We start from the raw sequence: 47,227 nt of genomic DNA on the forward strand, positions 1-47,227 counted from the left end.
ACCGCTGTTGCGCCTGGCCTGTGCACTGCACGGGCAGATGGCGACCTTCGCCGAAGCGGCCGTGGCGGACCGTCCCGCATGACGTTGCACCTGGATGTGCTGCGCCACGGTGAAACCGAATTGGGCGGCGGCCTGCGCGGTAGCCTGGATGACGCCCTGACGGCCAAAGGCTGGGAACAGATGCGCGCCGCAGTCGCAGGGCGGGGGCCGTGGGACCGGCTGATCAGTTCGCCGTTGCAACGCTGCGCGCGCTTTGCCCAGGAGCTGGGCGAGCGTCTCAACCTTCCGGTCAGCCTGGAAAAAGACCTGCAGGAGCTGCACTTCGGCGCCTGGGAAGGGCAGAGCGCGGCGGCGTTGATGGAAACCGATGCCGAGGGCCTGGGCTTGTTCTGGGCGGACCCCTACAGTTTTACGCCGCCGCAAGGTGAGCCGGTGGGCGCGTTTTCCGAGCGGGTGCTTGGTGCTGTCTCACGTCTGCGCCAGGCCCATGCCGGTGAGCGCGTGCTGTTGATCAGCCACGGTGGCGTGATGCGGCTGCTGTTGGCGCGCGCGCGGGGTTTGCCTCGAGAACAATTGCTGAATGTCGAAGTCGGCCATGGCGGGCTGTTCAACTTGCAAGTCGCGACCGATGGCACGTTGAAGGAAGGAGGCTGACCATGCTGCCATTCTGGATCGCCTTGCAGTTCCTAAGCAGCCTGCCGATTCGCCTGCCGGGCATGCCGCAACCTCAGGAACTGGGGCGTTCGTTGCTGTTTTATCCGCTGGTGGGCGTGCTGTTCGGCGTGCTGCTGTGGGGCCTGAACACGTTGTTGACGGGCACGCCACTGTTGCTGCACGCCGCGCTGCTGTTGAGCGCCTGGGTGCTGCTCAGCGGCGGCCTGCACCTGGACGGCCTGGCCGACAGCGCCGACGCTTGGCTGGGTGGTTTTGGTGACCGTGAACGCACCCTCACTATCATGAAGGACCCACGCAGCGGGCCCATTGCCGTGGTCACCCTGGGCCTGGTGGTGCTGCTCAAGTTCACCGCGCTGGTGACGCTGATCGAGCAGCACAATGGTGCTGCGCTGATTCTCGCGCCGCTGATCGGCCGGGCGTCGATGCTGGCGCTGTTTCTCACTACGCGTTATGTGCGCGCGGGTGGATTGGGTCAGGCGCTGTCGGATCATTTACCCAGGGTTGTCGGCCAGCAGGTGCTGATCCTCAGTGGACTGGCCTGCATCCTGATCGGCGGGTTCAACGGGGGGCTGGCGGTATTGCTCGCCGCAGTGTGTTTTATCGGGTTGCGCCAGGTGATGGTCAAGCGCCTCGGTGGTACCACCGGCGATACTGCCGGCGCACTGCTGGAACTGCTGGAAACGGCGGTGCTGATTGGACTGGCGTTGTAACACTTTCTTGCATTTGCACAACTCCGGGTATATACACGCTCCATGCTTGCCTCCCAATGTTTATGCACCAACCTGCGACGCGCCGCCCGTGGCGTCAGCAGGCATTACGACGGCGCCCTCGACGGCTTCGGGATCAACGTTGCGCAGTATTCCTTGCTGTGCAACCTGCAACGTCTCGATCAGCCGAGCATTTCCAGCCTGGCCGAAGCGATGGGCCTGGACCGCAGCACCCTGGGGCGCAATCTGCGCGTCCTCGAAGGTGACGGCCTGGTGCGGTTGGTCGAGGGTGATGACCTGCGCAATCGCCTGGTGGTATTGACCGAGGCGGGCCAGCAGCGTTTGGCGGCGGCTCTGCCGGCATGGGAAGCGGCGCAACAGAAATTGATCGATCAGCTTGGCGCGCAAAAGCGCGAAACCCTGTTGGCCTTGCTGGATGAACTTGCCTGAACGGCGGTTTGTTCGGCTACAAGCGGGTATATACCCGCGACGGAGAATAAGAAATGACCTCGATGTGGCGCACCAGTGGCTGGGTTCTTTTGGGGAGTGCGCTGATCCTGGCGTTGTCGTTGGGCGTGCGGCATGGCTTTGGGCTATTCCTGGCGCCGATGAGCAGCGAATTCGGCTGGGGGCGTGAGACGTTCGCTTTTGCCATTGCCTTGCAGAACCTGATCTGGGGCCTGGCACAGCCGTTCACCGGGGCCTTGGCCGACCGCTTCGGCGCGACCAGGGCGGTGTTCGTCGGCGGTGTGTTGTACGCCGTGGGACTGGTGCTGATGGGCATGTCGGATTCGGCGTGGTCATTGTCCCTGAGTGCCGGGTTGCTGATTGGCATCGGCCTGTCCGGCACGTCGTTTTCAGTGATTCTCGGCGTGGTCGGCCGTGCCGTCGCACCGGAGAAACGCAGCATGGCCATGGGCATCGCCAGCGCCGCCGGCTCCTTTGGCCAGTTCGCCATGGTGCCTGGCACCCTCGGCTTGATTGGTTGGCTGGGCTGGTCGGCGGCGCTGCTGGCACTGGGCTTGATGGTGGCGTTGATCCTGCCGCTGGTGGCCATGCTCAAGGACAAACCGCTGCCGGTGACGCTCGGTCAACAAACCCTGCGCGAAGCGTTGAAGGAGGCGTGCTCCCACTCCGGGTTCTGGCTGCTGGCCTTCGGCTTTTTCGTCTGCGGATTCCAGGTGGTGTTTATCGGTGTGCATCTGCCGGCGTACCTGGTGGACCAGCATCTGCCGGCCACGGTGGGCACCACGGTGCTGGCCTTGATCGGCCTGTTCAATGTGTTCGGCACCTACACCGCCGGCTGGCTGGGTGGGCGCATGTCCAAGCCGCGTTTGCTCACCGGCCTTTACCTGCTGCGTGCGGTGGTGATCGGGCTGTTCCTGTGGGCGCCGGTCACCGAGGTCACGGCTTACCTGTTTGGCATGGCCATGGGCTTCCTCTGGTTGTCCACCGTACCGCTGACCAACGGCACGGTTGCCACCTTGTTTGGCGTGCGAAACCTTTCGATGCTGGGTGGGATTGTGTTCCTGTTCCATCAACTCGGCTCGTTTCTCGGTGGCTGGTTGGGCGGGGTGGTCTATGATCGAACCGGTAGCTATGACTTGATCTGGCAGGTGGCAATTTTGCTCAGCCTGCTCGCGGCGGCCCTGAACTGGCCGGTGCGTGAGCGGCCGGTGGCGCGCATTCAGGCGCAAATGGAGGCGGCATGAGTGCAGCACTGCGGTGCGTGATCCTGGCGGTGGCGCTGGTGGTGTTGCTGTTGGCCTGGTGGGGCTGGCAGCAAGGCGGCCTGGCGTTGATGCAGTTGGGCATGGCGATCTGTTAAGTTCTGTGTCTGAACCGAATCAAGGACCTTTGATATGTTGATGCGCTGGCTCGCTGTACCCGTCCTGATGGCTGCTGGCAGTGTGGCCCTGGCCGCCGGATGCCCGCCGTTGCTGGAGGGCCAATTGCCCAAGCTGCGGGCCAAGGAATCCATTGACCTGTGCCAGCGTTTTGCAGGCAAGCCTTTGGTGATCGTCAATACGGCGAGCTTCTGCGGCTTCGCTCCCCAATTCAAAGGCCTCGAAGCCTTGTATCAGCGCTATAAGGGCGAAGGGCTGGAGGTGATTGGCGTGCCTTCCGACGACTTTAAGCAGGAGGCCAAGACCGGTGAGGAAACCGCCAAGGTCTGCTACGTCAATTACGGCGTGACCTTCACCATGACCGAGCCGCAGAAGGTCAAGGGGCCGGACGCGGTGCACCTGTTCAAGAGCCTGGCGCAGCAGACCGACACGCCGCCGAAGTGGAATTTCTACAAGTACGTGGTGGATCGCCAAGGCAAGGTGATTGCCAATTTTTCCAGCCTGACCAAGCCTGACAGTCCCGAGCTGATCAAGGCAGTGGAGCAGGCGATCGCTTCCAAGCCCTGATAGCAAGTCATGATCGTTCCCACGCGGAGCGTGGGAATGCCGCCCGGGACGCTCCGCGTCCTGCTTTCAGGACAAGATCCGGCACTTGCGCAACGGTGACGCGGAGCGTCACAGGATGCATTCCCACGCGGAGCGTGGGAACGATCAATCACATACAGGATCGTCCATTAAAAAGCCCCGCCTCCTTTGCAGGAGGCGGGGCTTTTTTATACCGCGATGAATCAGAAGCGGTAGGTCATGCCCAGGCCGAAACCGTTGGCACTGTTCTCATACTTGGCGTTGTAGCTGGCCAGTTGGTTGGCGCGTGCAACCTTGACGTCCTCTTCCTTCAGGTAGGAGTAAGCCACGTCGATGGTCATGTTCGGCATGACCTCGTAGCCCAGGCCCAGACTGAAGATGGTGCGGTCGCCGGTAGGAATGCGCGGCGAGCGATCCGTGTTGTTGGTCGGCGACTGGTCGAACGTCAGGCCGGTACGCAGTACCACCTGTTTGGTCAGCTGGTACGAAGTACCCACGGCGTACGCCCAGGTGTCATGCCAGTTCTGGTCTTCCTTGATGGTGCTGACCAGGCCGGGGGCCAGCGCGCCACCCGCTCCGGCAGTCACGCCTTCGTTCTTGACGGTGATGTCTTTCAGGCGGCTCCAGCGAGTCCAGGTTGCACCGGCGTAGAGCTTCCACGCATCGGTCAGGTCCTGGGTCACCGACAGGTCGTAGGACTCAGGCGTGTCGATCTTCAGCGAGGCGTCGTAGCGATTGCTGCGCAGGAACGGCGAAGTCGCGGTCGGTGCGGTGACTTCGGTGTGGCCGTCCAGCTTGTAGCTGACCTTGGAGTGGTAGGTCAGGCCGACGCGGGTGGTATCGGTGGCTTGTACCAGTACGCCGATGTTGAAGCCCAGCGCGGTGTCGTCACCCTTGATCTTGATATTGGTGTCGGGCGCGCGAGGGTTCAGCGTCAGGTCCGATTCCAGGGTACCGGCAATGCGGTTGATGGTCGGGCCAAAACCCACGGAAACGCGATCGTTGAAGGCGTAGCTGACAGTCGGTTGCAAAGTGATGACTTTCACTTCGCTCTTGCTGCCGAAGCCACGGCCCTGGAAGCCGCTTTCGTAGTCAGTCACCAGGCCGAACGGCGCATAGACGCCGAAACCCACAGCCCACTGATCGTTGAGTTTATTGGTGTAGAAACCGAAAGGGACGGCGGTGAACGGCACCATATCGCCCTTGTTGCTGCCACTGGAGCGACCGCTGGTATTGCTCAGGTCAGTGGACGCATCGATGGCCGCGACACCGCCGGTCACCTGCTGGCCGCTCAGGCGAGCCATACCGGCAGGGTTGCCATACACAGTGCTTGCATCATCGGCAGAAGAAGAGCGACCCGCGAAACCAGTACCCATTCCGCTGACGCTCTGTTCGTTCAGGGCGAAGCCGCTGGCGAACAGTTGGGAGGAGGCCATGGCAACGGCGAGGCTAAGTGTGGTCTTGAGCATTACTTTTTTCATTATTAGAACTCCGTGTGATCACCGCTGCGGAAAGTATCAATAAATTTCACATCGCGCTATAGGCTGTAATGCAGGAGATAGAGCGGTTTTGTAGGACAATCCGACCAGATTTGCGGTTTTTTGGCGAATCTTGCAAATTGCCCGGTCAGCAGGTCGTGTGTTTCATGGGTCAGACACAGGTTTGCCGGGCCTGGGAGAAATCTCACAAACGTTCTTGAGGGTGAAATATTTTTAATAATGACGGGCCCGAGAAGGCGGGCTTGGCAGCGGTGAATCGGATCTCAGGCCCGTCGCAAGCGGATCATGCCGCTTGAGTTGAAGTGTAGTGTCATATTCAACCTGTAAAGGACTGTTTTTAAAACATCTTTGTTATTCGGTTATAACGTTTATATCTATTTGTGATTAGTAAGAATTTTTTGGGTGAATTCCAGGCAATAAAAAACCCTGTTTTTCAGACAGGGTTTTGTGTTTCAGCGACTCGGGTCGATCAGGCAATCAATGCCTGACGGGTACGCTCGATCACGGCCTGCAGCGGTTCAGCGCTGGAGTATTGATCGGGGTACAGGCGTTCGCTGTGACGCGCGATGCCGTGTTCGTTGACCAGGGTGAAGCTGAAGCAGCCTTTGCGAGCGGCCATGATCAGGCAGTTCATTGGGGCAAAAGCATTGGTGAGGGTGCGAATGGCATCCTGAGTATGGATTTGAGCGTTCATATTATGGGTGTTCCTACAAATGACACAGATAAGAACCGTGCCGTATTAAAACGTTCCAGTGACGTTGATCACCATTGATCAAACGAAGAACCCGACTGGAACAAAGCAGCCAGTTTGAAGCGCTATTGAATGAGGCGCGCTTGGGCTGGCAGGTAGGTACTTAGGAGGGCAGGCAACACAACAGGGGCAAAGGTTCTGGGCCCCGGGTGAAGATCCTGATCAATTTGCAGGTTGGTTCGGTCAGAGTATGGAGACTTCGCGACACCCTTTGCTTGTTCAAAGGCCGTGTCGTCGCAAGTGATACCTGGAAACCATCGAGGTGGTCGATCCCATGTGATTCAGGGATATGTTCGACCAGAATTGACTTTCAGCTTGGTACTAACGCCGCGGATAGTAACGGATCGAAACAGGGAAGGGAAGTGGTCCCGTAAAAAAAATCCCGATCAGCCCCCCAGCAGCCCGCGATAGACCAGCACGGTGATCGACGCGGCCAACGTACAACCGAGTGCGTAGGCGGCGAGGGTCAGCCTCAAGGACTTGCCGGTCTCGATGACCCGAATGACATCACGCATGTCGCCGATCCCGCCTTCTCCCAGTTCGATGCACAGACTTGATGCGGTCAGAGCGGCGGATACCAGGATAGCGATGGCAAACAGCGCGCCGTCCGGGGACGGTAACAGCGCATTGATGGCCAGGGATGTCGCACAAATGGCCAGCAGCAACGTGGCGAATAACAGAATTCCTTTCATCGGCCCTGCACGGTTGCGTTGTCGGTGGAGAAGTGTGGCGAGCGGCGACCGCTTTGAAAAGTCCCCAGGCCTGCAGGCAGTAACATTTTCCCGGCCTGTCGGAGCAAAAAGACCCGCGATATAACCATTGACTGGGTAGTTGTGCACATTTGTCGCAGCTTGTGTAACTTCAGGGGCAGCGGCCCTGGAGCCCGCTCATTTGCCTGCAATCAAAATTTAAGTCAATGAAAAATCTGGCTTTTTTTTATTGGTGAAAAAATCGTCAGTTTGACTGCGGCCCCCGTTCCATGGGGCTTTGCGCGAGTTAAAGCGGGGTTGTCCACTGAGTTATCCACAGCTTCTGTGGATTGTCCCAAGCGCTTGCTCTAGAACGGGCGTGCAGCGTTTTTTCAGCTTTACCTGTACGAAAAAAAGAGTAGAGTGGCGCGCCTTCCGGTCTGCCCCACAGTGCTTTATGAAGTTTCGCTCAGTATCACCTTCTGTTACCGACACTCCCCAAACTGTTACCGCGCCCAAGCGCTTCTCGTTGAAAGTCGCCTTGTGGCTGCTCGACAGCCCGCGCCTGGGGCAGAGTACCAACATCAAGCACTTGGCCGGCCGTCTGCTCAAGCAGCCTGCCCGTGAAGGCGTGGTGGCCGCGCAGAGCCGCCTGGGCCAACTGATGTGCCGTGAATGCGGAAATGCCCGCGACCGGCGTATCGGCCAGGACCTGCTGCGTTCGGCGGCCCGTGCCGGTGATCGCCGCGCCCAGCGCGAATTGGGCCAGGTCGAAGACTGAGCTGTCCTCCCGTGCCTTGCTTGGTTAACCTTGCTGTTTTTGGGTGAAGGCAGAAATGACTATGGTGTTCGACTGGACCAGTGTCGCCCTCGGCCTTGCGGGCGCAGCCCTGCCGTTACTGGCGTGGTGCTGGCAGCTTCAACGGCGGCTGACCGCGCGCACCACCGGCTGGGAGTTGCTGGAAGAGCGCCTGGCCACCGCGCAACTGGCCCAGGAAGGGCTTGCCGCGCAGTTGGATGCCAGCCGCGACGAGATCAGCGATCTGAGCCAGGCCAATGCCGCCAAGCAGGCCGACCTGGCTGCGGTACGCCGCGAAGTCGAGCTGTTGCAGATCGACCGCGATAACGCCCGCGACGCCGCCCACGCCTGGAATATCGACCGCAGCGCCAAGGAAACCGAACTGCGCCGCCTTGACGCCCTGGCCGCGGCCCTGCGCGCCGAGCTGCGGGAACAGCAGGACAGCCATCAACAACGTCTCGCCGACCTGCAAGGTTCCCGCGATGAGCTGCGCGCGCAGTTCGCCGAACTCGCCGGGAAGATTTTCGACGAGCGCGAACAACGCTTTGCCGAAACCAGCCAGGAGCGTCTCGGGCAGTTACTCGACCCGCTCAAGGAACGCATCCAGTCCTTCGAGAAGCGCGTTGAAGAAAGCTACCAGAACGAAGCCCGCGAACGCTTTTCCCTGGCCAAGGAGCTTGAACGCCTGCAGCAATTGAACCTGCGCCTGTCGGACGAAGCCACCAACCTGACCCGCGCCCTTAAAGGCCAGAAAACCCAGGGTAACTGGGGCGAACTGATCCTCGAGCGGGTGCTGGAACATGCGGGGCTGGAAAAAGGTCGCGAGTATCAGACCCAGGTCAGCCTCAAGGGCCCGGATGGCGAACGCTTCCAGCCGGACGTGCTGATCATGTTGCCGGGCGACAAGCAGGTGGTGGTGGACTCCAAGGTCAGCCTGACCGCCTACCAGCAGTACGTCGCAGCGGATGACGAGGTGATTGGCCAGGCGGCGTTGAAACAGCATGTGCTGTCCTTGCGCAATCACGTCAAAGGCTTGGCCGGCAAGGATTACAAACGCCTGGAAGGCTTGCACAGCCTGGATTTCGTGCTGTTGTTCGTGCCGATCGAAGCGGCGTTTTCCGCAGCGCTGCAAGCCGAGCCGAACCTGTTCCAGGAAGCCTTTGATCGCCATATCGTCATTGTCAGCCCGACCACCTTGCTGGCCACCCTGCGGGTGATCGACAGCCTGTGGAAGCAGGAGCGTCAGAGCCAGAACGCGCGGGAAATCGCCGAGCGCGCCGGTTGGTTGTATGACAAGTTCGTGCTGTTTATCCAGGATCTGGACGAAGTGGGTAATCGCCTGCAACAGTTGGATAAGGCTTACAGCGCAGCGCGCAACAAACTGACGGACGGACGCGGGAATCTGGTCAGTCGCACCGAGCAGTTGAGACTGCTCGGTGCCCGAGCGAGCAAGAGTTTGCCGGCGGATTTGCTTGAAAGGGCAATGACCGATTCTGACGGCGTGGCGCATCTACCCGAATGAAAACGCAGATCAAAATGTGGGAGGGGGCTTGCCCCCGATGGCCATAGATATCTACACAACTCAGCAGCGCCCAACCGTAACCACGATGCGAAGCGAGTCGCCCTTGATCTTGACCTGCTTTTGATCTTGATCTCAGGCGCCCCGTTAAACCACGCTGGCCGAACGCAGGCTTGAATCCGTGGGTAACCCGGCAGGACGCCGGGTTAGCCGCCCCGCGCCATGGATGGCGCGTGGCGGCGGCCCACGGATTCAAGCCGGAGTGAGGGCACACCGAGCATTAGCGAGGTGCCGAGTGGTGGGGCAAGAGCGTTTTGCTTACTTTTGCGCTTTTCAAAAGTGAGCCGCCGTAAGGGCGGAACCCTAAGTGGCCGTTACCTAAATAATGGATATGTACTCGATCTGATCCAACATCCTAGTCGGCCCAGAGGCCCCCATCGGGGGCAAGCCCCCTCCCACATTTGACTCAGTACAACCCTGTTAGAGGGGCAAATGCCGACTCAACAGCGCCCGCAACGCCGCCGGTTTCACCGGCTTGGCCAGGTAATCCAGCCCCGCCGCATGCACCTTGGCCACCATCTCCGCACGCCCATCGGCACTGATGACCACGCCGGGAATCGGCTCGGCCAATTGCGCGCGCAGCCAACCCATCAATTCAGTACCGGTCTCGCCGTGGTCCAGGTGGTAATCCACCAACGCGAGTTGCGGGCGCATGCCTTCAGCCAACAGGGCCGCGCATTGCGCCTGGTCAGTGGCGGTCCACACCTCGCAACCCCAGCGTGTCAGCAAGCTGCGCATGCCGATCAGGATGCTTTCTTCGTTATCCACGCACAGTATGTGCGCGCCGCTGAGTGGCAGGCCATTTTCCTGCGCGGCCTTGACCGGTGCCGCAGTCTGGTTACGCGCCAACGGCACACGCACGCTGAACACGCTGCCCTTGCCCGGCCACGAGCGTACGCTCAGGCGATGGCCCAGCACGCGGCACAGGCCGTCGGCAATCGCCAGGCCCAGGCCCAGGCCCTTTTCGGCGCGGGTTTGGTGACTGTCCAGGCGCTTGAATTCTTCGAAAATCACTTTCTGTTTATCCAGCGGGATGCCGGGGCCGCGGTCCCAGACTTCCAGGCACAACTGGCCCTGGCGGCGACGTACGCCCAGCAGTACCGGCCCGTCGGCATAACGAAAGGCGTTGGTCAGGAAATTCTGCAGGATCCGTCGCAGCAACTTGATGTCGCTGTCCACCCGCAGGCGACTGCCGCGCAAACGAAAGCGCAAGCCTTGCTCCTGGGCCAATGCCTTGAATTCGGCGCCCAGGGTGTCGAATAACTCGTTGAGGACGAACGGCTGGCGTTGTGGATTGATCTTGCCGTTTTCCAGGCGCGAGATATCCAGCAAGTCGCTGATCAGATCCTCGGCCGAGCGCAACGAACTGTCCAAGTGCTGCACCAGCTGCCGGGCTTCGCTGGAAAGGCCTTCATGCTGATGGGACAGGGCGGCGGAGAACAGGCGTGCGGCGTTCAGCGGTTGCATCAAGTCGTGGCTGACGGCGGCCAGAAAGCGGGTCTTCGACTGGCTGGCGGATTCGGCCACGCCCTTGGCCTCTGTCAACGCGACGTTGAGCTGCGACAGTTCATGGGTGCGCTCGGTCACCCGTTGCTCCAGGCCTTCGTTGGCCTCGGTCAGCGCCTGTTCGGCTTCGCGGAACGCGGTAATGTCGGTGAAACTCATGACAAACCCGCCGCCTGGCATCGGGTTGCCGATCAATTCGATTACCCGTCCGTTGGGAAACAGCCGCTCTGACGTGTGCGCACGGCCCTGGCGCATCCAGTGCAGGCGTCGCGCCACATGCACTTGTGCCTCACCGGGGCCGCACAGGCCGCGCTCGGCGTTGTAGCGGATGATGTCGGCAATCGGCCGACCGACACTGATCAGGCCGTCGGGGTAGTTGAACAGTTCCAGGTAGCGCCGGTTCCAGGCCACCAGCTTGAGCGACTGATCCACCACGCTGATGCCCTGGGTGATGTTTTCGATCGCACCCTGCAGCAGGGCGCGGTTGAATTGCAGCACCTCGGACGCTTCGTCGGCGATGCGTACCACGTCCTCCAGCTGCATGTCCCGCCCTTCAATGGCGGCTTTGACCACGGCGCGCGTGGACGACGCGCCGAGTACGCCGGCCAGCAAACGCTCGGTATGAGCGATCCAGTCGTTGTCGGCATTCTGGTTGGGGTTGAAGCCTTTGCCCTGGCGATAGGCAAACCGGATAAAGCTCTGCTGGGCCCGTTCTTCACCGACAAAGCGCGCCGACAGGCTGAGCAGGTCGCTGATCTGTACCGACAACATGGAACGGGCGCTGGCGCGCTGGCTGATTTCCTGACCGATAAAGCGGCCGGCCTGCCAATGCTCGGAGACCCGCGTGCGCGACAGCATCGACACCCATACAAACAACGTGAAATTACCCGCCAGGGAGAACACGGTGCCCAAGGTCAGCGAGGTCACGGAAAAGCCGAAGGGATGCGAGTGCATCCAGGTGAGGCCGGGGAAAAGGCTCAGCGACCAGCCCAGGCTTTTCGCGGTAACCGGTAGGACCAGGGTGTAGAACCACAGGAACGTACCCGCCGCCAACCCTGCAAATACCCCACGCCGGTTGGCCTGTTTCCAGTACAGCGCACCGAGCATTGCCGGTGCCAGCTGGGTCACGGCGGCAAACGCGATCTGGCCGATGGTCGCCAGGCTCGCGGTGGAACCCAGCAGTCGGTAACTCACATAGGCCAGCAGCAGGATGATCACAATGCTGACCCGGCGCACCGACAGCATCCAGTGGCGGAACACTTCGAAGGGCCGTTCGGCGCTGGAGCGGCGCAACAGCCAGGGCAGCAGCATGTCGTTGGAAACCATGGTCGACAAGGCAATGCTGGCCACGATCACCATGCCGGTGGCCGCCGAGGCGCCGCCGATAAAGGCCAGTACGGCGAGGGCCGGGTGGGCTTCGGCCATCGGCAGGCTGATCACGTAGGAATCGGGCAGCACCGAGCCTGGCAACAGCATCTTGCCACCGAGGGCAATGGGGATCACGAACAGCGCGGCAAGGATCAAATAAGCCGGGAACACCCACTTGGCCAGGCGCAAGTCCTGCGGGTCGATATTCTCCACCACCGTCACATGAAATTGCCGAGGCAGGCAGATGATCGCCATCATCGCGACGCCGGTCTGCACCACCATCGACGGCCAGTTGATGGTCTCCTTCCAGTATTCCTCCAGGCGTGGTGCGAGCATCGCCTGGCTGAACAGATCGCCGAAACCGTCGTACAGCCCGTAGGTTACAAACGCGCCGACCGCCAGAAACGCGAACAGCTTGACCAGCGATTCAAAGGCAATCGCCAGGACCATGCCCCGGTGGTGTTCGGTGGCGTCGAGGTTGCGGGTACCGAATACGATGGTGAACAGCGCCAGCACCAGCGACACCACCAAGGCGGTGTCCTGGGCCCGCGTGCCCGTGGTGTCGGGCCCGGAGCCAATCAACAGGTTCACGCCGAGCACGATGCCTTTGAGCTGCAGGGCGATATAAGGCAATACGCCGACCAGGCAGATCAACGCGACCACCACCGCCAGGGACTGGGATTTGCCGTAGCGTGCGGCGATAAAGTCGGCGATGGAGGTGATGTTTTCCTGCTTGCTGATCAGAATCATCTTCTGCAGCACCCAGGGCGCGAGCACCAGCAACAGCACCGGGCCCAGGTAGATCGGCAAGAATGCCCACAGCTGTTCGGCCGCCTGGCCCACCGCGCCGAAGAACGTCCAACTGGTGCAATACACCGCCAGCGACAAGCTATACACCCACGCACGCACACGCGGCGGCAGCGGCGCATGGCGGCGGTCACCGTAAAAGGCGATGGCAAACATAATGGCCATATAGGCCAGGGCAACGGCGGCGATCAGCCCGCTGGACAGCGTCATGGTAACTCCGAGCATAGGGACACCCGGGCGGTGCGGGCCCGGTCGGACAGTCTCGCATGATGCTTGGGGTTAGTCAGTGTCGACCAAGGTCTGAGCGCGACGTGATGTCGCGGCTCAGCGAGGGGGCAGGGTTTTCTGGCGCAGGATATAAATTGTCACCAGCACCGCGCTGGTCAGCATGAACCCGCGTGCCCACGGCAACGGCACCAGGTAGCAGGACACGGTGATGCTCAGCCACATCAAGCCGATGGCGTAGACCTTGCCTTTGAGCGGGATGCCATTGCCGTCCAGGTAATCACGGATCCAGGGGCCCAGGCGCGGGTGTTCCACCAGCCAGTGGTAGAAGCGCGGGGAGCTTCGAGCGAAGCAGGCGGCAGCCAGCAGGAGAAAGGGGGTCGTCGGCAATACCGGTAGGAAAATGCCGATCACCCCGAGCGCTACGCTCAGCCAGCCGATAGCCAGCAGCGCGTAACGCAGGAGCGGCGAGCGCTTGCCCATGGGGTCCACGGGCTAGCGACTCAGTGGTGACGTGGTTTGAGGATCGCCGGTTTTTCGTCAGGCGCGTTGCACAGCAGGTACAGCGCGGTGAGGGCTTCCGGGATCTGCACGATCATGTCGTCCATCAGGTTGGCGTCGGCGGCGATATCGGAAAATTCGGCTTCTTCTTCAAAAAGCCCCGAACCGACCATGATCGGCAGGAGCATTTCGCTGACTTCTTCCTCGGCGGTTTCGAACCAGGCGGCTTCGCGCAGGAACACGCCTTCCATGAAGCCGATGCACCAGCCGCGCAGGTCGGAGTCGTCCGGATCGTCGCCCAGGTCCAGTTCGCACGGCAGCTCGAACTCTTCATCGGAAGCCAGCTGGCGACTGATGTGGGCCTTGAGCGCCAGCAGGGTGGCTTCGATTTCTTCGCGCTGGGCGTCGTCGGCGTAATGGGGTTCTTCGGCGAACAGCGCGTCGATCCACTCACGGTCGGGGACGACTTCGGAGCAGATCGACAGCGCGGTCAGGTAGCCGTGGGCGGCCACATAGTCCAGCGCCTCGTCATGCAGCTCATCGGCGTCGAGGAAGGCTTGCAGGCGGGTTAGTTGCTCAGCGAAGGACATTGAAGAGTTACCTTGGGAATAAACGATGCTGAATTCTAGGCGTTCTTGAGCGCCCAGGCCAGCCGCACGGCATATTTGCCTGGTTTTAAACAGCGGTGGTCTATTCGTCAGTCACGCCCTTTGCCGACGAACGCTCGGGTATACTGCCGCGTTTTGTGATGCCCCTGCAGGCCATGCGGCAATCCGGGAAAACTTCGCTTACGGATTATTTTCCATGAAAGCGGATTTTTTCGGCCAGCCTGTACAGAGGGATTTGCGCACCATTTTGGAGTTTTACATGCTCGAGCAGGCTCAACGCGTCCTCAAGGACATCTTCGGCTACGACAGTTTTCGTGGCCGCCAGGGTGCGATCATTGAGCGCGTGGCCAGTGGCGGCGATGCCCTGGTCCTGATGCCTACCGGCGGCGGCAAGTCGTTGTGCTTCCAGGTGCCGGCGCTGTTGCGCAATGGTCTGGCCGTGGTGGTGTCGCCGCTGATCGCATTGATGGATGATCAGGTCGCCACCCTGGAAGAACTGGGTGTCGCCGCCGCTGCCTTGAACTCCACCCTCAGCGCCGAGCAGCAGCGCGACCTGGCCGCGCGAATCAAGCGCGGCGAAGTGAAGATGCTCTACCTGGCGCCGGAGCGGCTGGTGCAGCCGCGCATGCTGGCGTTCCTGCAGAGCCTGGAAATCGCCCTGTTCGCCATCGACGAAGCCCACTGTGTGTCGCAATGGGGCCACGATTTCCGCCGCGAATACCTGCAGCTCGGCCAACTGGCGGAGCTGTTCCCCGATGTGCCGCGTATTGCCCTGACCGCCACCGCCGACAAGCGTACCCGCGAAGAAATCGTCGAGCGCCTGCATTTGCAGGACGCCGAGCGCTTCCTGTCGAGCTTTGACCGCCCGAATATTTTCTACCGCATCGTGCCCAAGGAGCAGCCGCGCAAGCAGTTGCTCGCGTTTCTCTCTGAGCGGCGCAGCGATGCGGGCATCGTTTATTGCCTGTCACGCAAGAAGGTCGATGAAGTCGCAGCGTTCCTCTGTGAGCAAGGTTATCCGGCGTTGCCCTATCACGCCGGCTTGCCCAACGAAACACGCTCGGCGCACCAGAAGCGCTTCCTCAACGAGGAAGGCCTGATCATGGTGGCGACCATCGCCTTCGGCATGGGTATCGACAAATCCAACGTGCGTTTCGTGGCGCACATGGACCTGCCCAAGTCTCTTGAGGCCTATTACCAGGAAACCGGCCGCGCCGGCCGTGACGGCTTGCCGGCGGATGCCTGGATGGTCTACGGCCTGCAGGACGTGGTGATGCTCAAGCAGATGCTGCAGAACTCCGAAGGCGATGAGCGCCACAAGCGCCTGGAGCAGCACAAGCTCGACGCCATGCTCTCGCTGTGTGAAGAGACCCGCTGCCGCCGCCAGACGCTGCTGGCGTATTTCGATGAAGACATGCCGCAACCGTGCGGCCACTGCGATAACTGCATCGATGGCGTGCAGACCTGGGACGCTACCGAGCCGGCGCGCCAGGCGTTGTCGACGATCTACCGCACCGGCCAGCGCTATGGCGTCGGTCACCTGGTGGATGTATTGCTGGGCAAGGACAACGAAAAGGTCCGCAGCTTCGGCCATGAGAAACTCTCGGTCTACGGCGTCGGCAAGGCCCGCGCCGAAGGCGAATGGCGTTCGCTGTTCCGCCAGATGGTCGCGCGCGGGCTGGTCGACATCGATATCGAGGGCTACGGTGGCCTGCGCCTTAACGACAGCTGCCGGCCCTTGCTCAAGGGCGAAGTCAGCCTGGAGTTGCGCCGCGACCTCAAGCCGCAGACCACCGCCAAGAGCAGCACCAGCCAGGCCAGCCAGCTGGTGCGTGGCGAGGAGCGCGAACAGTGGGAAGCCTTGCGGACCCTGCGGCGCAAGCTGGCGCAGGAGCACAGCGTGCCGCCTTACGTCATCTTCCCCGACTCGACCTTGCTCGAGATGCTGCGCGAGCAGCCCACCAGCATGGCCGAAATGGCCAGGGTCAGCGGCGTGGGCGCACGCAAGCTGGAGCGTTATGGCCAGGCCTTCCTCGAGGTGCTCGGCGGCCAGGCCGAAGCACCGAAGGAAATCGCCGATATCCGCCACGAACTGATCAGCCTGGCCCGCGCCGGCATGACCCCGATCCAGATCGCCGGTCAACTGCAATGCTCGGAAAAGAATGTGTATACGTTGCTGGCCGAAGCCATCGGCAAGCAGCAATTGTCCCTGGAGCAGGCCCTTGATTTGCCGGAGGATTTGCTTGGCGAAATCCAGGATGCCTTTCTCGACGGGGAGGGCGAATTGCCACCTGTCGCGCAGATCGCGCCGCTGTTTGCCGGACGGGTTCCCGAGGGTGTTTTGTACTGCGTACGGGCCGCTTTGCAGTCGGAATTCGAAATTTAGTGTGGCGATTACGACAATGTAACGAATCAGTACATACCGGGCCTTGCCTCCTGGCATGGCTCATGCTTAGCTGACTAATAATTAGCCACACTTTATTTTCAGTCTAAATCATGAGTTTTTTATGCCGTTAACCGATCAACACCGTTTTGGCATGCAGTTGGCGCAAATGTCCCGAGGTTGGCGCGCCGAGCTGGACCGCCGCTTGGCGGGGCTGGGCTTGTCCCAGGCGCGATGGCTGGTGCTGCTGCACCTGGCCCGTTTTACCGAAGCACCCACCCAGCGTGAACTGGCACAAAGTGTCGGCGTGGAAGGGCCAACCCTGGCGCGTTTGCTCGACAGCCTGGAAGGTCAGGGCCTGGTGCAACGCCAGGCCGTCGTGGAAGACCGCCGCGCCAAACGTATCCTGCTGTGTGACACGGCGCGCCCGCTGATCGACCAGATCGAGACCATCGCCACGGCGTTGCGCCATGAACTGTTCGTGGGGGTGGACGAAGAGGATCTGCGCGTATGCATGCGCGTCCATGGGCACATCCTGGCGAATCTGGAAAAGTCCTGATTCCAGTGAAGATCAAGAATGTGTGAGGGGGGGGCAGTTGGAGCATTTTTGACTGATACACCGCCATCGGGGGCAAGCCCCCTCCCACATTTGATTTGCGCAGCGTTCTAGAAGGTCTGGCCGAGGTTCAGGTACACCGCCTTCTGGTTGTCATCATTGAACCCATAGCTGAAATTCAACGGCCCCAGCGGCGTATCAAAGCCGAGGAATATGCTTGCCGCGTTGATGTAGCCGCTGTCGAACGCATTGTCGTTGTTCCACGCCCGGCCCCGTTCCACCGAGGCCCCGAGGTACAGCGGAAAATCCAGCGGCAGGTACGAGCGCGGCGTCAGGCGGCGGTAGTACACCGCGCGCATCAGGCTGATGTTCTGGGCCGAGATCGCATCCTCGCGAAAGCCTGACAATTGTCGCGCGCCGCCCAGCAGGAAGCTGGACACCACCACATCCGAATCATCCAGGGTGCGTCCGTAGCGGCCACCAAGGATCAGCGTGTCCGGGCCGTGGCTCATGGCTTTGTCCAGCTTGAACTCCCATTGGCGGTAGCGCTGGTCCGAACCCAGTCCGGGTGCGAACTCACGGAAGGCCAGTCCGATGTCTTCGCCGGTGTGCGGGAAGTAGACGTTATCGAAAGAGTCGAACGAGTATTTCAACTCATAGAAACCCTCGCTGAAGCTCATGCTCGGCAGGTTGCGATCGCCGATGCGCACGTCCGCCTTGCCCCAGGCTTCTCCCACGCCGAAGCGGATTTCACCGCTGTTGCCGATCTGCCGTCCGACGTTCAGGCCGAAACCGTAGCGCTCCAGCCGGTATTCAGAAACGGGGTCGTTGTCCAGGGTCAGCTCGACGTTCTGCGCCTGAGCCCTGATATAGGGCGCGACAAAGTAGCGCGAGCCGGTGTCCATCGGTTGATAGAACTCGCTGTACAGCTCCTGGCGGTCACCGATCTGCACCCGCGTCAGCCATTCGGCGCCGAGGCGGTTGATCCCGTTTACTCGGTAGCTGGCGCCAAGGTTGAAGGCGCTGTCGCCGCGCATGTCATCCGACAGGTTCAGCCCCAGGCGCAGGTAGTCGGTGCCGCTGCGTTTGCCGCGCGCGCTGATGACCAGGGTATTGTCCTTGCCCTTTTTCACCACGCGGTATTGCACCTGCTCGAAGTAGTCCAGGCCGTACAGCGTGCCCATGTCCGATTGCAGGCGGCCGAGGTTGAGCGGTTCGCCCAACGTCTGGCGGATGTAGTAGCGGATCACGTCGTCGCTGACCTTGGAGTCGTTTTCCACGTCGATCGCGGTGATGATCGGCGTGCGTTCGCCCGGGGTGCGGGCGGCGGTCAGTTGCGCATCGACCGGCTCAGCGGGGCGCAGGTGTGCCAGGCGCAGGTCGAGGGCGCGGGTGGCGCGGTAGCCGGCGTCGATCATGTCCCTGGCGCGTCCGAAATCCGTCACGCCGTAGGCGGCCAGGGGCGGTTGGATCAAGACGTCCCTGGGGTGCAAGGCCTTGAGTTGTTCCTCGGAATTGCGCCGGGTCATCAGAGTGATGGACTGATTGAGCACATCGACCACGGTCGCCAATTGCTTGCGTGAGCGCAGCGGTGTGCCGATGTCCACCACGATGGCGATGTCCACGCCCATGTCCCGTGCCACGTCCAGGGGAATGTTGTCGGTCATGCCGCCGTCGACCAGCAGCCGCCCATCCAGCTCCACCGGCGCGAACACCGCGGGGATCGACATGCTGGCGCGTATCACCTGGGGCAGGTGGCCCTTGCTGAACACGACTTTTTCGCCGGTGGTGATGTCGGTGGCCACGGCGCGGAACGGAATCGGCAGCTTGTCGAAGTTACGCGTGTTGCTGCTGTGGGCGAACATGCTTTCCAGCAGCAGCGCCAGGTTCTGGCCCTGGATCACCCCCAGCGGCAGGCCGAGGCTGCCGTCGTCGCGGAAGCTGAGTTTCTGCTTGACCAGGAAATCGCGGTCATCCTGCTTGCGCCTGAACGGCACGTCTTCCCGGGGCGGTGCGTCGGACAGGGCCTGTTGCCAGTCGATACTGAGGGCGAGTTTTTCCAGCTCGTCGATCTTGTAGCCCGAGGCGTACAGCCCGCCAATCACCGCGCCCATGCTGGTGCCGGCAATCGCGTCGACCTGGATACCTTGTTCTTCCAGCGCCTTGAGCACGCCGATATGCGCCAGGCCACGGGCGGCGCCGCCGGACAGCACCAGGCCGATTTTCGGGCGCGGGCTTTCAACGGCGTCGGCGAGAAGGGGAAGCAGGCACAGGAACAGGCAGGACAACAAGCGGCGCATCATGAATCTCGAGGCTGGGCGATAAAGGCCGGTATTATAGCCACTCGATCCACTGACGCTGTCACCCAGGAGCCTTTCACGTTATGTCCGCCAGCAAACCCGAGATCGTGATCACCTATTGCACCCAGTGCCAGTGGCTGTTGCGTGCCGCGTGGCTGGCCCAGGAATTGTTGAGTACGTTTGCCGAGGACCTGGGCAGGGTGTCGCTGGAGCCGTCAACCGGCGGCGCGTTTCGTATCACCTGCAACGCTGTACAGATCTGGGAGCGCAAGGCCGATGGCGGTTTTCCGGAAGCCAAGGTGCTCAAGCAGCGTGTGCGCGATCAGATCGACCCGCAGCGCGACCTGGGGCATAACGACCGCACGCAGTGACGTCAGGTCGCCACCGGCTGTTTGGCCTGGCTCGCGCTGCCCATCAGGCCGGACAGCACGATGGCGACGATGATCAACGCGCCACCCAGTAGCATGCGCAGGGTAGGCGTTTCGGCAAACAGCAGCCAGGCCACGGTGATGCCGTAGACCGGTTCCATGGCAAACACCACCGAGGCGGTGCGCGCCTTGATCACGGCCAGGCTGGCGACGAACAGGCTGTGGGCCAGGCCGGTACAGAACACCCCGAGCAGGCCGATCCACAGCCAGTCCAGTGCGCGCACATCCGCCAGCCCCGGCGCCGCCACGGGCAACAGGCAGACCGCGACCACCACGTTCTGGCACAGCGCGGCCTGTACCGCCGGAATGCGTCCGGAGCTGGCGCGGTTGTTCAATGACAACAAGGCGAACAGCAGCCCCGATGCGATGCCCCAGAGCAAGCCGCCCGTGGCGTCGCTGGCCAGGTTGAAGTCCGGGGTCACCAGCACCAGGCCGATGCTGACCAGCGCTACCAGCACCATTTCATTGGCGCGAATCCGCTCGCGGAAGATCAGCCCTTCAAGGATCACCGTAAAGGCCGGGAAGGCGGCGAACCCCAGGGTCGCCACCGCCACCCCGGCGACCTTGACGGCGATGAAGAAGGTCACCCAGTGCGCGGCAAGCAGCACGCCGCTGACCAGCAGGCGGCGCCAGTCGCGCATCTGCAGGTGTTTCCACGGCGCATTGCTGGCAAAACGCGCGAACACCGCCAGGGCAATCACCGCAAACGCGGCACGCCCGAATACGATGATGGACGGTGAGGCGGCCGCCAGTTTGCCGAACACGCCGGTAAGGCCGAACATCAATGCGCCGATATGCAGGGCGCCGAGGGCTGAGCGGGGAGTCATTACGATGCCTGCCAACGAAAGTGACCATCAGTCTAGAGGTTGGGTGAAAGGGATGTCTGTCGTGCGGCTCGCGATTTTTAGCGCGAAACTCTTCCTATGACGTTCGCCGCATTGTGCCCGGCGAGGCGCCAAACTCGCGCAACATGGCGGCAGCGAAGGCACTTTGCGAGCGGTAGCCCACGCGTGCGGCGATCTCACCCACGGGCAGCGGCGTCTCGCGCAGCAGCGTCAATGCCATTTGCAGGCGCTGGTGGCGCACGTAATCCATGGGGGTCTGCCCGCATTCGAGCATGAAGCGCGCGTGCAGGCGCGCCACCGACAGGCAGGCAATCCGTGCCAGGTCCGCGACATGCAGCGGATGAGCGGCGTGGCGTTCGATATGCGCGTTGAACGCGGCGTAAGGCAGGCGCCGCACCGGCGGTGGCATCGCCTGCGGATGATTGAGGCTGGCGAGCAGCAGCAGCGCGCCTTGCCGGGCGATCAATGGATCCTGTATCGGGCTGCCGGCCAGCCATTGCACCAACTGATGCTGGCGCGAATCCAGCGCCAGCCGGGCCGGCCGGTCGAGCAGGCGGCGACTGGCATCGGCGTGGTCACCCAGTGTCTGCAGCAGCCAATGCTCGGTTGGCACATCCAGCACCAGGCAGCGGCTACCGTCGCGGCTGCCGCAGGCGTGGTGAGCGGCAAACGGCAGGATCATCACGCTGCTTGCCTGCACCTGATCAGCGCAGCCAGCCACTTCGAAATCCAGGCGCCCGGACAGGCCAAACACCAATTGTGCATGGTCATGGCTGTGGGCGATGGGGGCATCGGTGTACTGGCGAAGCGTAAGACTGGGGCTCATTGCGCTCTCCTGGGCGGCAAGTCCCCAGTCTACATCGCTTAGGGGCGGCCAAGCGTTGTCATCAGACTGACGCGCAGTTGTCATGGGCTATTAACCGCCAGGGCGCAAGCTCGCGAAAACAGCGTCGAGGGACCCCCATGACCCGTGCCGAATTCGCCAAACCCAGCCGCAAGCAACGGGTGCGAACCCTGTGGATTTCCGACGTGCATCTGGGCACTCGGGACTGCCAGGCCGAGCATCTATCGCAGTTTCTCAAGGGTTATCACGCCGACAAGGTGTACCTGGTGGGCGACATTATCGATGGTTGGAAAATGCGTGGCGGCATGTATTGGCCCCAGGCTCACACCAATGTGATCCGTCGCCTGCTGACCATGGCCAAGCGCGGCACCGAGGTGATCTATGTCACCGGTAACCATGACGAATTTCTCAGGCGCTATTCCAAGCTGATCCTGGGCAATATCCAACTGGTGGACGAGGCGGTGCATGTCACGGCGGACGGTCGTCATCTGCTGGTGATTCACGGCGATCAGTTTGACGTGATCACCCGTTACCACCGCTGGCTCGCCTTCCTGGGTGACTCGGCCTACGAATTCACCCTGACCCTGAACCGCTGGCTCAATCATTGGCGGGCGCGCTATGGCTACGGTTATTGGTCGCTGTCGGCGTACTTGAAGCACAAGGTGAAAACCGCGGTGAGTTTTATCAGCGATTTCGAAGAGGCCATCGCCCACGAGGTAACCAAGCGTGAGTTGCATGGGGTGGTGTGCGGGCATATCCATCATGCCGAGATCCGCAAGGTGGGCGAGGTGGATTACCTGAACTGCGGGGATTGGGTGGAATCGTGCACGGCGTTGATCGAGCACTGGGATGGGCATATCGAGTTGTATCGGTTGGCGGATGCGCAGGCCAAAGAGGCGCTGCTTAAGGCTGAGATGGTCACAACCTGAAGTCTTGACTGGGTCAAATGTGGGAGGGGGCAAGCCCTGACGCCTGTAGGAGCGAGCTTGCTCGCGAAAAGCGTCAACGATAACGCGTGCTTCCTGAATGAACGCGTTGCCTGTGAGTTTTTCGCGAGCAAGCTCGCTCCTACACATGTTAGGGCAAGGCCCTCCCACATTTGGCCTCGGTTTCGTCAGCTGGAGACGTCGGCGATGGCTTGGGCCAGTAGCGTTAGCCGTGTGGCATCAGCCCCGGCCACATTGGCCCGGCCCGAACTGACCATGTACACACTGTGCTTCTCCCGCAGTTGCCTGACCTGCTCGGCACTCAACCCGGTGTAGGAGAACATCCCGCGCTGGGTGCCGATATGGGCAAACTGCTCGGCCAGGCCGTGGGGCGCCAGCGCTTCCACCAGTCCGGCGCGCAGTTGCGCGATGCGTGAACGCATGGCTTCGACTTCGTCGCTCCACTGCTGCTTGAGCTCGGCGTCGCCAAGGATGGTCGCAACCACAGCTGCACCATGATCCGGCGGCGTCGACCACAGGTTGCGCGCCGTATTGGCGAGCTGGCTGCGCACGTCCGTGAGCTTCTCGGCATCCGCCGCACACACGATCAATGCACCCACGCGGTCGCAATACAAACCGAAGTTCTTCGAGCACGAACTGGTGATCAATACTTCCGGCAGCTCGGCGGCAAACAGGCGCACCGCCCAGGCGTCCTGCTCCAGGCCGTCGCCAAAGCCCTGGTAGGCAAAGTCGATCAGCGGCAGCAATTGGCGCTCGCGCACAATCTGCAGCACCTGGCGCCAGTCATCCCGGGACAGGTCGAACCCGGTCGGGTTGTGGCAGCAGGCGTGCAGCAGCACCACATCGCCCTTGGGCACACTGCTCAGGGTGGCCAGCATCGCCGCCACGTCCAGGCGATTGTCGCTGCCCACGTACGGGTAATGGCTGACCTTGAGCCCGGCCTTGGCGAAAATGGATTCGTGGATCGGCCAGGTCGGATTGCTCAGCCACACGCCACGGCCAGGCAGGCTCTGGGCGATAAAGTCGGCGCTCAGGCGCAGGGCGCCGGTGCCCCCTGGCGTCTGGGTGGCGCCGGCACGGCGTTCGGCGATCAACGCCGAATCGGCGCCCAGCACCAGTTCGCTGATCAGTGCGCCGAAGGCGGCATTGCCGTGCCCACCAATGTAAGTCTTGGTGGCCTGGGTATCGACCAGGCGCTGCTCGGCACGTTTTACCGAGTCCGGGATCGGTGTCAGGCCCTGGTCGTCCTTGTAGACGCCCACGCCAAGGTCGAATTTGTCCGGGTTGGTGTCCTGGGCGAACAGGTCCATCAGCCCGAGAATCGGGTCGCCGGGCACGCGGCCAATCGCATCGAAGTGCATTACTTGCGGCCCTCGGCGCTCTTGGCCACTTCATCGGTACGTGCGGCCATGATGAAGTCGTTGCGGTGCAGGCCCTTGATGGAGTGGCTCCACCAGGTCACGGTGACCTTGCCCCATTCGGTGAGCAGGCCCGGGTGATGGCCTTCGGCTTCGGCGATGTCACCCACGGCGTTGGTGAATGCCAGGGCGAACTTGAAGTTCTTGAACAGGAAAACCTTTTCCAATTGCATCACGCTGTCGCGCACTTCGATGTTCCAGTCGGGGATCTGTTTGATCAGCACCGGCAGTTCTTCATCGCTGACTTGCGGGGCGTCGGCGCGGCAGGCTTCGCAATGGGCTTGGTTCAAGGTGGTCATGAAGGTGTCCTGAATTCGAATGATTGAAGGTCAGTGGCGCTACCCTAAAGCAACGCGGGGCCGGGGAACAGACTCACTTGGCCTAAAAAGGCACGGCTCAAGCAGCCTTGGGCTTTGGCGGAAATTTCGGTGCGTGCAGGCCCAACTGCATACCACGCTCGACCATGCCCATGATGTCTTCCTGCGCCACGTCGAACAGGCGCTTGAGCTCGGGCAATACGAAGTACAGCGGTTGCAGAATGTCGATGCGATAGGGCGTGCGCATCGCTTCCAGCGGATCGAACGCCTGGCGCTCAGGCTCATCCGACAGGCAATACACACTTTCCTTGGGCGAAGACAGAATGCCGCCACCGTAGATGCGCAGGCCGTCGGGTGTGTTCACCAGGCCGAACTCGATGGTCATCCAGTACAGGCGCGCCAGGTACACCCGTTGCTCCTTGGTGGCTGCCAGGCCGAGCTTGCCGTAGGTGTGGGTGAATTCGGCGAACCAGGGGTTGGTCAGCAGCGGGCAGTGGCCGAAGATCTCGTGGAAAATATCCGGCTCTTGCAGGTAGTCCAGTTCTTCGCGGGTACGAATAAAGGTCGCCACCGGAAACTGCTTGCTGGCGAGCAATTCGAAGAAGGTCTGGAAGGGGATCAGCGCCGGCACGCGGGCGACTTGCCAGCCGGTAGTGTCGGCCAACACTTTGTTTATTTCGCCCAGTTGCGGGATGCGATCCAGGGGCAGGCCGAGTTTGTCGATGCCGTCCAGGTATTCCTGGCAGGCACGGCCCTCAATCACTTTCAGCTGGCGCGTGATCAGGGTATTCCACACCGCGTGTTCTTCCGGCGGGTAGTGGATAAAACCTTGCGCATCGGGCTCGCGGGCCACGTAGTGCGTCTGCTTCATACGGCTCTCCTGCTAGGCATTCGTTCTTGTTATGTCCTGCTGTGTCTCTATTGATAACCCGGGCGCGACGGGTTTCCACCGGGTTTAAAAGCCTTTGCGTAGGAAAAGTTACCGCATTTCGTAAACTATTCGTTACGTATCCAGGGCTCGCCGCAGCCATGGGCTGGGAAAAACCTGCGTACTGTCACATAATCTTGACGACTTTCTGCGCCCAGCGACAAAAAGGCGCGGCGCCTTACTCACTTTCGGGCCTTTTCATGCGTATCAAAGTGCATTGCCAGAACCGCATCGGCATCCTGCGGGACATCCTCAACCTGCTGGTGGAGTACGGCGTCAACGTGGCCAAGGGTGAGGTCGGCGGCGAGCATGGCAACGCCATCTACCTGTTCTGCCCGAACCTGGTGAACATGCAGTTCCAGGCGTTGCGCCCGCAGTTCGAGGCGATAGCCGGGGTGTTCGGCGTTAAAAGGGTAGGGCTGATGCCCAGCGAGCGTCGGCATATGGAGCTCAATGCGCTGCTGGGGGCCCTCGAGTTTCCGGTGCTGTCCATCGACATGGGCGGCTCGATCGTCGCCGCTAACCGTGCGGCGGCGCAGTTGCTGGGGGTTCGTGTGGACGAAGTGCCGGGCATTCCGCTGTCGCGCTACGCCGAAGACTTCGACTTGCCGGAGCTGGTGCGCGCGAGCAAATCGCGCATCAATGGCCTGCGGGTCAAGGTCAAGGGCGATGTGTTCCTGGCCGATATCGCACCGCTGCAATCCTCTGAACACGACGACAGCGAAGCCATGGCCGGCGCGGTATTGACCCTGCACCGCGCCGACCGCGTAGGCGAGCGTATCTACAATGTACGCAAGCAGGAACTGCGCGGCTTCGACAGCATTTTTCAAAGCTCCAAAGTCATGGCGGCGGTGGTGCGTGAGGCGCGGCGCATGGCGCCGTTGGATGCGCCTCTATTAATAGAAGGCGAAACCGGTACCGGCAAGGAATTGCTGGCGCGGGCCTGTCACTTGGCGAGCCCGCGTGGGCAATCGCCCTTGATGGCGCTCAACTGCGCGGGCTTGCCGGAGTCGATGGCCGAGACCGAGCTGTTCGGCTACGGCCCCGGTGCATTCGAAGGCGCGCGGGCCGAAGGCAAACTTGGGCTGTTGGAATTGACGGCGGGCGGTACGTTGTTTCTCGACGGCGTGGGAGAAATGAGCGCACGCCTGCAGGTAAAGCTGCTGCGCTTTTTGCAGGACGGATGCTTTCGTCGCGTGGGCAGTGATGAAGAGGTGTACCTCGACGTTCGGGTGATCTGTGCGACCCAGGTCGATTTGTCCGAACTGTGCGCCCGTGGCGAATTCCGCCAGGACCTCTATCACCGCTTGAACGTGCTTTCGCTGCATATCCCGCCGTTGCGCGAATGCCTTGATGGGCTGGCGCCATTGGTCGAGCACTTTCTTGACCAGGCCAGCCGGCAGATCGGTTGCCCGCTGCCCAAATTGGCGCCTGCCGCGATGGACAAGCTCAGCCACTACCACTGGCCAGGCAATGTGCGCCAGTTGGAAAACGTGCTGTTCCAGGCCGTTTCGTTGTGCGAAGGCGGGACGGTCAAGGTTGAGCATATTCGCCTGCCCGATTATGGCGTGCGTCAGCCGCTTGGCGATTTTTCGCTGGAGGGCGGGTTGGAAGACATCGTCGGGCGGTTTGAAAAGGCGGTGCTCGAAGCGCTGTACGCCGAGCATCCGAGCAGTCGGCAACTGGGCAAGCGCCTGGGGGTTTCCCACACCACAGTCGCCAACAAACTGCGCGACTATAAAATCCTCAAGACCGATAAATAACTCAATGTGGGAGGGGCGGTGCGACGATTCGACTTGCCCCCGATGGCAGTCCGTCAGTCAGATTGCTATTGGCTGACACACCGCTATCGGGGGCAAGCCCCCTCCCACATTTAATCTATGCCGTTGCCGAAAGCGGCAGTAGTCCGCCGTTTTTTCGACTATCCCTCCCTCGCTATTTTCAGACACCTTCGCGCAAACCCCCGCCGTTGCTGGGCTCCGACCTGTTTTCAAAAGTTGGTTCGCAAATTGCTTAAGTCTCCTCAGTACATCGGTGGGCGGCAAGCGTCCGTCAGAAAGAGGATAGAGCGTGGACAAGTACCTTTATGTGGCAATGACCGGCGCCAGCCAGAATGCTCTGGCGCAGAAGGCCCATGCCAACAATCTGGCGAACATTTCCACCAATGGTTTCCAGCGCGACCTGGAGCAGGCGCGGTCGATGCCGGTGTTCGGTGACAGCTTTCCGGCGCGGGCCTTTGCCCTGACCGAGCGGCCGGCCACGGACTTCACCCCCGGCGCGATGATCGAAACCGGGCGTGACCTGGATGTGGCCGTCAACGGCGACGGCTGGATGGCCGTGCAAACGCCCGATGGCGGCGAAGCCTACGTGCGCAGCGCCAGCATGAACGTGGACGCGCTGGGCGTGCTGCGCGCCGGCAACGGCATGCCGATCATGGGCAACGGCGGCCCGATTGCCGTGCCGCCCCAGCAGAAAATCGAAGTGGGTTCGGACGGCACCATCAGCATCCGCTCCATGGGCGAAGGCCCACGGGTAATGGCGGAGGTGGACCGCATCAAGATGGTCCAGCCCGACCTCAAGAACATGACCAAGGGCTTGGACGGCACCATCCACACCATGGATGGCAGGCCGGCCCAGGCTGATGCGAACGTCAAGTTGACCTCGGGCTTCCTCCAGGCGAGCAACGTCAATGCCGTTGAGGAAATGACCGCGGTGCTGGCGCTCTCCAAGCAGTTCGAGCTGCACATCAAAATGATGAACAGCGCTAAAGAAGGCGACCAGGCCATGACACGTGTCATGCAGATGAACTAATCGCCCTGGTCGGCTTTTAAACAAACAACGCAGCACCGCGCCAACAAACAGGCGCACAGAGGAGAACAGCATGCTTCCGGCTCTATGGGTTGCCAAAACAGGTCTGTCCGCCCAGGACACCAACCTGACCACCATTTCCAACAACTTGGCCAACGTGTCGACCACGGGCTTCAAACGTGACCGTGCCGAGTTCCAGGACTTGCTCTATCAGATCAAGAAACAGCCAGGCGCCCAGTCGACCCAGGACAGCCAGCTGCCGTCGGGCCTGCAACTGGGTACCGGTGTGCAGATCGTCGGCACCCAGAAGAATTTCAGCGCCGGTAACCTGCAGCAGACTGGCCAGCCGCTGGACATGGCGATCAACGGCCGTGGTTTCTTCCAGATCCTGCAACCGGATGGGACCACGTCCTATACCCGTGACGGCACCTTCCACCTGGACTCCAACGGCCAGATCGTGACATCCAACGGTTTCGCCCTGCAGCCTGCCGTTGTGGTTCCGGCGGACGCCAAGACCTTCACCGTCGGCAACGACGGCACCGTGTCCATCACCGTGGCCGGTAACCCCGCGTCGCAAGTGATCGGCAACCTGCAAACCGCCGACTTCATCAACCCGGCCGGCCTGCAGGCCATGGGCAACAACCTGTTCCTCGAAACCGCCTCCAGCGGCGCGCCGCAAATCGGCACCCCGGGCTTGAACGGTTTCGGCACCACGCTGCAGAGCACCCTGGAAACGTCCAACGTCAGCACGGTTGAGGAGATGGTCAACATGATCACCACCCAGCGTGCCTACGAGATGAACTCCAAGGTGATCTCCACCGCCGACAAGATGCTTTCGTTCGTCACGCAGAATTTGTAATCAGTCTATGGGGCGCCCTTCAAGCGCCTGTAACACCGTGAGGTTAGGGTCATGAATCGCTTTGTTTCTGTTCTGGCATTGAGTGGGATCGCCGTGCTTGCGGGCTGTGTCGCCCCGTCGCCGAAACCCAATGACCCGTACTACGCGCCGGTGTTGCCGCGCACACCGTTGCCGGCGGCGGCCAACAATGGCTCGATCTACCAGGCCGGTTTCGAGCAGAACCTGTACAGCGACCGCAAGGCGTTCCGGGTCGGGGACATCATCACCATCACCCTGAACGAGCGCACCCAGGCCAGCAAGAATGCCAACTCGCAGATCGGCAAGACCAGCAAAGCCAAACTGGGCCTGACATCGTTGTTCGGCGGCGTGCCCAACACCAATAACCCGTTGGGCAGTGGCGACCTGAGCCTCGACGCCGGTTACAGCGGCGACCGTGCCACCAACGGCAAGAGTGCGGCGGCCCAGGGCAACACCCTGACCGGTTCGATCACCGTGACCGTGGCCGACGTGTTGCCCAACGGCATCATTGCCATACGCGGTGAAAAATGGATGACCCTCAACACCGGCGACGAACTGGTGCGCATTGCCGGCATGGTCCGCGCCGATGACATTGCCACCGACAACACCGTGCCGTCGACGCGGATTGCCGATGCGCGCATTACCTACTCGGGTACGGGTTCGTTTGCCGATGCAAGCCAGCCGGGCTGGTTCGACCGTTTCTTCCTTAGCCCGTTGTTCCCTTTCTAGGTGGCCATTTTGAACGTCAAGCAACTGATGGCGGCGGTAGTGTTGCTGTCCCTGAGCGCCGTCGCCCAGGCCGAACGCCTGAAAGACATCGCCAGCATTTCCGGCGTGCGCTCCAACCAGTTGATCGGCTACGGGTTGGTGGTCGGCCTCAGCGGTACGGGTGACCAGACCACCCAGACCCCGTTCACCCTGCAAACCTTCAACAACATGCTGTCGCAGTTCGGTATCAAGGTGCCTGCGGGTTCGGGCAACGTGCAGCTGAAAAACGTCGCGGCGGTGTCGATCAGTGCCGATTTGCCGGCGTTCGCCAAGCCGGGCCAGGTGGTGGACATCACGGTTGCGTCCATCGGTAACTCCAAAAGCCTGCGGGGCGGCACCTTGCTGATGACCCCGCTCAAAGGGATCGACGGCAACGTCTACGCCATCGCCCAGGGCAACCTGGTGGTGGGCGGGTTCGACGCCGAAGGCCGCGACGGTTCGAAGATCACCGTCAACGTGCCGTCGGCCGGTCGCATTCCCGGTGGTGCCAGTGTTGAACGCACCGTGCCGAGCGGCTTCAATCAGGGCAACAGCCTGACCCTGAACCTCAACCGTTCCGACTTCACCACCGCCAAGCGTGTGGTCGACAAGATCAACGACATGCTTGGCCCTGGCGTGGCCCAGGCCATCGACGGCGGCTCGATCCGCGTCACCGCGCCGCTGGACCCAAGCCAGCGCGTCGACTACCTGTCGATCCTGGAAAACCTTGAGGTCGACCCGGGCCAGGCCATCGCCAAAGTCATCATCAATTCGCGCACCGGCACCATCGTGATCGGGCAGAACGTCAAGGTCTCGCCGGCGGCGGTGACCCACGGCAGCCTGACCGTGACCATTACCGAAGACCCGATCGTCAGCCAGCCTGGGCCCTTGTCCAACGGCCAGACTGCCGTGGTCCCGCGATCGCGGGTCAATGCACAGCAGGAAGCCAAGCCAATGTTCAAGTTCGGCCCCGGTACCACCCTGGATGAGATTGTCCGCGCGGTGAACCAGGTGGGCGCGGCCCCCGGCGACTTGATGGCGATCCTCGAAGCCCTGAAACAGGCCGGCGCCCTGCAAGCCGACCTGATTGTGATCTGAGGCCATGGTCATGGATATGCGCAAGAGCGGTCTTATCAGTTCGGCAGACTCGGGGGCTTACTCCGACCTGAACCGGCTGAACCAGCTCAAGGTCGGCGACGGCAAAAACAGCGAAGGCAACATGCGCAAGGTTGCGCAGGAGTTCGAGTCGCTGTTTTTGAACGAAATGCTCAAATCCATGCGTTCGGCCACCGACGCCGTGGGCGAGGACAACCCGCTGAACACGTCAGCGGCCAAGCAGTACCAGGAAATGTATGACCAGCAATTGGCGGTGTCGATGTCCCGCGAAGGCGGAGGTATTGGCCTGGCGGACGTGCTGATGCGCCAGATGCAGAAGAACAAGCCGGTGGACGCCCAGGCGGCCACCTTGCAGGGCCCCGCCACGGCTGAAACAGTGAAGAAGGTCGATGTGCCGACTGAAATTGCCGCCGGCACCCAGGCTGAGGGGCCGTTGGGTCGCTCCAATGGACAGCGTCCGTTGTGGGCTTACCGCGTCGCCGAGCCCAAGGCCGGTGCCGTTGCGTCCCACAGCAACGACATGGAACTGATGAACCAGCGCCGTATCGCCTTGCCAAGCAAACTGACCGACCGCCTGCTGGCGGGCATCGTGCCGAGTACCCAGGTCGAGGCCAAGGTCGCGCCACTGCGCAACAGCGCCGCCGATGACAACGTGATCAACAGCAGCGCGCGCAGCGTTGCCGTACCAAGCGGGAAGATGCAGGTCTACGGCCGCGCCATTGCCCAGCCACCGCTGGCACCGGCGAAGAAGGCCTTCAGCTCGCAGGATGAATTCGTCGCCACCATGCTGCCGATGGCCAAGGCCGCCGCCGCGCGTATCGGTATCGATCCGAAGTACCTGGTGGCCCAGGCCGCCCTGGAAACCGGTTGGGGTAAATCGGTGATGCGCGCCGAAGACGGCAGCAGCAGTCACAACCTGTTCGGCATCAAGGCCGGCCAGAGCTGGCAGGGCGGCCAGGCCCGGGCGATCACCAGCGAGTTTCGCGACGGCGCGATGGTTAAGGAGACGGCGCAGTTCCGCTCCTACAGCTCCTATCAGGACAGCTTCCATGACCTCGTGACGCTGCTGCAAAGCAATGATCGGTATAAAGAAGTTGTGAAATCAGCCGACAACCCGGAACAGTTTGTACGCGAGTTGCAAAAAGCCGGTTATGCAACCGATCCGGCCTACGCCAGCAAGATTTCGCAGATCGCCAAAAACATGAACAGTTACCAGAACTACGCTGCCGCTGGCGCAACCACACATTTATAAGGTCTGAACCATGAGTTTGCTCAGTATCGGGATGTCAGGGCTCAATGCCGCTCAAGGATCGCTGTCGGTCTTGAGTAATAACATCGCCAACGCCAATACCTCGGGTTATTCGCGTCAGCAGACCACGCAGAATGCCAATGCCAATAACCCCTACGGCGGTGTGTACATCGGCAGCGGCACCACCCTGTCGGATGTGCGCCGGGTGTATAACGAGTTCCTCGATGCGGCCTACCAGAACAGCACGGCGCTGAGCAACGACGCCAAGGCGTATGCCGGCCAGGCCAGCGCCATCGATAAGACCTTGTCGGACAAGACCACCGGCATGTCCTCGGTACTCAGTGCGTTCTTCGCCGCTGTGCAGACGTCGGCGGCCACCCCCAGCGATGTGTCCGCCCGGCAAGTGCTGTTGAGCAGCGCCCAGACCCTGAGCAACCGTTTCAATTCGATTTCCAGCCAGTTGAACGAGCAGAAACAGTCGATCAACGGCCAGTTGGGCACCCTGAGCGGCCAGGTCAACCAGTTGACCTCCTCGATTGCTTCGCTGAACAAGCAGATCACCCTGGCCCAGGGCTCCAGCAGCAGCGCCCCGGCCAACCTGCTCGATGCACGCAACGAAGCGGTACGTTCGCTCAATGAACTGGTGGGCGTGACCACCAGTGAAAAAAATGGCGTGTTCAGCGTCAGCACCGGCACCGGCCAATCCCTGGTGCTGGGCGATCAGGCCAATACGATTTCGGCGGTACCCGGCAGCAGCGATCCAAGCCAGTACACCATCGCGCTCAATGCCGGCGGCGGCACGGCGATCGACCTGGGCAACGTGCTCAGCGGCGGCAGCATCGGCGGCCTGCTGCGCTATCGCACCGACGCATTGATGCCGGCCATCAATGACCTGGGGCGCATCGCCCTGGCGACTGCCGATACCGTCAACAGCCAGCTGGGCCAGGGCCTGGACCTGAACGGCGACTTCGGTTCGTCGCTGTTCAAGGACATCAACAGCGCGGCCGCCGTCGCCCAGCGCAGTCAGGGCGCGATGGGCAACAGCAGCGGCTCCGGCAACTTGAACGTGAGCATCAGCGACACCAGCAAGCTGTCGACCTACGACTACAAAGTGACCTTTACCAGCGGCAACAACTACAACGTCGTGCGTTCCGACGGCAAGGCCATGGGCGCGTTCGACACCAACACCGCGCCGCCTCCGGTGATCGACGGTTTCACGCTGGCCCTGGATGGCAAGGGGCCGATAGCGGCGGGGGACAGTTTCAAGGTCAGCCCCACCGCCAGTGGCGCGGCAAACATCGGCACCGCGCTGACCGACGCCAACAAAATCGCGTTCGCCGGGCCGTTGCTGGGCGAGGGCAGCAAGACCAATCAAGGCACCGGCAGCTTTACTCCGCCGACCCTGACCCTGCCGATCGATATTCACGGTGGCGCCGACACGGCGCAACTGCGTACCGGCATCGAACATTCGATGCCGGTGAAGATGGTGTTCGGCAAGCCTGCGGCGGACGGCACTCAGAGCTACACGCTCAGCAATGCCCAGGGCAATCCGATCGGCACTGGCACCATCGTGCCCGGCCAAAGCAACAAGATCACCGTCGACGTACCGATGCGCGATGCCAACGGTGCACTGCTGGTGCCGGCCAAGAGCTTCAAGTTCGATACCACCGTTGGCGGTTTGCCCGCCGCCGGCGACAGCACCACGTTTTCCTTCAACGCCTCGGGCAAGTCCGATAACCGCAACGCCCAGGCGCTGCTCGACCTGCAAACCAAGCCGACGCTCGGCTTGTCCGATGGCAGTGGCGGCGGCGTGAGCCTGGTGGCGGCCAACAGCCGCCTGGTCTCCAGTGTCGGCGCCAAGGCCGCCTCCGCCATCACTGACACCACCGCCACCGGTGCCTTGCTCAAGGCCAACCAGGATGCGCGCAACTCGGTGTCCCAGGTCAACCTGGATGAAGAGGCGGGCGATATGATCAAGTTCCAGCAGTACTACACCGCGTCGTCGCAGATCATCAAGGCTGCGCAAGAAACCTTCAGCACGCTGATCAATAGTCTTTAAGGGAGTCTGGGACGATGCGTATTTCCACTGCTCAATATTTCGAAACCAGCTCGGCCAAGTATTCGGATAATTATTCCAGTGTGGTGAAGGCTCAGGATCAGGCGTCCACCGGCGTGCGCGTGCAGACCGCTTCCGATGACCCGGTCGCTGCGGCGCGTTTGCTGATGCTGCAGCAGCAGAAAGACATGTTGGGCCAGTTCAACGGCAACATCACCAGCTTGAAGAACTCGCTGACCAACGAAGAAAGCGTGCTGGGTTCGATCACCGACGCGCTGCAGAAAGCCAGTGAGCTGGCCTTGCGTGCGGGCGGCTCGCTGAGCGATGCCGATCGCAAGTCGATTGCCGGGGAAATCGGCGCGATAGAGGATCAGGTGCTGGGCTTGCTCAACAGCAAGGACGCAGCGGGCAGCTATCTTTTTTCCGGGTCCAAGACGGCGACCCCACCGTATAGCCGCAACAGCGATGGTTCCTATAGTTACCAGGGCGACGAGACCCCGCTCAGCCTGCAGGTGTCGGACACGCTGAAGATCCAGGCGGGCGATACCGGCAAGAGCATCATGGGGGGGGCGGCGAATTCGGGACGCACCCAGTCTACCTGGATAGCACCTGCGATCATTCCGCCTGCGACGGCGCCGGTGCCGAACGACAATAAAGTCGCGTTGTCGGCAGGCCTGGTGACATCGGGCACTGACTACACCAAGCAATTTGCCGACGGCCAGCCTTACACGTTGACCTTCACCAGCAGCACCCAATACAAGATCTCCGACAAGAGCGGTAACGACATCACGTCGCAAATTCCGGGTAACGGCACTTTCGATTCCACCAAGGAAGGCGGCTCCAGCGTGAACCTGCGCGGCGTGAAGTTCGATATCACCCTGGACCTCAAGGATATCGCGCCGGGCCCGAACGCCGATGCTCTGGTCAAGGATCGTTCTTTCAGTCTGGCCGCCAAGCCGGACACCTTCAGTGTGTCCCGTACCCCAAGCAACCCATCCACTGCGCAGTTGACCAACGCCTCGGTGACCAATCAGGCGGCGTATGCCAGCACATTCCCGGCGAACAGCGGTGCGGTGGTCAAATTCACCTCCGGTACTGCGTACGAGGTGTATGCCCAGCCCTACACGGTTGACAGTAAAGCCATTGCCACAGGTGACACGGGCGGCGGCACCACGGTCACGGCTGCCGGGGTGACCTTTGATGTCAGCGGTACGCCCCAAAATGGGGACCAGTTCGCAGTCGCTGCAACGACACAGAAGACTCAGAATGCGTTGGATAGCCTCAGCCAGCTGCGCCATGCCCTGGAGCAACCGGCCGACGGTAATCCAGCGGCGATGGTCAAGCTCAAGGATGTACTGGACGCTTCCATCGCCAACTTTGGCAATACCCGTACACAGGTCGATAACGTACGCGGATCGATTGGTGCGCGGCAGAACGCACTGGACATTCAGACCAGCGAGAACACCAGCATCGGCCTGGCTAACACCAGCACCATGAGTGATCTGGGCAATATCGATACGGCTCAAGCCGCAATCAACCTGACCTTGCAGCAAACCATGCTGCAAGCCTCCCAGCTGGCTTTCGTGAAAATCTCGCAGTTGAGTCTCTTCAGCAAGATGTAAGTGGCGCTGCGTCAAGCGGCCCGCTCTGGAAACAGGGCGGGCCGTTGTCGTTTTTGGGGCTTAATTGTTTGGAAGTTTTGCACAAAGCGCACAAAATTGAGTGACCTGTGAGTCATAAAGCGCATCTTCACTGTATCGTGTGAAAAGGATAAGTCGTCACAGGGTCCTTGCGAGGCGGCTTTCAGCGAATTTTTTTGGGGTTATCCCCTTTTATTGTCAGCACTTCGGGCGCAGGCCCTGGGGTGTTCTCCAGCTATTTTGTATTGGGAAGCCACAATGATTGGCATTAAAAGCATCGCCAGTTACGTGCCGGCGGACGGTATCGATAACTACGCCCAGGGTGCCAAATTCGCCAAGGATGAGGAATTCATCATTGGCAAGATCGGCTCGGCGTTCCTGCCGCGCAAGGATGCCGCGCAGGAAACCTCCGATCTGTGTGTCGAAGCGGTCAACGCGTTGTTTGCCGGCAACCCGGACTTGAAGCGCGAGTCCATCGACGCGGTGATTGTCGTCACCCAGAACGGCGATGAAGAAGGGCTGCCCCACACCGCAGCCATCGTCCAGGACAAACTGGGCCTGCCGACCCACGTGGCCGCGTTCGATATCTCCCTGGGCTGCTCCGGCTATGTCTACGGCATCTATGCGATGAAGGGCTTCATGGAAGCCACCGGCCTGAAAAACGGCCTGCTGATCACTGCCGACCCGTATTCGAAAATCGTCGACCCGGAGGACCGCAACACCACCATGCTGTTCGGCGACGCCGCCACCGCCACCTGGATGGGCGAAGACCCGCAGTGGTTGCTCGGCAAATCCAAGTTCGGCACCGACGGTTCCGGCGCGCCGCACCTGAAGGTCAGTGACGGCGTGTTCTTCATGAATGGCCGCCAGGTGTTCAACTTCGCCTTGCTCAAGGTGCCGGCGCATTTGCACGAGTTGCTCGATGAGTCAGACCTCAAGGCCGATGACATCGATGCGTTCTGCATTCACCAGGGCAGTGCCGCCATTGTTGACGCGGTGGCGCGCCGTTTTGAAGATGCGCCGGTGGACAAGTTCATCAAGGACATGGTCGAGACCGGCAATACCGTATCGTCGAGCATTCCCTTGCTGCTGGAAAAACATGTGATGAATGCCGCCTGGCAGCGTGTGGCAATCAGCGGTTTTGGTGTAGGCCTGTCCTGGGGCTCGGCGATTCTGTATCGCCCATGACCCTTTGAGGGGCGCGTAAAAAAAACGTCGATGATCGAAAGATCATCGGCGTTTTTTATTTGGCGCCAGAAAAGCCAACAAAACCGGGGTTTTCAATAGCAGTAACTGCTTGAATTGCAAGGGCTGGCACAGGGCTAGTAAAAAAAATCAAAAAAAACCTCAAGCAACCGGCTACCACGACGATAACTATTACGTAGGTTCTCAGGCCACACCAGGCGGTTGCCAGGGCCGGAAGCCGCAGTATCCATCCATCGAGGATTTCGTCATGGCTTTAACAGTAAACACCAACATTGCTTCCATCACTACCCAGAACGGCCTTGCTAAAGCTGCCAGCTCGCTGCAAACCTCCATGCAGCGTCTGTCCACTGGCCTGAGCATCAACAGCGCTAAAGACAACGCCTCGGGCCTGCAGATTTCCAACCGCCTGACCAGCCAAATCAACGGCCTGGGCCAAGCTGTAAAGAACGCCAACGATGGTATCTCCATCGCGCAGACCGCTGAAGGCGCAATGCAGGCTTCGACCGACATTCTGCAAAAAATGCGTACCCTGGCGCTGTCCTCGGCTACCGGCTCCCTGAGCGACGCTGACCGTACTTCCAACCAGGAAGAATACCAGGCGCTGACTTCGGAACTGACCCGTATCTCGGAAACCACCACTTTCGGTGGCCAGAAGCTGCTCGACGGTTCGTACGGCACCAAAGCCATCCAGGTAGGCGCCAACGCCAACGAAACCATCAACCTGTCCCTGGACAACGTTGCTGCCAACAACATCGGTTCGCAGCAGATCAAGAGCGTCGGCGTTGCACCGAGCACCTCAGGTGTTGCCGGTGGCGTGATCGGCCTGACCGGTAATGGCCAGACCGCCAGTGTCACTGTTCTTCAAGGCGCATCGGCCAAAACCATCGCCAGCCAACTGAACGGCGCTGTAGGTGGCCTGAGCGCTACGGCCAGCACTGAAGCTCAATTCACCGTCGGTGCTGCCGCCAAGACCACGCCTGCTACCTTCACCATGACTGTTGGCGGCCAAGCCACCACCTTCACCGGTGTAACCGATACCGCCAGCCTGGCTGACCAACTGAAATCCAACTCCGCCAAGCTGGGCATCAGCGTCAACTACGACCAATCCAAGGGCACCCTGTCGGTCAAGTCCGATTCCGGTGAGAACCTGAACTTCAGTGCCTCCACTGCCGCCGGTTCGATCACTGTTGCCACCAAAGACGGTGCTGGTGCCTACGGTACCGCCGTCGCGCTGGCCGACGGCCTGATCGCTACCGGTGCAGTGAACCTGGACTCGTCCAAAGGCTACGCGATGAACGGTGCCGGTGTAACCGGTCTGTTCGCCGCAACAGGTACTGCCGCAGCTTCCACCAAGACCACGGTTGCACAGACCGACGTCAGCAGCGCTTTCAACGCACAAGCGGCCATCGCGGTACTGGACAAGGCTATCGGCGGCATCGACAGCACACGTTCGGGCCTGGGTGCTGTTCAGAACCGTCTGACTACTACTGTGGACAACCTGACCAACATTCAGAAAAACTCCACCGCTGCACGTTCTACCGTTCAAGACACCGACTTCGCTGCTGAAACAGCTCAGTTGACCAAGCAACAAACCCTGCAGTCGGCTGCTACCGCGATTCTGTCGCAGGCCAACCAACTGCCATCCGCTGTACTGAAGCTGCTTCAGTAATAGCGTCGCTTGGTAATTGACGGAAGGGCGCGTTTACGTGCCCTTTCGTCTTTTTCGGTTTGTAGAGGAGATTGGACATGGACATGAGTGTAAAGCTGGCCTCGTCTTATCCACCGGTAGCCCCTCAAGGCTCGGCCCCTGCGGTGGTTGCGGACAAAGACAACGCCAAGGTCGAGGCAATCGCGCCGGCCGCGCCGGTCGCCGGTGAGCCGAAACGGGCTGACCTGGAAAAGGCAGTCACCGATATTCGAGAATTCGTACAAGCGGCCCAGCGCAAACTGGATTTTTCCATTGATGATTCCACCCATCGGGTCGTGGTCAAGGTCATCGCCACTGAAAGTGGCGAGGTGATCCGCCAGATTCCGTCGGAAACGGCCTTGAAGCTTGCACAGAGCCTGGCTACCGCCAGTCATGTGCTGTTCGATGAAAAGGTCTGAACTGGCATGAAACTTGTTGCGTTGCTTTCTTGAAGTGCGGTTCGTCAAGAAAACGCCAACAGCCGTATTAGGAGAAAGACGATGGCGAGTACAACGGTAAACGGTGTGGGTTCGGGTATCGACATCCAGGGCATCGTCAAAGCCCTGGTCGACGCCGATCGGGCGCCGAAGCAGACCCAGATCAACACCCAGTCACAGAAAGCGACTACCCAGTTGTCGTCGATCGGCAAGATCCAGTCGGCATTGAGCGCCTTCCGTGGCGCCATCAAGAGCATGACCGACGACAATAGCTTCAGTGGTCTGACCGGCACTTCGTCAAATGAAAAGGTCGCGACCATGACCACCGCTCAGGGCGCTGCCAACGGCAGTTTCAACCTGGTGGTCAATAAACTCGCCCAGCCTTCCAAACTGTCCACGGCCACCCTGGCCGGCGGCGCTTCGACAGTGGTCAACAAGGGCACTGCCGCCACCACCCTGACCATCTCCCAGTCGGGCAAGAAGTTCGACCTGAGCGTGCCGCCGGGCGCAACCCTGCAACAGGTACGTGACTCGATCAACACCCAGTTCGGCACCGTCGGGCTCAGTGCCAACATCGTCACCGACTCCACCGGTTCGCGCATGGTGTTGACATCCACCACGGGCGGCGTCGGCTCGGACCTGACATTGTCGGGCAACTCGGGTATCGATACCGGCTACAACGTGATCGATACGCCGCAGAACGCCGAGTACACCATCGATAACGTGGCGTATACGTCCAAGACCAACAACATCTCGGACGCGGTGAGTGGGGTCAGCATCAAGCTGCTGTCGGTTTCACCGCCCGTGGATACCAAGGACCCGAACGGGCCGAAGGTCACCACGACGATTTCGGTGACTACCAGCACCGCCGCCCTCAAGTCCGGGGTCAAAGGCTTTGTCGACAGCTATAACGCGTTGCTCAAGGCGATGAATGCCGAAACCAAGGTGACCAAGGACGCGGCGGGTAACTCGGTATCGGCGACCTTGACCGGTGACGCCAACATGCGCTCGCTGCAAAGCGCCTTGCGCGCCGAGTTCAACGCGTTGTCCGGGACCGGCACCATCAAGTCCCTGGCACAATTTGGTATCGGTACCGACTCCGGTACCGGTCTGTTGACCATGGACGACAAAACCTTCGACAAGGTAGCGCTCACCAACTCCGCAGATATCAGCAGTATGTTCAGCGGCAAGACCGGGTTGCTGGCACGCATGACCAATGCCACTGAAGGTTATGCCAAGGCGACCACCGGTATCTTCGCGACGCGCACGACCGCGCTCTCCGATAACCTCAAGACCTTGAGCAAGGACCAGGCGGAACTTGACGCGCATGTGGCGGATCTGCAGGCCAGCCTGATACGTAAATATGCGGCGATGGATTCGCTGGTCGCCCAGTTACGCCAGCAAAGTAACAACATCATGGGCACGCTCAACGCGCTGAACAACCAGAAAAATAATTGATGTTGATGCATGAAAAAGCCCGGGCTGCCTGCCGGGCTTCGTTTTTTTGGGGACCATCGGGGTTAAAGTTTTCTGCGATCCCGTCGACATATTGGTTACTGAAATCCTTTTCGCTGTCGCCTGTTACGAGGTAGAACCATGAATCCCATGAGAGCCCTTCGCCAATACCAGAAGGTCAATTCCCATGCCCAGATCTCCGAAGCCAGCCCGCATCGTCTGGTGCAGATGCTCATGGAGGGCGGCCTCGACCGCATGGCACAGGCCAAGGGCGCATTGGCTCGTGGGGACATCGCTCAAAAAGGCCTGATGCTCGGTAAGGCCATCGACATCATCATCGGCCTGCGTGATGGTCTGGATGCGCAGAAGAGTGAAGATCCGGCTTACGTCCAGCAATTGGAAAGTCTGTACGCCTACATGACCAACCGTTTGATGGAGGCCAATCTGCACAACGATGCCGACATGATCGACGAAGTCGCTCGTCTGCTGATCACCGTCAAAGAAGGCTGGGATGCCATCGCTGCACCCCAAGGCGCCGCACAATAAGGCCACCGGCCTTGAGGAATACGTCATGAGCCACGCACTGCAACGCATCGATGAAACCCGTGAAGCCCTGGTTGACGCGCTCGCTGCGCGCAACTGGGACGCCATCGGCGAACTGGACCTGGGCTGTCGCAACGTGATTGATGACGTGCTCAGCCAGGCACCGGTGGACGAGGATGCGCTGCGCGAAAAGCTGGAGAGCCTGTTGGCGGTTTACCAGCAGTTGCTTGAGGTGACGACCGGCGAGCGCCAGGCGATTTTCGAAGAGATGTCGCAGATCAACCAAGCTAAAAATGCGTCAAAGGTTTACCATCTGTTCGGCTGATAGAAGCTCAGTTGGTCCGAACGGTGCGTCATATATTTGACTGTGCCAGCATTTTTGACTTAACTAGTGTTGTTTTCAGATTTCAGACGTCTAGTAAGTAATAAGTCTTACAGGCGTCTTGATTGCCCTGATTCCGGGGCAGGAAGTTTTACTAGGGAAGTTGCTATTGCATGTGGCGTGAAACCAAAATTCTGCTGATCGATGACGATAGCGTCCGCCGCCGCGATTTGGCGGTGATTTTGAATTTTCTTGGTGAAGAAAATTTGCCCTGCGGTAGCCACGATTGGCAGCAGGCTGTCAGCTCATTGTCATCGAGCCGCGAAGTCATTTGTGTGCTGATCGGGACGGTAAACGCTCCTGGCGCTGTTTTGGGCTTGTTAAAGACACTGTCAACCTGGGATGAGTTCCTTCCCGTGTTGCTGATGGGCGATATTTCTTCCGTGGACCTGCCGGAAGACCAGCGCCGCCGCGTGCTTTCCACCCTGGAAATGCCGCCCAGCTACAGCAAATTGCTCGACTCCCTTCACCGCGCCCAGGTCTATCGCGAGATGTATGACCAGGCCCGCGAGCGCGGCCGTCACCGTGAACCCAACCTGTTCCGCAGCCTGGTCGGCACCAGCCGGGCGATCCAGCACGTACGCCAGATGATGCAGCAAGTGGCCGACACCGACGCCAGTGTGTTGATCCTCGGCGAGTCGGGCACCGGCAAGGAAGTGGTCGCGCGCAACCTGCACTATCACTCCAAGCGCCGCGACGGGCCGTTCGTGCCGGTCAACTGCGGGGCGATCCCGGCAGAGCTGCTGGAAAGCGAATTGTTCGGCCACGAGAAGGGCGCCTTTACCGGGGCGATCACCAGCCGTGCCGGGCGTTTCGAGCTGGCCAACGGCGGCACGCTGTTTCTCGACGAAATCGGCGACATGCCGCTGCCGATGCAAGTCAAATTGCTGCGCGTGTTGCAGGAGCGCACCTTCGAGCGCGTGGGCAGCAACAAGACCCAGAGCGTGGACGTGCGCATCATCGCCGCCACCCACAAGAACCTCGAAAGCATGATCGAGGTCGGCAGCTTCCGCGAAGACCTGTACTACCGCCTCAACGTCTTCCCGATCGAGATGGCGCCGTTGCGTGAGCGCGTGGAAGACATCCCGTTGCTGATGAACGAATTGATTTCACGCATGGAGCACGAAAAACGCGGCTCGATCCGTTTCAACTCCGCCGCCATCATGTCGCTGTGCCGTCACGGTTGGCCGGGCAACGTGCGCGAGCTGGCCAACCTGGTGGAGCGCATGGCGATCATGCACCCCTACGGTGTGATCGGCGTGGTCGAGCTGCCGAAGAAATTCCGCTACGTCGACGATGAAGACGAGCAGATGGTCGACAGCCTGCGCAGCGACATGGAAGAGCGCGTGGCGATCAACGGCCATACGCCGGACTTCGGCGCCACGGCCATGTTGCCGCCCGAAGGCCTCGACCTGAAAGACTACCTCGGCAACCTGGAGCAAGGCCTGATCCAACAGGCCCTGGACGACGCCAATGGCATCGTCGCCCGTGCCGCCGAGCGCCTGCGCATTCGCCGCACCACCCTGGTGGAGAAGATGCGCAAGTACGGTATGAGCCGCAAAGAAGGTGATGAACAGGCGGATGATTGACGCGTGTTTTTCAGCGTCTTGATTTATAAGTAGTTTTTTTTCGGCACGGGTATTGCTACAGCCCTCGCAACGTTCCGTTTAACTGACGGTCAGCCAAGCGAGAGAGCACCATGCCCCACGCCGCCCAACTATCTGCAGCCCCTGCCATTCCGGGGCTGGTTTCGCCTGTAGAACCGCCGATCCGCCAGGGTCTGGAGCAGGCGTTCTCGCAGTTCAACCAGATGTCGAGCCAGCTGACCGATTCCTACAGTCTGCTTGAAGCCCGGGTGTCCGAGCTCAAAGGCGAACTGGCGGTGGTCAGTGCCCAGCGCATGCAGGAATTGGCCGAGAAAGAACGCCTGGCCAACCGTCTGCAGAACCTGCTCTCGCTGTTACCCGGTGGCGTGATCGTCATCGACGACCAGGGCCGTGTGCGCGAAGCCAACCCGGCCGCCTGCGACCTGCTCGGCCTGCCGCTGGAGGGCGAGCTGTGGCGCCACGTCATCACCCGTTGCTTCGCGCCGCGTGACGATGACGGCCACGAAGTGTCCCTTAAGGATGGGCGGCGCCTGTCCATCGCCACCCGTTCACTGGATGCCGAGCCGGGCCAATTGGTGCTGCTCAACGACCTGACGGAAACCCGTCACCTGCAGGATCAACTGGCGCGCCATGAGCGCTTGTCGTCGTTGGGGCGGATGGTCGCTTCCCTGGCGCATCAGATCCGTACGCCGCTGTCGGCGGCATTGATCTACGCCAGTCATTTGACTGATGAGCAACTGCCCGCAGCCACCCACCAGCGTTTTGCCGGACGCCTCAAGGAGCGCCTGCACGAGCTGGAGCATCAGGTCCGCGACATGCTGGTGTTTGCCCGTGGCGAACTGCCGCTGACCGACCGCGTGACCCCGGCCGCGTTGATGCAAGCCCTGCAAGCGGCGGCAGCCACGCATACCGAGGGCGCCAGCCTGCGCTGGCAATGCGACAGCCACCAGGGTGAGGTGCTGTGCAATCGCGACACCCTGGTCGGCGCGCTGCTCAACCTGATCGAAAACGCCACCCAGGCCAGCGGCCCGGGGGCGCGCCTCAAGGTGCACCTGTACCGCCGCGAGCAAACCCTGCGCCTGTGCATCAGCGACAGCGGCAGTGGTATTGCGCCGGCCGTGCTGCAGCGCCTGGGCGAGCCCTTTTTCACCACCAAGACCAACGGCACCGGCCTGGGCCTGACCGTGGTCAAGGCAGTGGCACGTGCGCATCAGGGAGAATTGCAGCTGCGTTCCCGGTTGGGGCGCGGCACCTGTGCATTGATGACCTTGCCGCTGTTTTCCAGCGCGGCAAGCGCGGAGTAAAAGGATCATGACTATCAAGGTTTTACTGGTTGAAGACGATCGCGCCCTGCGTGAAGCATTGGCTGACACGCTGCTGTTGGCGGGCCATGACTACCGCGCGGTCGGCTCTGCCGAGGAAGCCTTGGAGGCCGTGGAGCGAGAAACTTTCAGCCTGGTGGTCAGCGATGTGAACATGCCCGGCATGGACGGCCATCAGTTGCTCGGCCTGCTGCGCGCGCGTCAGCCGCAATTGCCGGTGCTGCTGATGACCGCCCATGGCGCCGTGGAGCGGGCCGTGGACGCCATGCGCCAGGGCGCGGCGGATTATCTGGTCAAGCCGTTCGAACCCAAGGCGTTGATCGAACTGGTGGCGCGGCATGCGCTTGGCGTCATGTCGACGGTGGAGGGTGATGGCCCGATTGCCTTCGAGCCGGCCAGCGCGCAGTTGCTGGAACTGGCGGCCCGGGTGGCGCGCAGCGAGTCCACCGTATTGATCTCGGGGGAGTCCGGCACCGGCAAGGAAGTGTTGGCGCGTTATATCCACCAGCAATCCAGTCGGGCCGGGCAGCCCTTCATTGCGATCAACTGTGCGGCGATTCCGGACAACATGCTTGAAGCCACCCTGTTCGGCCACGAAAAGGGCTCGTTCACCGGCGCCATCGCGGCCCAGGCCGGCAAGTTCGAACAGGCCGACGGCGGCACCATTTTGCTCGACGAAATCTCGGAAATGCCCCTGGGCCTGCAAGCCAAGTTGCTGCGCGTGTTGCAGGAGCGCGAAGTGGAGCGGGTGGGCGCGCGCAAGCCGATCCAGTTGGATATCCGCGTGGTCGCCACCACCAACCGCGACCTGGCGGGCGAAGTGGCGGCGGGGCGCTTTCGCGAAGACCTGTTTTACCGTCTGTCGGTGTTCCCGCTGGCCTGGCGGCCGTTGCGCGAACGCCCGGCCGATATCATTCCTCTGGCCGAGCGCCTGCTGAACAACCACGTCAAAAAAATGAAGCACGCCCAGGCGCGGCTGTCAGCTGAGGCTGAGGCTTGCCTGGTTGCTTATCCATGGCCGGGTAATGTGCGTGAGCTGGACAACGCGATCCAGCGTGCGCTGATCCTCCAGCAGGGGGGCTTGATCCAGCCCCAGGACTTCTGCCTGGCCATGGGCAGTGGCGTGGCGCCGTTGCCGAGCCTTGCGCCGGCACCGCTCGTCGCCGAAACCGAATCGGCCGGCGCCCTGGGCGATGACCTGCGCCGCCGCGAATTCCAGATGATCATCGACACCCTGCGCGCCGAGCGCGGCCGCCGCAAGGAAGCCGCCGAGCGCCTCGGCATCAGCCCGCGCACCCTGCGCTACAAGCTGGCGCAGATGCGCGACGCCGGGATGGACGTGGAAGCATACCTGTTCGCCACCTGACTTCGCGCCAATGCCGTTTTTTGTAGGAGCGAGCTTGCTCGCGAAAAACGTCAACGATAACGCGTGCTTCCTGGATGTACGCGGCGTCCATGAGTGCTTCGCGAGCAAGAACCAGGCGTCCCCCTCGCTCCTACAAAAAAAACGTGCAGTAACAAGGTCGACAAGCTTTGTCGCCTTTTCTTACGAGTCGCAACGAAGCTGGCACCCTTGTTGCACCTCCCCTGATAACCGCTGCGTAGTGTCAAAAAATTGCGGGTCGTCGGAGAGAGAAGTTCATGAGCCAGGGTATTGAGTTCAATCGGTTGATGTTGGATATGCGCTCCATGCAAATGGATGCCATGGCTCAACCGAAATCCGTCGCGCCAGCGCCGGAATTGGGCCAAAGCAGTTTTGCCGACATGCTCGGTCAGGCAATCAATAAAGTCAGTGATACCCAGCAGGCGTCCAGCCAGTTGTCGACGGCGTTCGAGATCGGTAAAAGCGGCGTGGACCTCACTGATGTGATGGTCGCCTCGCAAAAGGCCAGTGTGTCCTTCCAGGCCTTGACCCAAGTGCGTAACAAGCTGGTCCAGGCTTATCAAGACATCATGCAGATGCCGGTTTAAGGGCGAGATTTAACTCATGGCAGAAGCAATCGACAACGTACCCGCCAAGACAGACGGCAAACCGCCGCTGTTTGGCCTGTCGTTCCTGGAAAATCTCTCCGAAATGACCATGTTGCGTCAGGTGGGCCTGTTGGTCGGCCTGGCTGCCAGCGTGGCGATTGGTTTTGCCGTGGTGTTGTGGTCGCAGCAACCTGATTACCGGCCGCTGTACGGCAGCCTGGCGGGCATGGATTCCAAGCAGATCATGGAAACCCTCGCCGCCGCCGACATCGCCTACACCGTTGAGCCCAACTCCGGCGCCCTGCTGGTCAAGGCCGATGACGTGGCACGTGCGCGGATGAAACTGGCCGCCGCCGGCGTGACGCCGTCCGACAGCAATATCGGTTTTGAAATCCTCGACAAGGACCAGGGCCTGGGGACCAGCCAGTTCATGGAAGCCACCCGCTACCGTCGCGGCCTGGAAGGTGAACTGGCGCGCACCATCTCCAGCCTGAATAACGTCAAGGGTGCCCGTGTGCACCTGGCGATTCCGAAAAGCTCGGTGTTCGTGCGTGACGAGCGCAAGCCCAGCGCCTCGGTGTTGGTGGAACTGTTTTCCGGCCGTTCCCTGGAGCCCGGCCAGGTGCTGGCAATTATCAACCTGGTGGCCACCAGCGTTCCCGAACTGAGCAAGTCGCAGATCACGGTGGTCGACCAGAAGGGCAACCTGCTCTCCGACATGGCCGAAAACTCCGCGCTGACCCAGGCCGGCAAGCAGTTCGATTACAGCCGCCGCATGGAAAGCATGCTGACCCAGCGCGTGCACAACATCCTGCAACCGGTATTGGGCAACGACCGCTACAAGGCTGAAGTGTCCGCCGACGTGGATTTCAGCGCCGTAGAGTCGACATCCGAGCAATTCAACCCGGACCAGCCCGCCCTGCGCAGCGAGCAGTCCACCAGCGAACAACGCACCGCCAGCAATGGTCCGCAAGGCGTGCCGGGTGCCCTGAGCAACCAGCCGCCGTCCCCG

General features: G+C 61.0%; 42 protein-coding genes. 30 read left to right on the forward strand and 12 right to left on the reverse strand.

All coding sequences use genetic code 11. From position 1 onward, the window contains the following. Positions 1-78 precede the first annotated feature (78 nt). The 5 genes from cobC (at position 79) to BFP90_RS02785 (ending at position 3,796) form a co-directional block, all read left to right on the forward strand. On the forward strand, positions 79-654 hold the full coding sequence (cobC, locus tag BFP90_RS02765; RefSeq protein ID WP_065884510.1) for an alpha-ribazole phosphatase family protein: 576 nt from the start codon (positions 79-81) through the stop codon (positions 652-654). A gap of 2 nt (positions 655-656) precedes the next feature. Next, positions 657-1,385: an adenosylcobinamide-GDP ribazoletransferase gene (locus tag BFP90_RS02770; RefSeq protein WP_065895906.1), complete on the forward strand. Its 729-nt coding sequence runs from the start codon at positions 657-659 to the stop codon at positions 1,383-1,385. Positions 1,386-1,427: 42 nt separating this feature from the next. Then, positions 1,428-1,832: a MarR family winged helix-turn-helix transcriptional regulator gene (locus BFP90_RS02775; RefSeq protein ID WP_065884512.1), complete on the forward strand. Its 405-nt coding sequence runs from the start codon at positions 1,428-1,430 to the stop codon at positions 1,830-1,832. Positions 1,833-1,885: 53 nt separating this feature from the next. Then, the gene (locus BFP90_RS02780; RefSeq protein ID WP_065884513.1) at positions 1,886-3,094 is read left to right on the forward strand and encodes an MFS transporter; all 1,209 of its coding nucleotides are present in this window, start codon (positions 1,886-1,888) and stop codon (positions 3,092-3,094) included. 150 nt (positions 3,095-3,244) lie between these two features. Further along, complete coding sequence (locus BFP90_RS02785) at positions 3,245-3,796, forward strand: glutathione peroxidase (RefSeq protein ID WP_065892314.1); 552 nt, start codon at positions 3,245-3,247, stop codon at positions 3,794-3,796. A gap of 221 nt (positions 3,797-4,017) precedes the next feature. On the opposite strand, the gene BFP90_RS02790 is transcribed toward BFP90_RS02785, so the two are convergent. The 3 genes from BFP90_RS02790 to BFP90_RS02800 all read right to left on the reverse strand — a co-directional run bounded on the left by BFP90_RS02790 (position 4,018) and on the right by BFP90_RS02800 (position 6,756). Then, positions 4,018-5,295 carry an OmpP1/FadL family transporter gene (locus BFP90_RS02790; protein WP_065892313.1) on the reverse strand — a complete coding sequence of 426 codons (1,278 nt, stop codon included), beginning with the start codon at positions 5,293-5,295 and terminating at the stop codon, positions 4,018-4,020. A 487-nt stretch (positions 5,296-5,782) separates the two neighbouring features. Next, positions 5,783-6,007 (reverse strand): hypothetical protein, encoded by a 225-nt coding sequence (locus BFP90_RS02795; RefSeq protein WP_010208698.1) that lies wholly within the window; start codon positions 6,005-6,007, stop codon positions 5,783-5,785. A gap of 443 nt (positions 6,008-6,450) precedes the next feature. Next, positions 6,451-6,756, reverse strand: coding sequence for a hypothetical protein (locus BFP90_RS02800; protein WP_065884516.1), 306 nt, complete (start codon positions 6,754-6,756; stop codon positions 6,451-6,453). A 454-nt stretch (positions 6,757-7,210) separates the two neighbouring features. Between BFP90_RS02800 and BFP90_RS02805 the strand changes: the two genes are divergently transcribed. Next, positions 7,211-7,534, forward strand: a complete 324-nt coding sequence (locus BFP90_RS02805) for a hypothetical protein (protein ID WP_065884517.1) — start codon at positions 7,211-7,213, stop codon at positions 7,532-7,534. A gap of 175 nt (positions 7,535-7,709) precedes the next feature. Next, positions 7,710-9,074, forward strand: coding sequence for a DNA recombination protein RmuC (rmuC, locus tag BFP90_RS02810; protein WP_170876030.1), 1,365 nt, complete (start codon positions 7,710-7,712; stop codon positions 9,072-9,074). Between the two features lie 477 nt (positions 9,075-9,551). Here the strand turns inward: rmuC and BFP90_RS02815 are convergent, their stop codons facing one another. The 3 genes from BFP90_RS02815 to BFP90_RS02825 form a co-directional block, all read right to left on the reverse strand. Further along, entirely contained in the window at positions 9,552-13,022 is a 3,471-nt protein-coding gene (locus tag BFP90_RS02815) for a hybrid sensor histidine kinase/response regulator (RefSeq protein ID WP_065895907.1), read from the reverse strand. A 114-nt stretch (positions 13,023-13,136) separates the two neighbouring features. Continuing rightward, positions 13,137-13,520: a YbaN family protein gene (locus BFP90_RS02820; protein WP_065893780.1), complete on the reverse strand. Its 384-nt coding sequence runs from the start codon at positions 13,518-13,520 to the stop codon at positions 13,137-13,139. 20 nt (positions 13,521-13,540) lie between these two features. Beyond that, positions 13,541-14,128 (reverse strand): UPF0149 family protein, encoded by a 588-nt coding sequence (locus BFP90_RS02825; protein WP_057721316.1) that lies wholly within the window; start codon positions 14,126-14,128, stop codon positions 13,541-13,543. A 277-nt stretch (positions 14,129-14,405) separates the two neighbouring features. Between BFP90_RS02825 and recQ the strand changes: the two genes are divergently transcribed. Both recQ and BFP90_RS02835 read left to right on the forward strand, forming a co-directional pair. After that, the gene (gene recQ, locus BFP90_RS02830) at positions 14,406-16,532 is read left to right on the forward strand and encodes a DNA helicase RecQ (protein ID WP_065895916.1); all 2,127 of its coding nucleotides are present in this window, start codon (positions 14,406-14,408) and stop codon (positions 16,530-16,532) included. A gap of 121 nt (positions 16,533-16,653) precedes the next feature. Next, the gene (locus BFP90_RS02835) at positions 16,654-17,088 is read left to right on the forward strand and encodes a MarR family transcriptional regulator (protein ID WP_065884521.1); all 435 of its coding nucleotides are present in this window, start codon (positions 16,654-16,656) and stop codon (positions 17,086-17,088) included. A gap of 107 nt (positions 17,089-17,195) precedes the next feature. On the opposite strand, the gene BFP90_RS02840 is transcribed toward BFP90_RS02835, so the two are convergent. Next, entirely contained in the window at positions 17,196-19,385 is a 2,190-nt protein-coding gene (locus BFP90_RS02840; RefSeq protein WP_065884522.1) for a patatin-like phospholipase family protein, read from the reverse strand. 83 nt (positions 19,386-19,468) lie between these two features. Here BFP90_RS02840 and BFP90_RS02845 point away from each other — a divergent pair, with 83 nt between their 5' ends. After that, positions 19,469-19,756, forward strand: a complete 288-nt coding sequence (locus BFP90_RS02845; protein WP_065884523.1) for a SelT/SelW/SelH family protein — start codon at positions 19,469-19,471, stop codon at positions 19,754-19,756. 2 nt (positions 19,757-19,758) lie between these two features. Here the strand turns inward: BFP90_RS02845 and BFP90_RS02850 are convergent, their stop codons facing one another. After that, positions 19,759-20,640 carry a DMT family transporter gene (locus BFP90_RS02850; protein WP_065893777.1) on the reverse strand — a complete coding sequence of 294 codons (882 nt, stop codon included), beginning with the start codon at positions 20,638-20,640 and terminating at the stop codon, positions 19,759-19,761. Between the two features lie 94 nt (positions 20,641-20,734). Then, on the reverse strand, positions 20,735-21,484 hold the full coding sequence (locus BFP90_RS02855) for an AraC family transcriptional regulator (protein ID WP_065895908.1): 750 nt from the start codon (positions 21,482-21,484) through the stop codon (positions 20,735-20,737). A 137-nt stretch (positions 21,485-21,621) separates the two neighbouring features. Between BFP90_RS02855 and BFP90_RS02860 the strand changes: the two genes are divergently transcribed. Continuing rightward, positions 21,622-22,431, forward strand: a complete 810-nt coding sequence (locus BFP90_RS02860; protein WP_065884526.1) for a UDP-2,3-diacylglucosamine diphosphatase — start codon at positions 21,622-21,624, stop codon at positions 22,429-22,431. Positions 22,432-22,616: 185 nt separating this feature from the next. Here BFP90_RS02860 and BFP90_RS02865 read toward each other — a convergent pair whose 3' ends face one another. From BFP90_RS02865 to phhA, 3 genes are all read right to left on the reverse strand, one after another. After that, positions 22,617-23,810 (reverse strand): amino acid aminotransferase, encoded by a 1,194-nt coding sequence (locus BFP90_RS02865; RefSeq protein WP_065895909.1) that lies wholly within the window; start codon positions 23,808-23,810, stop codon positions 22,617-22,619. Continuing rightward, entirely contained in the window at positions 23,810-24,166 is a 357-nt protein-coding gene (locus tag BFP90_RS02870) for a 4a-hydroxytetrahydrobiopterin dehydratase (RefSeq protein ID WP_065895910.1), read from the reverse strand. Before BFP90_RS02870 ends, BFP90_RS02865 begins: the two co-directional genes overlap by 1 nt. Before the next feature lie 97 nt (positions 24,167-24,263). Next, positions 24,264-25,055, reverse strand: a complete 792-nt coding sequence (phhA, locus tag BFP90_RS02875) for a phenylalanine 4-monooxygenase (protein WP_065893774.1) — start codon at positions 25,053-25,055, stop codon at positions 24,264-24,266. Positions 25,056-25,312: 257 nt separating this feature from the next. Between phhA and BFP90_RS02880 the strand changes: the two genes are divergently transcribed. The 19 genes from BFP90_RS02880 to fliF all read left to right on the forward strand — a co-directional run. Further along, positions 25,313-26,875, forward strand: coding sequence for a sigma-54-dependent transcriptional regulator (locus tag BFP90_RS02880; protein ID WP_065895911.1), 1,563 nt, complete (start codon positions 25,313-25,315; stop codon positions 26,873-26,875). A 307-nt stretch (positions 26,876-27,182) separates the two neighbouring features. Then, entirely contained in the window at positions 27,183-27,923 is a 741-nt protein-coding gene (locus BFP90_RS02885) for a flagellar basal body rod protein FlgF (RefSeq protein ID WP_065895912.1), read from the forward strand. A gap of 70 nt (positions 27,924-27,993) precedes the next feature. Then, complete coding sequence (gene flgG / locus BFP90_RS02890; protein ID WP_065884532.1) at positions 27,994-28,779, forward strand: flagellar basal-body rod protein FlgG; 786 nt, start codon at positions 27,994-27,996, stop codon at positions 28,777-28,779. Positions 28,780-28,830: 51 nt separating this feature from the next. Beyond that, positions 28,831-29,526 carry a flagellar basal body L-ring protein FlgH gene (gene flgH / locus BFP90_RS02895; RefSeq protein WP_065884533.1) on the forward strand — a complete coding sequence of 232 codons (696 nt, stop codon included), beginning with the start codon at positions 28,831-28,833 and terminating at the stop codon, positions 29,524-29,526. A 27-nt stretch (positions 29,527-29,553) separates the two neighbouring features. Then, entirely contained in the window at positions 29,554-30,642 is a 1,089-nt protein-coding gene (locus BFP90_RS02900; protein WP_163001578.1) for a flagellar basal body P-ring protein FlgI, read from the forward strand. Positions 30,643-30,646: 4 nt separating this feature from the next. Beyond that, the gene (flgJ, locus tag BFP90_RS02905) at positions 30,647-31,912 is read left to right on the forward strand and encodes a flagellar assembly peptidoglycan hydrolase FlgJ (RefSeq protein ID WP_065884534.1); all 1,266 of its coding nucleotides are present in this window, start codon (positions 30,647-30,649) and stop codon (positions 31,910-31,912) included. A gap of 10 nt (positions 31,913-31,922) precedes the next feature. Then, positions 31,923-33,968, forward strand: a complete 2,046-nt coding sequence (gene flgK, locus BFP90_RS02910; RefSeq protein ID WP_065893772.1) for a flagellar hook-associated protein FlgK — start codon at positions 31,923-31,925, stop codon at positions 33,966-33,968. 14 nt (positions 33,969-33,982) lie between these two features. Beyond that, complete coding sequence (locus BFP90_RS02915; RefSeq protein ID WP_065895913.1) at positions 33,983-35,587, forward strand: flagellar hook-associated protein 3; 1,605 nt, start codon at positions 33,983-33,985, stop codon at positions 35,585-35,587. Positions 35,588-35,863: 276 nt separating this feature from the next. Beyond that, on the forward strand, positions 35,864-36,793 hold the full coding sequence (locus tag BFP90_RS02920) for a ketoacyl-ACP synthase III (protein WP_065884537.1): 930 nt from the start codon (positions 35,864-35,866) through the stop codon (positions 36,791-36,793). Between the two features lie 265 nt (positions 36,794-37,058). Beyond that, the gene (locus BFP90_RS02925) at positions 37,059-38,480 is read left to right on the forward strand and encodes a flagellin N-terminal helical domain-containing protein (protein ID WP_065893770.1); all 1,422 of its coding nucleotides are present in this window, start codon (positions 37,059-37,061) and stop codon (positions 38,478-38,480) included. A 77-nt stretch (positions 38,481-38,557) separates the two neighbouring features. Continuing rightward, positions 38,558-38,917 carry a flagellar protein FlaG gene (locus BFP90_RS02930; RefSeq protein WP_065893769.1) on the forward strand — a complete coding sequence of 120 codons (360 nt, stop codon included), beginning with the start codon at positions 38,558-38,560 and terminating at the stop codon, positions 38,915-38,917. Positions 38,918-38,998: 81 nt separating this feature from the next. Beyond that, positions 38,999-40,393, forward strand: coding sequence for a flagellar filament capping protein FliD (gene fliD, locus BFP90_RS02935; protein WP_065893768.1), 1,395 nt, complete (start codon positions 38,999-39,001; stop codon positions 40,391-40,393). 138 nt (positions 40,394-40,531) lie between these two features. Further along, a complete protein-coding gene (gene fliS, locus BFP90_RS02940) occupies positions 40,532-40,936 on the forward strand; it encodes a flagellar export chaperone FliS (RefSeq protein ID WP_065884541.1) in 405 nt (134 codons plus the stop codon). Between the two features lie 25 nt (positions 40,937-40,961). Further along, positions 40,962-41,258, forward strand: a complete 297-nt coding sequence (locus BFP90_RS02945) for a flagellar protein FliT (protein WP_065884542.1) — start codon at positions 40,962-40,964, stop codon at positions 41,256-41,258. Between the two features lie 170 nt (positions 41,259-41,428). Further along, entirely contained in the window at positions 41,429-42,904 is a 1,476-nt protein-coding gene (locus BFP90_RS02950) for a sigma-54 dependent transcriptional regulator (protein ID WP_065884543.1), read from the forward strand. Between the two features lie 110 nt (positions 42,905-43,014). Beyond that, positions 43,015-44,226 carry a sensor histidine kinase gene (locus BFP90_RS02955; protein WP_065895914.1) on the forward strand — a complete coding sequence of 404 codons (1,212 nt, stop codon included), beginning with the start codon at positions 43,015-43,017 and terminating at the stop codon, positions 44,224-44,226. Positions 44,227-44,233: 7 nt separating this feature from the next. Then, positions 44,234-45,610: a sigma-54-dependent transcriptional regulator gene (locus tag BFP90_RS02960; protein ID WP_065893766.1), complete on the forward strand. Its 1,377-nt coding sequence runs from the start codon at positions 44,234-44,236 to the stop codon at positions 45,608-45,610. A 275-nt stretch (positions 45,611-45,885) separates the two neighbouring features. Then, complete coding sequence (fliE, locus tag BFP90_RS02965; RefSeq protein WP_065884546.1) at positions 45,886-46,215, forward strand: flagellar hook-basal body complex protein FliE; 330 nt, start codon at positions 45,886-45,888, stop codon at positions 46,213-46,215. Between the two features lie 16 nt (positions 46,216-46,231). After that, the coding region (gene fliF / locus BFP90_RS02970) for a flagellar basal-body MS-ring/collar protein FliF (protein ID WP_065895915.1) at positions 46,232-47,227 on the forward strand (996 nt) is incomplete at its 3' end.

The organism is Pseudomonas sp. 24 E 13, assembly GCF_900004715.1.
Taxonomy (GTDB): Bacteria; Pseudomonadota; Gammaproteobacteria; order Pseudomonadales; family Pseudomonadaceae; genus Aquipseudomonas; species Aquipseudomonas orientalis_A.

Bases quoted from the DNA above. Each gene is read 5' to 3' on its own strand.
- cobC (WP_065884510.1), top strand. From the start codon at position 79: ATGACGTTGCACCTGGATGTGCTGCGCCACGGTGAAACCGAATTGGGC.
- BFP90_RS02770 (WP_065895906.1), top strand. From the start codon at position 657: ATGCTGCCATTCTGGATCGCCTTGCAGTTCCTAAGCAGCCTGCCGATT.
- BFP90_RS02775 (WP_065884512.1), top strand. From the start codon at position 1,428: ATGCTTGCCTCCCAATGTTTATGCACCAACCTGCGACGCGCCGCCCGT.
- BFP90_RS02780 (WP_065884513.1), top strand. From the start codon at position 1,886: ATGACCTCGATGTGGCGCACCAGTGGCTGGGTTCTTTTGGGGAGTGCG.
- BFP90_RS02785 (WP_065892314.1), top strand. From the start codon at position 3,245: ATGTTGATGCGCTGGCTCGCTGTACCCGTCCTGATGGCTGCTGGCAGT.
- BFP90_RS02790 (WP_065892313.1), bottom strand. From the start codon at position 5,295: ATGAAAAAAGTAATGCTCAAGACCACACTTAGCCTCGCCGTTGCCATG.
- BFP90_RS02795 (WP_010208698.1), bottom strand. From the start codon at position 6,007: ATGAACGCTCAAATCCATACTCAGGATGCCATTCGCACCCTCACCAAT.
- BFP90_RS02800 (WP_065884516.1), bottom strand. From the start codon at position 6,756: ATGAAAGGAATTCTGTTATTCGCCACGTTGCTGCTGGCCATTTGTGCG.
- BFP90_RS02805 (WP_065884517.1), top strand. From the start codon at position 7,211: ATGAAGTTTCGCTCAGTATCACCTTCTGTTACCGACACTCCCCAAACT.
- BFP90_RS02815 (WP_065895907.1), bottom strand. From the start codon at position 13,022: ATGACGCTGTCCAGCGGGCTGATCGCCGCCGTTGCCCTGGCCTATATG.
- BFP90_RS02820 (WP_065893780.1), bottom strand. From the start codon at position 13,520: ATGGGCAAGCGCTCGCCGCTCCTGCGTTACGCGCTGCTGGCTATCGGC.
- BFP90_RS02825 (WP_057721316.1), bottom strand. From the start codon at position 14,128: ATGTCCTTCGCTGAGCAACTAACCCGCCTGCAAGCCTTCCTCGACGCC.
- recQ (WP_065895916.1), top strand. From the start codon at position 14,406: ATGCTCGAGCAGGCTCAACGCGTCCTCAAGGACATCTTCGGCTACGAC.
- BFP90_RS02835 (WP_065884521.1), top strand. From the start codon at position 16,654: ATGCCGTTAACCGATCAACACCGTTTTGGCATGCAGTTGGCGCAAATG.
- BFP90_RS02840 (WP_065884522.1), bottom strand. From the start codon at position 19,385: ATGCGCCGCTTGTTGTCCTGCCTGTTCCTGTGCCTGCTTCCCCTTCTC.
- BFP90_RS02845 (WP_065884523.1), top strand. From the start codon at position 19,469: ATGTCCGCCAGCAAACCCGAGATCGTGATCACCTATTGCACCCAGTGC.
- BFP90_RS02850 (WP_065893777.1), bottom strand. From the start codon at position 20,640: ATGACTCCCCGCTCAGCCCTCGGCGCCCTGCATATCGGCGCATTGATG.
- BFP90_RS02855 (WP_065895908.1), bottom strand. From the start codon at position 21,484: ATGAGCCCCAGTCTTACGCTTCGCCAGTACACCGATGCCCCCATCGCC.
- BFP90_RS02860 (WP_065884526.1), top strand. From the start codon at position 21,622: ATGACCCGTGCCGAATTCGCCAAACCCAGCCGCAAGCAACGGGTGCGA.
- BFP90_RS02865 (WP_065895909.1), bottom strand. From the start codon at position 23,810: ATGCACTTCGATGCGATTGGCCGCGTGCCCGGCGACCCGATTCTCGGG.
- BFP90_RS02870 (WP_065895910.1), bottom strand. From the start codon at position 24,166: ATGACCACCTTGAACCAAGCCCATTGCGAAGCCTGCCGCGCCGACGCC.
- phhA (WP_065893774.1), bottom strand. From the start codon at position 25,055: ATGAAGCAGACGCACTACGTGGCCCGCGAGCCCGATGCGCAAGGTTTT.
- BFP90_RS02880 (WP_065895911.1), top strand. From the start codon at position 25,313: ATGCGTATCAAAGTGCATTGCCAGAACCGCATCGGCATCCTGCGGGAC.
- flgG (WP_065884532.1), top strand. From the start codon at position 27,994: ATGCTTCCGGCTCTATGGGTTGCCAAAACAGGTCTGTCCGCCCAGGAC.
- flgH (WP_065884533.1), top strand. From the start codon at position 28,831: ATGAATCGCTTTGTTTCTGTTCTGGCATTGAGTGGGATCGCCGTGCTT.
- BFP90_RS02900 (WP_163001578.1), top strand. From the start codon at position 29,554: ATGGCGGCGGTAGTGTTGCTGTCCCTGAGCGCCGTCGCCCAGGCCGAA.
- flgJ (WP_065884534.1), top strand. From the start codon at position 30,647: ATGGTCATGGATATGCGCAAGAGCGGTCTTATCAGTTCGGCAGACTCG.
- flgK (WP_065893772.1), top strand. From the start codon at position 31,923: ATGAGTTTGCTCAGTATCGGGATGTCAGGGCTCAATGCCGCTCAAGGA.
- BFP90_RS02915 (WP_065895913.1), top strand. From the start codon at position 33,983: ATGCGTATTTCCACTGCTCAATATTTCGAAACCAGCTCGGCCAAGTAT.
- BFP90_RS02920 (WP_065884537.1), top strand. From the start codon at position 35,864: ATGATTGGCATTAAAAGCATCGCCAGTTACGTGCCGGCGGACGGTATC.
- BFP90_RS02925 (WP_065893770.1), top strand. From the start codon at position 37,059: ATGGCTTTAACAGTAAACACCAACATTGCTTCCATCACTACCCAGAAC.
- BFP90_RS02930 (WP_065893769.1), top strand. From the start codon at position 38,558: ATGGACATGAGTGTAAAGCTGGCCTCGTCTTATCCACCGGTAGCCCCT.
- fliD (WP_065893768.1), top strand. From the start codon at position 38,999: ATGGCGAGTACAACGGTAAACGGTGTGGGTTCGGGTATCGACATCCAG.
- fliS (WP_065884541.1), top strand. From the start codon at position 40,532: ATGAATCCCATGAGAGCCCTTCGCCAATACCAGAAGGTCAATTCCCAT.
- BFP90_RS02945 (WP_065884542.1), top strand. From the start codon at position 40,962: ATGAGCCACGCACTGCAACGCATCGATGAAACCCGTGAAGCCCTGGTT.
- BFP90_RS02950 (WP_065884543.1), top strand. From the start codon at position 41,429: ATGTGGCGTGAAACCAAAATTCTGCTGATCGATGACGATAGCGTCCGC.
- BFP90_RS02955 (WP_065895914.1), top strand. From the start codon at position 43,015: ATGCCCCACGCCGCCCAACTATCTGCAGCCCCTGCCATTCCGGGGCTG.
- BFP90_RS02960 (WP_065893766.1), top strand. From the start codon at position 44,234: ATGACTATCAAGGTTTTACTGGTTGAAGACGATCGCGCCCTGCGTGAA.
- fliE (WP_065884546.1), top strand. From the start codon at position 45,886: ATGAGCCAGGGTATTGAGTTCAATCGGTTGATGTTGGATATGCGCTCC.